Here is a 57,671-nt window from a genome sequence, read left to right on the forward strand (position 1 = left end):
CCATAGTTGTTGATTTTAATGCTAATGCCTTTTTTTCTATAATATTAAGAGAAAGATCAACATCTAATGTTAAACCGCTAGTTAGAACTTTTGGTAAAATCTTATCTACGAAAAAAGGTTTGTAAATATTATAAACTAAAATTTTGCTATTCGTATTTTTGTCAGGATAAGCTATTTCCATATTAAGCAGGAATATCTTTATCAAAGGGGAACTAATGGGAATGGAGTTTACATTTAAAGAAAATGAATCCTTAGTATAATCAAATTTTATTACTCTGGAATTGAATACCTTTTCTAGTTCCCCTGAGGAATCAATTAAACTGATTAGGCTTGTTGATATATAGGTGCATAAATAATAATCTGATTTGAATTCTTCAACATTAGACAGGGTCCGTCTAATGAAATTATTTTCTAATTTGATTAAAGATAAAGCTTGTAAAAATGTAATAGTATGCTCAAATGATAAAGCTAGGTTTAATGATTTCCCTTTACAAATTATCGACATATCAAAGACAGATATAGAATTACCCTGTTCGAGTACTTCAAATAAAATGAATCGGAATTCACTTAATGTTGGTAATCTATCTATCTTTAGTAACTCTTTTGACATAGTCATAAATTAAATGCTTGATATCATCATTAAGATCTGATTCGTAGTCCATATTCATATTAATAAATGGGATTGATTTACTTTCAATGATTCTTAGCATATTCTTTTCTTTTTCTATGAGTCTTTCATTAATCGTTTCATCGATTGAGTTTCTAGCAAGAACATAGTAATAATTTATTTTGTCAGTTGGTTTTAACCCAACGCGATGTATCCTATCCTTAGATTGTAGAAAATTAGAAGCATTAAAATTCCTCTCAACATATATCGCGTTATGACATGACTTATGTAAAGAGATTGATTCTGCGACCGCGAATGGATTAGCAATTATCACTTGAAATGACGAATCTTTTGAATTAAAGTCTCTTACAATGCTCTCTCTAGTATCTATTCCATTTGATATTCCTTCAAATTCTATTGGAGTTTCTCCAATTAATAATCGACAATCAATATCTAATGATTTAAGAAATTGCTGTAAATCTTTTATCGTTTGAATAAAAATACCCCAGATAACTACTTTTTCACCTCGTTGAATAATATCTTGTACAAGTTCTGCCACCTTAAAAAATTTAGCAGGTGTTTCGTATTGTCGATATTCAATTATCTTATCAATAAGGTCAGAATCGTCAATGAATAATTCATTAGACATGCCCTGTTCGCGATAATATTCTTCAATTGGCTTTTGCAATAGAGCGGGGTTAGTTCCTGCCTGCATGAGCCGAATCATTCTAGCTTTAACTAACGTATTTGTTATATCCTTTCCATCTGAAAGATTTTGAAAATAATCCAAATAATTTTTTTCTATAAAATCATAGATTTCCCGTTGCACTGCGCCCATATCTACATAATATGGTGTATTTTCAACTGGTTCGGGTAAACCCATGTATTTTTTTAGATCACCTTTTGTAATTCGTATAAAGAAAGGTGACAACATATCAACTAGGGAAGGGATGCGTACGTCAAATGGATTGCCTGTCATTTCTTTTAATTGGTAGAGATGATAGCTAATTATATTCTTATCTGGCCATATAAAATTATATAAATTATAAATATCTTCATAGCCATTTGGAGCTGGTGTTCCTGTTAATACAACCCTGCTTTTACAATATTTTGCTATGCTTAAAATCGATTGAGCCCAAATTCCCCCTTCCGTATTTTTTATTTTGTGTGCTTCATCTAGCACGACCATTACTTTATTTTCATGACGCCTTAAATAAGATATGATATCATTAAGACTTGAAACTACGCCCTGATAGGATATTAGTGTAATTTCGGCAGAATGGGGGGATAAAAAATGTCTAATTTTGTCGTCTTTAGAAACTCCTCCAGATAAACGTTGAACATCTGGGTTTTCAGCAAAACATTCATAGTATTCATCTTCCCAAGGCCCAAATGAGCTTAGAGGACCAATGATTAAAAGTTTATTGACATACTTAATGTTGTCCTTGGGAAGGCTCCTGAGATAAGCATAAGCACCGTATACTATGCTTGTTTTCCCAGCACCTGGAACAGAAAAATTGCATGCATTTTGTGAAAATGCTAGATGGTAAGAGGAAAGCAACTGTAGATCATATAGTGTTCGATTTGGTACTTCTTTTTTAAGAACCTCAGTGAATTTTGTAAAATCTTCAATATCTAAATCATTATTCCATATCCTCCTAGCCTTATCACTAAATTCTTCAAATTTTCCTTTTTCTTCAAGATAGTCAGATAGGATGCTTTTTGAGTCATCAGTTAAATTTTCAGCATAACTAAACTTGACTAATAGATCTTGTATTTCTGTCAGTACCTTTTCCTTGTCGTCGATGCTTTCTTTTATGTACGGGATTAATACTTTATCATCTTGCGATAGTTGCGCATTTAAATAATCCTTTAGAAAAAATCTCGCTCTACGATTCAGCCATAAATCTTTAGCATCACCTGTCAATTCAAATTGACATTTATTTACATCGATATGTATCTCAACAGATGCCATTATTTATTTTTCTTTTTAATTACCTGTTGAAAGTCCCATGAGATTTTATTTATCTCTTTAATTATTGTCAATACGTTTTCGTCCCTATAGAAAGCCTCTAGTTCAGTGTTAACTGAGGATAAAGTGTCTTTTGCCCGTCTCAAAAGTACCATTGGAGAATTTTCTTCATTCACATCATCAAGTAATCGCTGTGATTTATTTAAATTCCCTTTCAAAAGACCTCGAGTAGCATTTGTCCAGTCCGCATCTCTAACTTTAAGAATTTCTGATAAATCACCTTCTGGCTCTTTCTCTCTTAACTCGTCAACGGTAAATTCTTTTTCATTAATTGGGTCGATATTCTTGAAGTGTTCTTCTTTAAATTTGTTCCATACTTTCTCCTTACAAAAAAAACTCTCTTTTTTACTTGGTGTTGCTATTGCTCTAAATTCTTTGCCTTCATATTGTGCACGTATATAATCAAAACATATAGCTTTTAGGTCAGATATATCAGACTTTGCATAAGCCCAATCGACCATTGCTGTTCCCGAGTCATACTTTTTTAAATATTTATCCAAATCAACGAACTGACCTTCTCTTTTATCCAAACGTGTGTAAATTCCTTCGTAACCTAGGTCATTTAAATAATTATCCATAAGTTTCATAATACTTAACCATTCATTGACTCTAGGTTCTTTTTCCCCCATCATTTCAGCTATATTACCTGGAGAAAAGCCAACTTCAATTAAATCCTTACATTTCAAATACTTTTCTATTGGATTATAGTCAAGCTTTTCATCCTCGCCCATTTGGTAACTAGTCTCCAAACGCATAATTTCTTGAGGACTGTCATCCAAAGTGTCATCTAATATTATTGCCTTAAAATATGCTGGATATCTGTTGTCTTCATTAGCAATTCTGTTTATTAGACTAGATCTCCTATTTCCATCGATTATAATTCCATCTCTAGTAACAATTCCAACTCTCTTTTGGCCGTAGTCACGTAAGTCCGTCATTGTCGTCCTATTGCGATCTGGTTTAGAATCCCATAAGAAATCCTCAATCACTTTTTTATCTGTTAAGATTTCAGGATTTAAATTTCTGAACTGTCGTTCAAAAGACTTTACCATGCTCAAAATCCGACCATTGTATTTGTTGTAAACAAGGTAATCAAGGTTTATCTCGTAAACAGGCATGAGCTTTTTTTCTCCCCTATAGATAATATCATCATATTTGTAGGGTTGCTTCGAGCTTTTAATTTTATCTAATTCAATTATCCTCTGGTCTTTGTTCATAGTGAGCGTTATTTATATTATTAAATATCTTTAGAAGATGAGTCATTAGCAATCGAAGCTATCTTGTTTACGCCGTAGAGTGCTAATAACTGTCTCATTGGTATCTTTTCTTTATAAAGGAAAATTGTATTGTCTAATTCTTGAACTAATATTTCTCTATCTAAAGATGTATCATTGATAATTTTCTTTAAATCATCCATTAGGTAAGTAGGCTCTCTTTTATTTCCTTCAGATTTTTGCTCTTCATACATTTTTTGGAGCAAAGCTGAGGTGGCTATTTGCTCGGAAAAACCGTTATTAATAATTTTTATAAATTTCTCACCTTCTTGAACGCTGGTTTTTATAATTTGCTCCAGTTCTAGATAGAAACCATCTTCAATTATTTGATGTTTGAAGCCAATTCCAGTTCCATATTGAATAGAGGTTTTCCATTTACCATTAGGCGCTTCTTTTGATTTAATATCAAAATTTGAAAGAGTAACTGTTAAGTTTCCATCTTTAATTGGATGACGCCTATATTTAGATCCTTTAACTCTTTTAGGTGGATTATTAAATTCTGCCTCACTAAATGTGTTGAGATTAATTATTTTATTTAGATTAACTTCGTGTTGCAAATTTAATTCTTGTGGCAATGTATAACCATTTTGAATAAGTACCTCTTTGGCTAAAGCTCTACTTACAGAAGGGCAAACTGCATTTCCAACTTGTCTCCATTTAGCATATAAGTTACCAGTAAATTGATATGTAATGGGAAACCCCATAAGTGAGGCAATTTCCCGAATAGTTGGTGACCTATATTCTCCATTGCCTTGGCGATTTCGCTCAGATTTATATGTTAAGCCTTCTCTAGAAGTTCCACTTTTTGTTGCTGTTACAGTTCTGCTGGGTTTATCTATATTTTCTGGAAAAGACATCTTTCCCATGCAATAATGGTTTGTTTTTAATTCTCTTGATTGTCTCCATTCTGATTCGTATAATCCGCTATCGTAAAAGTGATCCGTTAATTGATTTTTTTGTATAATTAAACTTGGGTATACGGGATCTATTAAATTACCATTCGTTTCATTATCAGAAGGAGAAGGAAGCTTAGCCATCAGCTGACCAAGCGTTTTCCATGCTATAAGCTCCTCATTCTTTTCATCATGTGTTGGCTCAGGAGTTACGAATTTCCCAACAGAAATAATTTCCCCAGAAATAGAGCGTTTTCTAGATTGATGTGAGCCATAATCTGCTGAGTTTATTATGGTAGTATTAGGACTAACAACCAATGCTTTATCTTGAGGTTCTTTGCCTATACTTATTGCCCATTCGCTGAGATTTAAGTCTTCAAAAGTATAGTATATTTGTAAGTATTTCTTAGAATTAGCCACATTTTCCATAAACCAAGCTTGTAATACAGAGTTGGGTTGGTGCTTTTTAACGGCTATTATTCTTAAAAATGATTTGATAAGTTTCATTCCCAAACCTTTTTCGCCTTTCCCAGATTTATTTGAATTGGAAAAGCTAACGCATGGCGGACTTCCTAATACTATTCGTGTATTAGGGATATTATTTATTTCTTCGATCGAGTCAAAAAACTTAGAAATATCATAAGGGGCACACTCTAAATCATAATTTTGATTGTAGGTGTCAACTGCTGGGCGCCAATGATCGTAACCATATACGGTTTCAAATCCCATCTGTCTAAAACCCTCCGTGAAGCCACCAGCGCCACAAAAAAAATCAACTAATGTATGTTGTTTGTTTGTTTTCAAAGTAAATATTAAAATCTATTTGTGAAAATATGTATTAAAATGGTATTCTATCTCGAAGTTTATCAGAAATCACCTACAATCTGTTCAGACGTTAAAACAGTTATTGAATATAAATTTATTATGTCGATTTCAAAAACAGCAGATAGAGCTTCGTAAACTAAAGGAATTTCTGAAGGCTCTTTCACAATTATATAAGATATATCCTGTAATTTGAATTTTAATAAATGCTTTTCAATAGTTCGGTTATAAAAAGCTGTAGAACTTCTATACTTTTTTTCGTTTAATACTGGGGGCTTACCACCAATATCTAAAGATTTAGGTACCAGTCTCCATTCTCTCTCATCATAAAAACGATATTTTTTATTTACAATTTTTTCACCCCTTTCTAATTCGCCTTCATGGTTTTTAGTATATAAAATGGAAGTATTGTCTTCCAAATCAGTAATTTGATCAGAATTTCCGATTAAGCTTTCATAAGTTTTGCGTAATGAATGGCTAACGAATGAATTATGATCAATATATAATACTGGGTTTAAACCTTTACTTGACGCCCATTTTTTTGACAATCCAATGCCATAATCACCATAATAACCCAAATCATTGTTGTTTTTTTTATTATAAAAATGCTTTTTATAGTCAGAAAGTGGGATGTCGCAAAAAGAGACCATTGCAATAGCTGCAGAGTAATTTTGGCTTCCCCTTGTTTTTAATTTCTCCAGACAGTAAGAATATCTAAGCCCAGTACTTCTTATTATTCCTAATAAGTATTCTAGTTTTCCGGTGTAATGTATAATTGAGTTTGCGCTAATTGCCATATTTATTTACTATAGGAATTGTTCAAAATGATATTTTAAATAATTGAAATTGGGTGAGTTTATTTTAGGCTTAGCAAAAGTCAGCTCAGCTAAAATCGATTTTATTTTCAAGTCGGCTTTTTTTGTATATTTAATATTAAGCCTGTTATCTAATGAAAAATATCCTTTGTCAAAAAGTCGGTCATGTAATACGCAAAAACAAATTGCATTAGTGGGATCTAGCCTAGCTCTCTCATCTGCACCCCATGGAATAATGTGGCTGCATATCAACAGGTCTTGTTTGTCGATATCACATAAAGCACATTGGTTGTTATAATTGTCTAGAACAATTTCACGAAGTTTTTCTTGATAAATTCTTCTCTTTGTTATTGATGCTGTTTCGGTAGGATTATTATTAGGGTTTATATACTGTTTAAGAATATAGAAGTTCTCTGCCTCTTTTTTTACGTTTTCTACATTATCAACTAAGTTTTTTGCCTCTGCAAAAGTTGGTAGAGTTAATACATCGAAACCTTTCCCTTTGAAATCGCCTTTTAAGCCATAATGATGTAGGATTGCCATTGCCTCGAAGCCTCCGCCTCTTGGAGGCGCAGGTAGATTTAATATCTCTCTTTGTAATCTTCTATGGCTTAAGTTATGATTTAAAAAACCATCTAACACTTTATATTTAGTAAGCTCGTCATACTTATTCAAGGTATATTGATGAGTTGGCATTACTTCTGGTAAAATATTTACTATATCATTATGCATTATTCTATCTTCTTATATCTAATCTATCTAACATGGGAAACCTAAGAAATGCTCTTTCAGAAATGTTATCTCTTATTATGTTGAAGTTGTTCATATTGATTGTTTTTATAGTTCATTGCCACTTATTTTTCCAGCAAGATATTGATCTAATTTATCTCTAAATGTATAATCTAATGGTAATCCATTTAATGTAGAATTACTTAAGGTTGGTGGAATAACAAGCCAAGTTGGTTGTCTTGAAAAAGGATTACCACTATTGTCCCAAAACCATCTAATCCCAAGTCTAGGTTTTGAATCCCAATCTAACGCTACTATTGCCCATCTTTCAACTATATGTTTATAAACGACGGTGTATGGTCCACCCACAAATCTTTTTGGAGATTTTATACTTAAAATATTTAGATCATCATTTAAATCAAAACTTTTGCCCCCCATATATTTTTTAATTTAAAATTTATATTTATTTCTTTTTATACCCCTCAGCAAACTCCTTCAATCTCTTCATCAACTGTGGGTTATTTACTTTAATCTTTCTTCTTTTTTACTGATGTTTCTTTTATAACTTTTGGTTTTACTGCTTTTTCCAATTTTTTGATACTATCAGCCGTAGGCAAATCTTCTGGCATAGTACCACCAAGTTCTTGGATGGTTTTCCGCACTGTATTTCCTACTTCAAAATGAGTTTGGTTGGCAGCATTTTTACCCTGTATTTGTTCACGCTTTAGTTTTTCTTCTGTTTGTGTTGCACGGAACAGATTTGCGGCAAGTTCTGTACTACCCATATGATCCAGTATTTGCTGGCTGCTTTTTAATCCTTTCTTTGCATGTATCTTCTTGGCATCTAAACCACCATACAGTCCCATATACCCGTGGTTTTGGAATATAGCATAATCAATGCTTTCAATTACGCCAGCTTTTTTAGCTGCTGCAGCAAGCTGAATGTTGTGTTTTGCCAGTTCATCCCTCAGAAATAACCTTTTTTTATCTTCGCTTTGAAGCCTATTATAGGCCTCCATTTGCTGTATTTCTTGCAAACGGGTTTGTACAGCAAAATAAGTTTGGCCTAATGCAACCACTTCTTTAGAGGGGTCTGCATTTTGTACAATTAAGTAACAAGCATAACGACTAAGCTTGTAACTTTGCATTTTTCTTTCTGCACCCGAGCCAATGGTAACCATCTCGTTGAACTCAACGATATGGTTCTCGACAGATTGCTCACTGTTTTTACAGGATTCAATGGCTTTAGCTATAACAGATGAGAAGTTTCTAAAATCGGTATAATCTAATGCTTTGGCTAATTGCCTTGCCATCCAATACTCATTCCCTGTTTCGTCTATTTGCTTAATTTGCTCAAATAGGTTCGGTGTCTGTTTCGATAATTCTTTAGCCATAAGTGTCATTTCTTTTTATACCCCTCAGCAAACGCCCTTAACCTCTTTATCAACTCTGGGTTATTCACTTTAACATTTACACCTTTTTTCTTATCAAGCTGTTCAACTTCGTAAGGTAGGCCTTCTTCTTTATGCAATCTCTTCAGTTCCTGTTCAAGAGCTTTGGATAACCCAGTATCTATCCTTCCTTGTGCTTCCAATAAGTCACGGTTATCTTTTTCAAGCAATTCTCCGATTTTATTGAGGTTTTCTTCTTCGGGTTGGGTAGTATTTGAATTCCATGAACTAACCGTGGTATAATTTACATCCAACCATAATGACACTAGACGTTGTGATGCACCAGAGCTCTTTACAACCTCTTTAATTCGATTTTTTTGAATAATATCACTATTTTTTCTTCTCGGCATAAAATATTTTATTTAGTACTTGGTACTAAGTATTATATTAGTATATTTGTTATCAGTTAATTATAGCGACAAATAGAGTAGGGGTTAACCTTGCTTTTTACGATGTCACTCATGAAAGAAAACCGCTAAATTTTCCACATGGGCCGATCGTGAGTTCGCCATTTCTATTGAGTTTTGCTATCTTCGCGAAAGCTTATTCAATAGGGCGAGCTTCATGTAAGTCTTTTGTGGAACCCAGTTTTACTGGGATGGTTCTTAGCGGTACCTCTTTCAAAAGCAGTGGAGTTCGCCCTATTGGTTTTTCCAATCGGGTTTCTTTCTTGCTTCGTTGGGTACACATCGTTTACATAACCAAATGAATGCCTTATGAAAACGAAAAAGTTTAACTCATTCCATTTCCAGTACCTTCAGCAGGTGTTGCGTACCTATTCCCTTATCCTCTTGTTAAAGAACGTGATTTGTTCCCCATCCTAAGGCGGGCTAGAAATTCAAAAATTAAAATAAGGCCAATAAAAAAAGGACTGCTGTGTAGGGAGAGCGCAGTTATTCTTTAGATCGGTTTACATTTAGTTTTTGGTACCAGCCTTTTTGCTTTTTGAGCTAAAATGCCCTACAATGGTTTTGTCGTAATCCCAAGGTAAACATTTTTTTCATATAACAATTACGGTTTTCTGTAAATCGCGTATAAGTACGCGGTAAAGGCTGGTTATTGTTTAATTTTTTTAATTATTTAAAATAAGAAGGAGAAGATTACGAAAAAGATTGCCACGTCGCTATGCTCCTCTCTATGACGAGTGGGTTATACGGCCTCAGCAGATCGACGTGAAGAAAATCCAATAAATGGAGCGTTAAAAACAAAAAGCTGTTTGAGCGTAGCGAGTTCTTTTTGTTTAGCGGAATGTTTGGATTTTTAGGAGAGCTGGTGCAGCCTTGATCTTTTGTTTCTTTTCTATCAAGAGAAAAGAAAGAGCCCCTCGGCGGCGGCGAGCCGAGGCAAGGAGGAGCATGGGGCAAAACCATATTAAAAAGATTGCCACGGTTTGCGAAGGGCAACCTCGCAAAGACGGGCTAAGCGAATACTACCGCATTACGATCCCGTATCAAGTACGGGATGACGGTATAGGAGCGGAAACATAAAATTAAAAAACAAACAAATGAACCACAACCAATACCCTTTTAATCGGCTCTTTGCCTTAAAACCCAAAAACCCAGTTTAGCAAAACCCTAAGCGGGAACCATGAATTGAGGTTATTAATGGTTAATAGATACATTCTACCTTTTCCTTAAAAAGGCAAAAGGCGTGTTCCCGCTTTTATCATTTTTCCTAAACCCTAAGCACCATTTATTCTCCTGATTTTACATCGGAGCTGGTGCTTCCTAAACCAAACAAATATGAAAAAAACAACGATTTTACTCGTAATGGCATTGCTATGTCTAAATTCTGTCCTCTACGCCCAGATCAAAAACAACAAAGAAATCCCTTTTAACATTGGAGACAGACTACCAGAAACATTCTGGCAACAAGAACATACTTTCTATCAAAATGGACAAACCATTAGCCAAAACCTAGCCGCCTACAAAGGCAAATTACTCATTCTTGATTTTTGGGCCACTTGGTGCGGCAGTTGTGTCAGTAAATTTCCATTGCTTGATTCCCTCAGGCAGGAAGAAAGCGAGTTAAAGATCGTGATGGTCAACAGTGCCAAGGTAAAAGATAGTCTACCTATTTTAAAAGCATTTTATGCAAACAATGCCTATGGCAAAGCGCATCCCTTGCCCAGCATTATTAATGATACGTTACTCTGTAAAACGTTCCCTTTTCGCTATTTGCCCCATTACATCTGGGTAGACCATAGGGGTATCATCATTGCCATGACCACCTATCATTTTTTCAATCGGAAATCGATTAACAGCCTGCTTGAACAACACAAACTGGCAATTAAAACCAAAAACCCATGAGAAACTTAGTTTTTTTATTCTTGGTCATCATCATCGCCCTTGGCCACCATGCAAATGCCCAACAAATAGAATTAAGGGGCAGGGTAATCAGTGCCACAGATCAAACCCCCTTGGCCGGTGTAACCGTTAAAATAGCCAATGGTGCTGCAGGTACAACCAATGCCAAAGGCGAGTTCAAGTTAGTGGTTACTGCCCAAAAGAATAAGCTTAGTATCAGTTTAATAGGGTATCAAACCCTGATGGTAACAATTGATCTAGCTCAAAAAAACGATGAAGTATTCCTACTCCAACCTACAATAATCAACTTAAATGAAGTCACCATTACTACAGGGTATGAAATCGTGCCAAAAGAGCGGGTAACAGGTTCCTTCACGGTGATAGATAACAAAACCTATAACCAGCAAATTGGTACGGGCGTGTTAGAACGGCTCCGTTTCATTACCAATGGCGTAGCCCCAGTAGCAGACAGAATTACTATTCTGGGCGATAATGCCATGCTCATTAGAGGCATGAGCACACTTACACAAAACATACAACGGCCTTTGGTTATTGTAGATAATTTTGAATATCAGGGCGATTATAACAACATCAATCCAAATGATATAGAAAGTGTCAGTTTTTTAAAGGATGCTGCTGCAGGTTCTATCTGGGGGGCTAAAGCTGCAAACGGTGTAATTGTATTAACCACTAAAAAAGGAAAATATGGGCAGCCATTGAAAATTAATTTTACATCAAACCTTAGCACCGCTGCACCACCAGATCTGTATTACGATAAACCCATTGCTGCTGCCGACCTAATTGCTGTAGAACAGTTCTTGTTTGCTCAAAAATACCGTTTCACCGATACCGCCCGCAGTACACACCCGCCTTTTAGCCAAGTTTATGAACTGCTATTTAAACAAAAGGCTGGGCAAATTACTTCGGCAGCAGTAGCAGATGAACTGCGCAAACTGAGTACTAAAGATGTAAGAGCTGATTTTGCCAACTACTTTTACCAGCAGGAAATAAATCAGCAATATGCGTTATCGTTAAGTGGAGGCTCGCCAGTTATGGCTTGGAATTTAAGTTTGGGTGTAGATAGAAACAAGTCCAACTTAGCTGCCACCTACAACAGAAACACCTTAAGGTTTGGTAACCAAATTCAACTGAATAAAGCCCTAGCATTAAACCTAGATATAGCCTTTACCAATGGCTATAATGGTTCTGGTAAGCCAGCCTATGGTAGCATTTCCCCTACCAATGGTGCCCTGCCAGTTTACAGTTCCTTTGCCGATGTAAATGGCAATGCCCTGCCTTTATATACCAATTATAGGCAAGGCTACATTGATAACCTAGGAGCGGGGAAGTTGTTAGACTGGCGCTATTATCCGTTAGAGGATTATAAATATGCAACCACTGTTAACCGCATTAATGAACTGAATGCAACTATTGGACTAAACTATACCATCTTACCTGCGTTAAAGGCAGCTGTTAACTATCGAATAGCAAGGCAATGGTCTGGGCTAAGTACGCTAAATGCCGAACAAAGCTACCTTACACGTAACCTAATCAATACGTTTACCCAAGTAAATACTATCACAGGGTTGGTGAATTATAAAGTGCCAAGGGGCGATATTTATGATCACACCGATGAAGTAATGACCGCCCAAAACTTGCGAGCCCAACTGAACTACGATAAGCATTGGGGTTTAGGCGAACTGCATGTACTGGCTGGAACGGAATGGAGCGAGCGTTTGCTGAGCTCAAACACACAGCGTCTGTATGGCTACGATGCAGAAATGCTTGGTTTTACACCTGTCGATGTTATCAATACCTATCCATCTTACATGAGCGGAAGCCTGACCAACATTCCTTACCTAGACAGCAGGGGCGAATTGAATAACCGTTTTACCTCTTATTATGCCAATGCCGCTTACACGTTTGATAAAAGATATACCCTTTCTGCAAGTGCAAGAAGAGATGCTTCTAATTTATTTGGTGTAGCAACAAACGATAGGTGGGAACCTTTCTGGTCGGTAGGAGCAAGCTGGAATGTGTTGCAAGAAAAATGGTTCAAATCTGCAGCGATACAAGAGTTAAAGTTGCGGGCAAGTTATGGTAAACAAGGTAACGTTGACCCTAAAAAAGTAGCCGTAACTACCATTGCCTATGGCAATAACAGTATTTATACCCAAACTCCATGGAGCCAGGTGGCCAACTATCCAAATCCCGATTTAAAATGGGAACAGGTAGGCATGCTTAACCTAGGTATTGATTTCAATGCTTGGAAAGGAAAATTAAGCGGAAGTATAGAATACTATACCAAGAAAATGAGCGATCTGTATGCCTTGGTAGCAATTGATAGAACTACAGGCATTTCATCTGGAACCGTTACACGGAACATTGGCCAAGCCAAAGGACATGGCTGGGATATAGAACTGAAAACATCCCATCAAATTGGGCAACTCAACTGGAATGCAGATCTTATCCTGAATACCTACACCGATAGGATCACAAAACTAAACCAGAATAATTTTACAGGTAGAGAAGTAATGGCTACTGGTTTTTCTATAGTGGAAGGGTATTCCCTTTCTTCACTTTTTGCCTTTAAATGGGCGGGGCTCGATCCGCAAACTGGCGATCCAATGGGTTATCTCAATGGTCAGGTTAGCAAAGATTACAGTGCGATATTAACCACTACAAAATTAGCCGATGCCACCTATATCGGTTCTCAGTTTCCAAAGTTGTTTGGCTCTTTGGGCTCCAGTTGGAGGTATAAGGGCTTTGAATTAACAGCAAGGCTAAGCTACAAGTTTGCTTATTTTTTTAAAAGAAATTCTATTGATTACGGCGCTTTGGTTACCCAATTAGGTGGTCATGCGGATTACGCAAAAAGATGGCAAAAGTCTGGTGATGAGTTGTACACCAATGTACCCTCTTTTGTTTATCCAGTTATTGCCGTACGAGACGAGTTTTACCGTAATTCGGCTGTGCTTTTCGAAAAGGGGGACCATATTCGCCTGCAATACCTTAATCTTTCCTATACCTTAAACCAAAGTGCCTATAAATGGCTTCCGATAAAAGCAGTTAGGCTAGGCATTGCCGCCAATAAGTTGGGCATTATCTGGAAAGCAAATAAAGCTGGGCTAGATCCAGAAGCGAATACCATACCGCGTAGCCAAAATATAACGGCAGCACTAAATATTAATTTCTAACCTCATTCGTTTCAACATGAAAAAATGGATAAATAGCTTTTTACTTATCAGCACATTAGCCCTAATGGGCTGTGAAAAATTTTTGGAAGAAAAACCCAACAAGAAACTAGTGGTGCCCAGCACTGTGGCTAGTATACAAACCTTGTTGGATGATTATTCTACTCTTAATCAGAAAGAGGTAACCACAGGTATAAGTACCTGTGACGATTTTACCATGAGTACTGCGAACTGGCTTTCTTTGGATCAGAATAACAGAAACCTTTATGTCTGGTCAGCAAATAATGCATTTGTAACTGGAGCAGGCAGCCCTTGGACAACCCTGTATGCCAATGTATATAAAGCAAATGTGGTGTTGGATAGAATTGATGACGCCATAGACCGAACAACAAATTTAACAGCGTGGGGAAACGTGAAGGGCCAAGCACTGTTTTTAAGGGCGAGGTCTTATCTAAACCTACTTTCCATTTGGTCATTACCTTATGATCAGGCTACTTCAACTACAGATATGGGCGTGCCCTTAAGATTGGATGTTAATTTTAATACCCCATCGGTAAGGGCTAGTGTGGAAGTAGGCTACCAGCAAGTTTTGAACGATTTACGAGCAGCAGCGGCCTTACTGCCCAATTACCCAGTACACGTCATCAGGCCCTCAAAACCTGCTGCCTATGCGTTCTTGGCAAGGGCTTTCCTAACCATGAATAAACCAGATAGTTGCCTTAAATATACAGCGCTTGCCTTACAACTGAAGAGTAACCTGATGGATTACAATGCCAGCGAAGGGATTAATAGCAAGGCAGAATATCCATTTTTGAGGTTTAATCCAGAAGTAATCTTTGAAACGTATATGCCATACCCAGCTACCTTGCAAAAAGGAGATATCGATAAAGAATTGTATGATTCCTATGCGACCAATGACCTTAGGAAAACAATGTACCATAGATCAGCTACGGCAGTAGGTATTTTTAAGGGAACCTATTCTGGTGGTACTTTTTTATTTAATGGCCCAGCAACAGACGAACTGTATTTGATGAAAGCAGAGAGTTTAGCAAGGTTAGAGGATAAAGAGGGCGCACTAACAACGCTTAATGAGTTAGTGCTGAAACGTTTCAAGACTGGCACATTTGTTCCTTATACGGCAACAACAGTAGCAGAAGTCTTACAAATGGTTTTATTAGAAAGAAGAAAGGAACTGGTTTTTAGAGGGCTGAGGTGGATGGATGTTCGCCGTTTGAACAAGATAGGTGCCAACATAACCATGAAAAGGCAGTTGAATGGAGTGGACTATCTAGTAAAGCCTAATGAGTTGAGGTATGCCTTGCCCATACCAGAAGATATCGTTGAACTGACAGGAATGCCTCAAAATTACAGATAACATAAATCCCCCAGCTCATACTGGGGGATTTACTAGTTAATTTTGCTGTGCTACAATGTGATCATCATCTGTTACATAATCGTTCACCTCATTTGGAGAAGCCAGTTCGGTGTTAAAAAAATCATCCAATTTTTCCAACATAGTGCCAGGGGCAGTTAGGTTATCAGAATCAACACTGAGCACACAGATGTTGGTTTCTCCTATACAACTTACTTCTTCAGGATCGGTAACATACTCCCAATTGTCAATGTCTCTGTAATTGGTTTCATTAAAAGTAGTACCTGTGTACTTAAAATACTGAGTACTTCTTTTTTTATCGCTAAACTTAAAGGCACTTTGGGTAAATGCCAAAGAAAGGCCTAATACGATTGCGATTAACGGCAATAAATTTTTTAGTTTTCTCATCATCCTTGACTGCTTTGTTGCATTTGAAAAAACAGCCGAAAAAGTTGGTTTAAAATTAATAAGCTATGTTATGCCACTTTGGTAGGCTTCGTCACCAGAACTCACAAATTATCCGAACTCGTCCGTTCTCTGTTATATATAAATCAATAGGTCATCTCTTTCCTAGTCCTCTGCCTGCAACACATACCTGTTCAGTTGTTTGTCGTAAACAATCAAATGCCCCTCCAAACGCAAACGGGCTAGCAGCCGTTTAATAGTACAGGGGTGGCAATGCAGCAATGCTGCAGCGTTGGCCGTACTGATCAACTGCCCATGTTTAGCTAGGAACAAAACCCTTTGTAACCGTAATCGATGTTGCAGAATGGACATATCATATGCGTTGTCCATTCAAATTTCGATAGGCAGAGTAGCATTAGGCGTTAGGTAATCGTAAGAAATGCAGTAGCTGTTACTTGGGTTTTCTTACTAATTCTTTCAATAAAGCACTCAAAGACGGCGGGGTAATGCCCAAATAAGAAGCAATATTTTTTTGGCTAACGATATTGCCTATGCCTTGGTATTTGGCGCTGAGGTATAGGTATTTTTGAGTAGCATTACTTAAGCGGTACACGTTTCTCTCCTGATACACCTCTAGCAGGTAATCCAACAAAATCTGTTTGCTCACCTGTAAAAAATCAGGAAATAAATCTTCTAAAGCCAACCAATCGTGGTAGCTTAATCGAAATACGATTGCATTTTCTTCACATATAATGCCCTTATTATCAGATTTTTGATGTAAAAAATTATATAGTGAAGTGGCAAAATGGTCTAGTCCAGTAAAATCGATTGTTTCCTCTTCAAAACCATCTGTTTGATACACCCTAAAAAAACCTTTGACCACAAAATAGGCATGCTTGCAAACGTCGCCAGGGTACAGCAGTTGGCTGCCCTTTAAAACGGTTAGCTCTTTAACTCTTAGGTGTATGGCGTTAACGAGTTCGGCATTAACATTTCCTCTAAACTGTAGGTAGTTAATGAAATAAGTGAAATTCATAGGCAAGTTTAATAGGATTATCAACTAGATAAAACTGGGTCATTCTCCTAATTTCGCATCGTCATCCCTGATTAAATTTTGTAGTAAGAATAATAATTAGGTTAAAATGTATACGGAGATTCTTAAAAAACTAGAAGCACTACTGGTGCTTCAACAAAAAATTTTAGCGAGTTTACTTGTGGTTGAAAAACAAGCCATACCCATAGTAAACGATGAATGGTTGGATAATACAGATGTAAAACGCCTGCTAAAAATTAGCGATAGCTCATTGTATCGGTTACGCAAACAACAGCTCTTGCCCTGCAAACGGATTGCGGGCAAATGGTATTATTCTAGGTTGGCACTAGCAACAATCATCAGTGGTTAAATATAGCCGCAGTAAAACTGTAGCTATACAACCTAAAATGCGATCAGCTGGGTATTTCACCGGTCTAAACTATCTGGTTAAAATTAAGGTTGAACGGTGAAGCTCAGTCAATACGTAAAATAGCATTAGCGCTTAATTGATAAAGATCGTGTTGCTGGGCAAGGAAGCCTGCATTGCTAAAAGGAAATTTTTTCATTGTAAATTTAGGTTAATAGTAAGTCCTCAAATTAGAATAGAACACGAATTTTTTTTAAAAACCCTACCCTTTATTTGCTGAACGATGTCCTTTTTTTTGACAAGTGATGTTTCGCGATAATAAAATAACTTTTAGTTAACTAGTGCTACAGAAAATTAGCTTAAATAGGTAGTTTATCCTTTGTACAAACTCAAAGTTCTTAGTTTGTTTGCTAATTGTTTAGGTCTTGTTCGGTACACCTTCGAGACACCTTCGAGAAAACCCAACTTTTCTCGAACAAGACCCAAAGAAGACCCAAAGAAAAGATATTATTTTGCAATTCATTTACCACTGCTGCAAAGAGCCGAGGCAAGCTCGTACGATGGCTCTTTAACCATAGCATTACGGTTCCCGCTTTCGCGAGAATGACGTAAAAAAGAAGGCTATGTGATAAAATAATGGGGTAGGTGGTGCGGCTCTTCAAAAATCTCAACCCTATCCCATTTTACCACTGCCCCAAAGAGCGTAGGGCAGACAGGAAAGGCGAGCCATGTGTAAGCCTAAAGCGTGGAAGCATCGTTCCTGACTTGATTGTTTGGTTCTTTATCATCAAGGAAAACTACGTAGTACTCTTGAACACCCATAAAATAAACACTCGTGAAAAAAGTTACTTGACCCATCGGCTGTCAAGAGCCGAGGCAAGCCCATACGATGGCTCTTTAACCATAGCATTACGGTTCCCGCTTTCGCGAGAATGACGTGAAGAAGAAGGCTATTTGATAAAATAATGGGGTAGGTGGTGCGGCTCTTCAAAAATCTCAACCCTATCCCATTTTACCACTGCCCCAAAGAGCGCAGGGCAGACAGGAACGGCGAGCCATGTGTAAGCCTAGAGCGTGGAAGCATCGTTCCTGACTTGATTGTTTGCTTCTTTATCATCAAGGATTACTGCGAAGCATTCTTGAATACCCTTAAAATAAACAACCATGAAAAACGAAGGAGCCTCTCGGCGGCGGCAAGCCGAGGCAAGGAAGAGCGTAGGGCAAATAACATGTAAGGAGATTGCCACGGTTTGCGAAGGGCAACCTCGCAAAGACGACTAGGTGGATACTAACGCATTACGATCCCGTATCAAGTACGGGATGACGGCATAGGAGCAGAGAGCCCCTCGGCGGCGGCGAGCCGAGGCAAGGAAGAGCGTAGGGCAAATAACATGTAAGGAGATTGCCACGGTTTGCGAAGGGCAAAACCTCGCAAAGACGTGCTAAGCGAACACTACCGCATTACGATCCCGTATCAAGTACGGGATGACGGTATAGGAGGAAAGAGCCTCTCGGTGGCGGCGAGCCGAGGCAAGGAAGAGCGTAGGGTAAATGAATATAATAGGAGATTGCTTCGTCGCTTCTCTCCTCGCAAAGACGACCGCTTTACAACCTCAATTAACACAACACCATTCCCTAATATTAACACAACTGCAGTCATCATGTTAACAAATTTCTTTACTTTAATAACAGAAAAGTTGCAAATAAATAAAATATTTAAGTACTTAGTTAAATTATGTATAACATAATAAGTCAAAGAGCTGCAACACATTGCAATTTAATCGACCATCCCAAACACAAAAAATGAAAATAATTAAACTTCCGATCCTCCTTTTTGTACTCTATTGTAGTTTGCCATTTAATGTGCTGGCGCAAACCAAACCTAATATTGTCATTATTGTTTCTGATGATCATGCCTATCAAGCAATTAGCGCTTACGGTAGCAAACTGATGCAAACACCAAATATAGATCGCATTGCAAAAGAAGGAGCTCGCTTTGATAAAGCCTATGTAACCAATTCAATTTGCGGACCAAGTAGAGCAGTAATCCTGACAGGTAAATACAGTCATAAAAATGGATTTAAGGATAATGAAAGCTCTGTGTTTAATGGAGATCAGGATACATTTGTGAAGCAACTACAAAAAGGCGGCTATCAAACGGCATGGATTGGTAAATGGCATTTAGAGAGTAAACCACAAGGTTTTGATTTCTGGCAAATTTTGCCTGCTCAAGGGCAGTATTATAATCCTGATTTTGATATGATGGATGGCTCTAAAAAACGTTTTGACGGCTATGTATCCAATGTAATTGAAGATGTAACAGAAGATTGGTTAGATAAAAGAGATGCCACTAAACCATTTTGCTTGGTGATAGGGCATAAGGCTACCCACAGGGTTTGGCTACCAGACACAACCGATCTAGGTAAATTTGATAACGTTACTTTTCCGTTGCCACACAATTTCTACGATACCTATACCACTAGAGAAGCTGCAAAAGTACAAGACATGACCATTGCTAAAACGATGATTATGGGCTATGATTTAAAGATGTTTGGGTCTGACGAAAATGAAAGCAAAGATGGCAACTTCAAAAGGATGAACGCACAGCAAAGAGCTAAAGTAGATGCCTATTATAAACCCATTGAAGCTAAATTTAATCAGCAAAAACTAACGGGGAATGCCTTAACCGAATGGAAATACCAGCGTTACATGCGAGATTATTTAAGTACAGCCACTTCATTGGATCGGAATATTGGTCGCACACTAGATTATTTGGATAAACATAATTTAACCAAAAACACCATTGTCATTTACCTATCAGATCAAGGTTTTTATATGGGCGAGCATGGTTGGTTTGATAAACGTTGGATTTACGAAGAATCATTCCGTACGCCTATGGTAATGCGCTACCCAGGTGTAATTAAACCAGGTACGGTTTCCAACAAATTTGTAATGAACTTAGATATTGCTCCAACGATGTTGGATGCAGCAGGTGTTGCTATCCCTAAAGATGAACAAGGACAATCAATGCTGCCCTTACTTAAAAATAAGAATGCCAAAGGACGCAATGCGATCTACTATCATTATTATGAAAATGGCGAACATTCGGTTTCTCCTCATTTTGGGATCAGAAACCAACGTTATAAACTGGTTCGTTTTTATAAAAGGGTAAATTCTTGGGAACTGTATGATTTGCAAAAAGATCCGAATGAAATGCATAACTTGTATGAACAAAAGGAGTACAAAAAAATTGTAGCTGAAATGAAAGTTGAATTAAATCAATTAATTGATAAATACGATGATCAGGATGCAAAAAAGATAGTAGCGGAAAAGTAGGGGTATATGAATGCAATTGTTATCGAAATATTATGGTTATTCCTACAATGATATTAATTATTCGAATGTAACGCATATTGATTTTGGCTTCATGACTTCAGCTTCTGCAAGCGATGCTACGTTAGTATATCAAGATCAAGCCAACATAACTGCCCAAACCAATTATTATGGTGACCTGACTGATAAATCTTTTATAGGTTATGGCGACAAACTGCTTGCAAAGGCTCATGCGGCTAACGTAAAGGTTTTAATAGCTTTAGCCGGAGGTACTGCTACTGGTGTTACCAACCTGCAAGCCATTTTCGCTAATACCATTTTAAGGGGGCAGTTTGTAAGTAATATTGTAACGCTTTGTGAGCAAAAAGGCTATGATGGTATCGCATTAGATTACGAATACCCGACCAGTAATACAGATGGTCTTAACATCCTCACGTTCATGCAAGATTTAAGGATTGCATTTGTAAAATCTACCGTCCTGAAAAATAAAAAGATGTATACCACCCTGGCTGTAGCCACAGGAGATTGGGCTGCTAAATATTATGATTTTACTTCTTTAGCAAAATGTGTAGACTGGTTTTCACCGATGACTTATGAATACGGTTCTGATACAAAAGCAATTATCAATGCGCCATTATATCAAAATTCGGCCATTGGAAACACAAGTTCTGTCAATGATGCCATTAGCTATTATTTAAACACACGAGGTGTAAATCCACTCCAATTGGTTATGGGTGTACCATTTTACGGTTGGCAATATTCAAATTATACAGCTTTGGGCGCAACAGCAACTGGTGGTGCTAGGGCTACAAAAGATATCTATAATGACAATATAAAAGGCGGAACATTTACCGAAATGTGGGATGCTACAAGTCAGCATACGTATTATGTTAATACTACCACCCACATGATGGTAGTTTACGATGATACCAAAGATTTTGTTACAAAATCAACCTATATAAAAGCAAAGGGTTTAAAGGGAGCAATGATATGGGAGCTATCGAGAGGCTTCGTTTCTGGGGCTACCGATACCAATCCTTATTTAACCGCTTTAGGAAATAATTTGTTGCGTTAATTTAGCGCAGCAAATCATATCTTAGTCAATAAATAGTACAGTACTCTACACCGAAATTATAACACAACATGAAACTATACCAACTTATTTTGCCCGCCTTATTGGTAACTAACTTGGCACAAGCCCAACAAAGTTATACAACCATTCAACCCGGAGAAACAGAAGCTCAAATCATTAAAAAAGCAGCCAATATTACGCCAACACCTAAACAATTACGTTGGCAACAATTAGAGTTAACCGCATTTTTTCACTTTGGTGTAAATACATTTACCGGTAAAGAATGGGGTACAGGAAAAGAAGATCCACAAATATTCAATCCAGCAAAGCTTGATGCCGAGCAGTGGGTAAAAACAACCAAAGAAGCAGGTTTTAAACAAGTAATTTTAACCGCTAAACACCACGATGGATTTTGCCTTTGGCCTACAAAAACAACTGCTCATTCTGTAAAAAGTAGCCCATGGAAAAACGGGAGTGGAGATGTTGTTGCAGAAGTTGCTGCGGCTTGTAAAAAGTATAAAATAGGGTTTGGTATCTATCTTTCCCCATGGGATATGAATTCAGCCGTTTACGGAACTGATGCCTATAACGATTTCTTCATAAATCAATTAACAGAGCTATTAACTAATTACGGTCAAATAGATGAAGTATGGTTTGATGGAGCAAATGGAGAAGGACCTAACGGGAAAAAACAAGTATATGATTTCAATAGATGGTATGCACATATCCGTAAATTGCAACCAAAAGCAGTAATCGCTATTATGGGTCCAGATGTACGTTGGGTAGGTACAGAAAGTGGTTATGGAAGAGAAACCGAATGGAGTGTATTGCCAACAGCAGAACAAAACCAAGAGAAAATCTCAGCAGGCTCACAAAAAGAAGTAAATGTAGTGCCAGCCCTAACAGGCTCTTATAAAGATCAAGATCGTGGCGGCAGAAGTAAATTAGTAGGTGCAACAGGTTTAGTGTGGTATCCAGCAGAAACAGATGTGTCTATCAGACCAGGTTGGTTCTATCACTCATCAGAGGATGATAAAGTGAAATCTCCAGAAAAATTGCTTGATATTTATTACAACTCCGTTGGAAAAAATAGCGTATTGCTAGTAAATATTCCGCCAGATAAAAATGGATTGATTAATGAAAACGACATCAAAAATTTACAAGGTTGGACTAAACTTAGAGAAGAAACCTTTAAAATAAATCTAGCTAAAGGTGCTGTAATTACATCTCCCAATGGGATAAACACAAAAGCATTACTTGATGGCAAGTATGCTACAAATTGGACAACCAAAGGAACAGGCACTACAGCCATTATCGAACTAAACCTAAAAACACCAAAAACCTTTGATGTACTTTCTGTTCAAGAAAACATCAGTATTGGTCAACGCGTAGAAAAATTCACATTCCAATATTGGGATGGTAAAGAGTGGAAAAACGCAGCACAAGGAACAACCATTGGGTATAAACGCTTAATTAAGTTTAAAGCCGTTACCGCCAGCAAAGTGAGATTAAAAATTGAACAATCACGTTTAAACCCTACTATTTCCGAATTTGGTTTGTATAAGGAGAAATAATTAAGAAACTAAATTCCCCTCCTTTGGAAGGGTGCCTGTGCCAAAGGCATCCCTTTGGAAAAAGGCGGTGTGGTTTTTTAACACGCTCGTCATTCCCGCAAAAGCGGGAATCTTAAAGCACAAAATAAATAAAGCTTTAACTATGTTCTCTATGCGGTTAAAAATAAATATTGCGAAAAGCAAACACAGTAACACCTATTAAAGCAAGCCCTGTTTTACACTCCAATCTTTTTGTGTTAATGTTTTCCGTCATTTCGAGCGCAGCCGAGAACCACGAAGTGCTCAGCGAAGCTAAACCTTTAGGCAAGGCAATTCAACAAGATATCCGACACAAAAAGTATTTCCATTACAATCAGGTTTAAAAAACCTAAAACAGTACAAAAAACTTAAAAGAAATCCAGCACCTGCAAAAAGAAACCTAATACCTGCAATCTTTGTAATGTCAACTGCTCAGCTTAACCTGTTCACTGCGCCGCTTAACCTATCAACTGCTCAGCTTAACCTAGTAACTGCACTGCTTAACCTGTTCACTGCGCCGCTTAACCTATCAACTGCATCGCTTGATCTGTCAACTGCTCTGCTTAACCTGTCAACTGCTCTGCTTAACCCATCAACTGCTCTGCTCAACCTGTCCACTGCACCGCTTAACCTAGCAACTAGAACTAGTTTTCCATCCTGCAACCTTCCCAAAACCACAGTCCATCCCTAAGTACGCCATCCGGCCTTGTAGCATCCCGAAGGAGAAAGCATTAAACCGAGTAGCTTTTCGCTACGAGCTCAAACAAACAATTAAAAACAATAAACCAAGTTGTTTAAACTTCAGCACAAACTTTCAAAAACCACAACACAAAACAATGAGCCTTTCGATCCTTCATCGAACCTGCTGCTTGTTGCCTTAAAAGTTTTAATAGCTTAATCCGAGAACCACGATTGCTCTTGAGGACAAAAAACAATATATGCTACCGAAAAAATGATACTAAGCCTTGATCTTTTGTTTCTTTTCTATCAAGAGATACTGCGAAGCATTCTTGAATACCCCTAAAATAAACACTCATGAAAAACGAACGAGCCATAGCGGCGGCGAGCTAAAAAAGAAACCCTTCACTTCAACTTCGCTCAGTGGAAGCTCACTTAGAATGATAAACATCTTTTTTGTTAATATCAATTTATATGTTGATAAGAAAATTTGCCCTTCCCTATAAATAATATAAACTTCGTATCTCAAATCAAAACAAAAAATGGAAGATTTAAAAGCATTAAGCCAAGTTGCCGAATTTCACAAAACCTTTAAACACCCAATTCTAGACCAAGCCACAATACCTACAAAAGAAAGAAGTCAGTTAAGAATTGATTTAATTGCCGAAGAATTAGAAGAGCTACAAGAAGCAGTTAATGATGGGAATATGGTAGAAATTGCTGATGCATTGTGTGATTTACAATATGTGTTAGCAGGTGCAGTATTAGAATTTGGATTAGGTGCACAGTTTAAGTCGCTTTTTGATGAAGTCCATCGCTCAAATATGAGTAAAGCCTGCAAAACGATAGAAGAAGCGAACGAAACCATTGCACATTATAAAGCTAATGGAAACGTAGATGCGTACTATAAAGAAATTGATTCGTTGTTTTTAGTCTATAGAAATGGAGACCATAAAACCTTAAAATCAATCAATTATTCTCCTGCCAATTTAAAAGGGTTATTGATTAATCAGTAACTGATTAGGGATTATGTATGTCAGTCTGAGCTAGCCTGCACTGAGCATAGTCGAAGTGAAGACCCTTGTTTATCCTTCAACAAGCTCAGGATGACAATTGATTACACTCAGGATGAGTAGACTATAAATTACTAGTATGAAATTTAAGCAGTTTCTAAACAAAATCTAATTTTAAATGTTAATTTTAGCATATCAGCAAACTAAAATATATGTTAATAGTTAATAATTACGAAGAATTTGAAGCTCATTTAGGAGAAGTATTAGGGATTTCTCAATGGCATACCATTACGCAACAACAAATCAATTTGTTTTCAGATGCTACATTAGATCATCAATGGATTCACACCGACCCTGAAAGATCAGCTATTGAGAGTCCTTTTAAGAAAACTATTGCACATGGCTACTTAACGCTTTCACTCATCCCATATTTATGGAAACAGATTGCAGATATCCGTAATATTAAAATGGAGATTAATTACGGCATTGAAAGTTTTAAATTTGGTCAGGCAGTAGTGGTAGATAGTGAAGTACGTTTAAAAGCAAAACTAAAAAGCATTGCTAATTTAAGGGGAATTACCAAAGTTTCAATTGAAGCAGAATTAGAAATTAAAGATCAGCCAAAACCTGCTTATACTGGTGCCGTACAATTCTTGTATCATTTTAATTCATAAGCTCATTGCCCGATTTATTTTTAACTGGAGTTCGATTATTTTAAATTAAAATAGATTTTCTTCTACACTCGTCATTCCCAACTTGATTGGGAATCCTAATGCAATAAGAGGTTTTTTTACGCATTACGATTCCCGTTTTCACGGGAATGACGAGCAAGATTCCGCTTAGCGTTAAGGTAGGGCGACGACCGTTTTTGCAATAATAACCTCATCTTCAAAAATTAGCTAACTATATTAAGTATTTGTTGATATATTTAAACTTTGCAAATCAATCAACCAAATTAGCATTTCTTCGATATCATAGGTAATAGCGTTTAAATCTAATAGCTAGTTCTGTGATTTCAATTCGTTAATTATGTTAAAAAGACTACTAAGTATTTTTATTTTTTTGATTACTGTAGCCGCTTGTAATCAGCTATATGCACAGCAAGCTGTTGAATTAAATACCACATCTAAAGAACATATTTTTGTAAATAAAGAAATTGTTTGTTTAGAAGATACAAGTAGTAAGCTTACACTAAATGAGATAAGAAGTGCTGCTTATTTCAATAAATTTATACCTAACAAAGATTTTTACCCAAAAAATTATAACCGCTCATCGGCGTATTGGTATCGTATTAAGGTTACGTTTACAAAAGATTTAGGCCATTCTGCAATAATTGAATTTTTTGATCAAATTACAGATCATATCGAATCATATTTGCCTGATCAGTCTGGTAATTACGTGAAGAGTTTTGCTGGTGCAGATTTAACATTCACCGAGCGATCATTTCAACATAAAAATTTTGAATTTTTAATAAACGACACTAAAAAAGGAGAATATTACTATTATTTCAGAGTAAAATCTAAAGATCAAGTTAATGTAATTATTGTTTTTAGAACGGTAGAACGGTTTATAGGCTATGCGCTTTCTGAGTATATTGTGTTTGGCTTTTTCTATGGGATGATTGTGATTTTTAGTTTTCACAACCTTTTAATGTTCCTTGCCGTAAAACGAAGACAATACCTATTTTATATCCTCTATATTTTAAGTGTTGGTTTATATGAAATGTCAACCGATGGAATTGCATTTCAGTATTTATGGCCAAATCATCCCGTTTGGAACGAATATGCATACGGAGTTGCCTTATTCTTTTTAAGTTCATTTGGGTTAATTTTTACCAAAGAGCTTTTGCACGTAAAAATTAAAGCACCAACAATAAATACCGTTATTAATGTTTTATTGTTTGTTCGTTTCTTATTTTTCTTAAGCTGTTTATTTTATAATCCAGATTGGTTTAAATACAAATTTTTAGAATTTATTCCATTGTCGCTTTGCTTTTCTACGGGTATATACATCTGGTGGAAGAAAAAATATGGACCAGCTAGGTTCTTTGTACTGGGCTATTCCTTCTTATTTTTAGGTTTCATTATTAAAATCGTTCATATTTTAGGCTGGTCTAGGCTTTTTATTGGTAATGTAATAGGCTATTACAGTTTAAGTTTCGGGTTTCTGTTAGAAATGGTTTTCCTCTCATTTGCCATAGGCGATCAGGTACGGATTTTAAGACGGAAGAAAGAGAATGCTAGAAAACAGATTATGAAACAAATGCAAGTTAATGCCGAATTGAAAGATAGCATTAATAGAGATTTGGAGATTAAAGTAGCAGAACGAACTAAAGAAGTACAACTAAAATCGAAAGAGCTTCAGCAACAAAACATTACCATTGAACATCAAAATGAAGAGTTATTAGTGATAAATTCCTTATTAGCTCAGCAGTCTGAAGAAATATCCAGAATGAATATTCTGTTAGAAAAAGACAATATCACCTTAAAAACAAATATTGAAAAAGTAACAGATGCTCGTGTAAATGCTACTGAACTAGATTTTGATGAGTTTAGTTTAAAATACCCAGATCGTGATTCGTGCTATAAATTTTTAGCAGATATGAAATGGGAGAATGGCTATGCTTGTATAAAATGTAAAAACACTAGCTATTGTAATGGTAAAGTGCCTTTTAATCGTAGGTGTACTAAATGTGCGTATGAAGAATCTGTATTACACCATACTATTTTCGAAAATAATCGCATCCCTATAAATAAGGCCTTCTATTTGGTATACCTCATGTATAATCATAAAGGCGCAATTTCTTCTCACAAACTATCAGAAAAGTTAGGGATTAGACAAAGTACCTGCTGGACGTATGCTGCGAAAGTGAAAAAAGTAATGGAAGAACGTAAAAAAGATCTTAAAGGTGTGGGTAAATCTGGCTGGAGTAAGCTCGTTCTAGAGAAATAATTCCAAATAATACCCTTCCTGTTGCCCTAAACAAAGATTGTTGATAAAATTTGCATCTTTTTTTTAATGCGCATAAAGCGTATCAATCCCTATTTTGATATTTCTATAATCAATCACTAAATCAACTACTTAGTGATTTTTCTATTTGCGCATAAAGCGTATCAAAATATTCATAACTAATTAAATATCAGTTATTTATGAGTTTTTTTATTTGCAATTCTAAAAGGTATTGCTCTATATTTACCACACCAAATATTTTGGTCATTACTAAACCAACCAAATTGTAAACTGTATGAGGAAAATTCTACTAAAAAGAATTTTGCGGAAAATTTCAATAACACTGCTCTGGTGTTTTATTCTGCAAATTAATGCTTCGACTACTTACGCAAAAAGTAGTACAACAATCAATTACTCAACATTAAAAATTGATTTTAGAGAAAACAACAATTTCAAAGTCAGTACTTCAGCAACAAATTTATTTGCCGATGTATCTGGAGTTGTAAAAGATGCTAATGGATCTCCAATACCTGGTGTTGGCGTTAAAGTTAAAGGAACGCAAAATGCAGTTAGTACCGATGGGGATGGTAAATTCACATTAAGAAACGTAAGTACTGGAGCGGTAATCGAGTTTACCAGTATCGGTATGAAAACTCAAGATGTTGTTTACAATGGTCAAACGACTATTCAAATAACCTTACTTGATGATGCAACAGGCCTTAATGAAGTAATTGTAACAGCTTATGGCGGAAGTCAAAAAAGATCAAGTGTAACTGCTGCAATCTCTCAAATTAGCGCTTCTGAGGTGATGAAATCTCCAACACCAAATCCAACAAATGCATTAATCGGTAAACTACCAGGTTTAATTGCAGTACAAACTAGTGGTCAGCCAGGAGCCGATGCAGCTTTACTAAGGGTTCGTGGTATTTCTACACTAAATGCAGCAAATTCAGCTGCAATTGTAGTTGTGGATGGTATCGAACGCCCTAGTTTTTCTGATGTAGATCCAAACGAAATTGAAACGGTAACCGTGCTAAAAGATGCAGCTTCAACAGCTGTATATGGTTTAAAAGGTGCGAATGGTGTAATTGTAATTACTACCAAACAAGGTAAAATTGGCAAACCAAAAGTAACGTACACAGGTAATTACGCTGCTCAAACCTATACAGGATTGGCTATCGGATTACCTGCCTATGAAAATGCTTCTTTGTTAAATCTATCTTATCGTAATGATGGTAAAACAGCTCCATTTTCAGATGCGGAAATTCAAAAATTTGCAGATAAATCTGATCCAATAGGCTATCCTGATGTGCAATGGTTTGATTATTTAACTAAAAAGTATTATTCTCAAACGCAACACAATATTCAAATTAATGGTGGGACTAAAGTATCTAAGTATTTTGTGTCTGCTGGTTATGCTTTTCAGGATGGTATTTTTAAGAAATTTCCATCACCATACGGTATAAATACAGTTCCAAATTACAATAGATACAATTTCCGTTCTAATGTTGATTTAACCTTAAATAAAGATTTTACGGTAGGTATTAAGTTGGGTGGTCGTTTTGCAACACGTTACCAACCTTCTGGTTTATTATCTTCATCAGCTTTCTCTTACGATACTATCGAAGGAATGATTTCTCGTATTTTACAAGTTCCAGCCTATGCGTATCCTGTTACTTTACCCGATGGAAGAATTACAGCAAATCCAAATGTGGGTACCAATATTTGGAATCCATACGCGGTTTTAACACGTTTTGGTACACGTAATGATGATATCAATACGATAGAAAGTACATTCAATGTAAACTATAAATTAGATTTTGTTACTAAAGGTTTAGCATTTAAAGGAAACTTTGCTTATGATTCGTATTATAACAATGTTGAAAGAAGAAATGCCAACTGGGCATCTTACGTATATAACCCACAAACAGGTGCGGTAACTTTATCAACCGATACGAGAAATCGTGACGAACCTTTAGGTGCTGTACAAGATGGTGGTATAACTACAGGAAACACTACGACCAACTTGCAGGCGGGTTTTACCTATGCAAGAGTATTTGGTAAGCACAATGTTAGTGCATTAGCATTGGGTACTCGTCAATTGATAAGGGGAGTGGGTACTACCACTTTTACAGCTCCTCCAAGAGCAGCACAAGGCGTAGTTGGAAATGTTGACTATAACTATGATGATCGTTATTTCATTGGCGCAAGTGCAACTTATAATGGTTCAGAAAACTTTGCGCCAGGATTAAGATATGGTTTCTTCCCAGCTTTCTCTGCTGGTTATACCTTAACAAATGAACATTTTTGGAACAAGAATAAAGTATTGAGTTATTTGAAATTTAGAGGTAGTTATGGTTTGGTTGGTAACGATCAAGGTATTGGCCGTTTCTTGTACTTAACTTCTTATAATCCTTCTGGTCCATCAGTGCCATTTGGTAACCCATCGTCTATTACCAACTTCCCAACGGTAAATCTTCCAGATGCTAACTTAGGTAATCCCGAGTTAACTTGGGAAACAGGTACCAAAAGAAATATTGGTATGGAAGCCCGTTTATTTACTGATCGCCTGAAAATAACAGCAGATATTTTTGATGAAACGCGTAAAGATATTTTGCTTGATCCATTAAGTGGCTCTGCTTTATTCGGACATGTTTATCCAAAACTAAATAGAGGTGTTGTTTATAATAAAGGATATGAAGTTGAAATAGATTATCAAGGTAAAATTGGTAATGTACTACTTGGTATCAACGGACAAGTTGGTTATGCCAAAAACAGAATTGTTGAAAATGATGAACCAGAAGGTCTTCCTGCATCACAAGTAAGAAAAGGAACAACTGTTGGACAGTTTTTTGGATATGTGAACGATGGATTTTATACTTCGGCTGCAGATATTGCTGCTTCACCTAAACAACAAGGCTTTAATCCAATTCCTGGAGATTTAAAATTCAAGGATTTAGATGGCGATGGTATCATAACCACATTAGATCAGCAAGCAATTGGTTATTCTAATAGTCCAGAGTATATCTACAGTTTCACACCTCGTTTTAGCTATAAAGCATTTAGCTTTTCTGCTATGTTCCAAGGTGCTGCACATGTAAGCTCAAACGTAATTTTATCAGAACAAAATAATGGTCAGCAAATGTATGAGTTCATGTTAAACTCGTGGACACCAGCCAATGCTGCAACTGCTACTTGGCCTGCATTACACTCAAGAGGAACAGCATCATTAAACTACTCGAATAATGATTATACACTTCAAAACAGTGCTTACCTGAAACTTAGGAACGTAGAAATCTCTTATAATTTGCCTCAAAGCTTTATGAAAAGCTTAAAAATTGCAAGTGCTAGAGTGTATTTAAATGGACAGAACTTATACACTTGGACCAAATTTAAGATGTACGTAGATCCAGAAAACTTAAACGTGGTAAATCAGGCTTTTCCATTGCAAGCACTTTATCCGAGCTCGAGAGTTTACAATATTGGTTTACAAGTTAATTTCTAAAGATGATGAAAAACTATAAAATATATACAGCAGTTGTTTTATTAACGCTCTGTTTGGTTTCCTGCAAAAAGGATTTCTTGGAAAGGACGCCAGGAACTCCATTAAGTGAGGAAGAAATCTTTGCAGATCCTGCTCAGGCAGCCAAATTTGCAGATAATGCTTATAACTATACCATTACAAAATATGTTCGTTTTAATGATCACAGAGGATGTGTGGCACAAGCCTCAGATGAAGCCGTTTCTGGTAACTCTGAAGGAACTGTTACATCACTAAACCGTGGTTTATACCATGAACATTCAACTCAAGCATCTTTAAATGATATTGGTGATATCTGGAAAAGAATGTATGCAGGAATTGCCATCAATAATAAAATGTTGGCTAATTTATCAAAAGTACCGCCAGCACCACCTGCAACTGTTCCAATTTTCGATCCGAAAAGGGTAGAAGGTGAAATGCGGTTTCTACGTGCCATGTCTTATTTCGAATTGACCAAAAGATTTGGTGGCGTTCCAATTATAGATAAAGTATATGAAGTAAAAGATGATATCAATATTCCACGTTCATCATTTGCTACAGTAACTGCATTTATTTTGAGCGATTTAGAAATTGCAATTAACAAACTTGGTGAAGAAGGAACTTATACTGCTTCCAATTACGGTAGACCAACTGTTGGTGCGGCTCAAGCATTAAAAGCTCGTGTATTGTTATATGCTGCTAGTCCATTAAATAATCCAACGGGAGATAAAACCAAATGGAAAGCTGCTGCAGATGCTTCACTTGCCTTAATGGATGGAAGATATGCTCTACAAGCTACTTATGGCGATATATTGAATGTTCCAAATTCTCCAGAATATATCATGATTAGAATTAAAGGAAATACGCCTTTAGCTGGTGAAATGATGCAAGATTTCTCTATGTCTCCAGGCTCTGGTGGTGCGCAAGGTCAAATGAACCCTACGCAAAACCACGTAGATATGTACGAAATGGCGAATGGTAAAGCAATTACAGACCCAACTTCTGGTTATGATCCAAATAATCCTTATGTGGGTAGAGAACCTCGTTTTTACAATAATATTATTTACAACGATTTGCCATGGCAGGGTAGAAGAATACAGATGTGGTCTACGCTTACTACAGCGGGTACACCTCCAGTTACTTCAACTACTTATGGTTTAGATTGGAATCCTGGTAACATCACTTACACTGCAACTCGTTATTACTGCAAAAAATACTGGCCAGAAGTATACAGAACTGTAGGTGGAAGCACAACTTTATTGAATTACATCTATTTCCGCTATGCAGAAGTATTATTAAACTATGCAGAAGCACAAAATGAGGCAGATTATAAGGTTGATGACGCTACTGTTTACAAAGCGCTTGATGATATTCGTAAACGTGCTGGTATTGCATTAGGTGTAAATGGTCATTATGGGTTAAAATCTGCAATGAGTCAAGTCGAAATGCGTGATGCGATTAGACACGAACGTGCTATAGAATTAGCTTTTGAAGATCACCGCTGGTATGATATTATGCGCTGGAAAATTGGCGCAACTACTATTGGTGTACCAATGAAAGGTATGGATGTGTTTAAGAATGCAAATGGTTCTTTCACGTATACACCAATCGTTTTAGGTGTGGGTTTCCAAAAAACATGGACTGAAAAGCAAAACCTTTATCCAGTTCCTAGAACTGAGATTTATAAAAGTAAAGGGGTGCTTACTCAAAACCCAGGTTGGGAAAATTAGTTAATCAATATAACGCTAAAAAGATTTTATTCAATTATGAAATTATCAAAATCAAAATATATAGTATGCCTTCTATTTTTATGGATGGCAGTACTAAACGTTTACGGGCAAAGGCCTGATGAACAACTAACTGTAAGTGGAAAGGTTACCGATCAGGATAAAAAACCATTACATGGAGTATCAATTTCTATTCAAGAAGATAAAAAAAATAGAACAGTTAATACCAACTCAAATGGAGAGTATACTATTGATGCATCCACAAGTGACGTATTAGTGTTTAAAATAATTGGTTATGGTACCATATTTAAACCTGCTAGTGAAATAAATAACGGTTCAGTTGTGCTTACAAAATCATTAATAGATGCTGGCGATGATGATGTAGTATATATCCCATTTGGGGTTAGAAAGAGAAGAGAAGTTACAGCTACGATAAGCACCATTTCGGCTCGTGATCTTCCTCAAATACCTTCATCTTCATTAACAAATGTATTTACAGGTAGGCTCCCAGGATTATCAATTTATCCAAGTGGCTCTCAACAACCTGGTTATGATGTTTCTAGTTTCTTAGTTCGTGGTCGTTCATCGTATAACAGTAACCAAGAGCCTTTAGTTTTGGTTGATGGAATTGAGCGTAGTTTCGCTGCAATGGATTTAGGTGAGATTGAAAGTGTAAGTGTGTTAAAAGATGCTGCAACTTTGGCTTGGTATGGTATGTACGCTGCAAATGGCGTAATTTATGTTAAAACCAGACGTGGAAGTGCAACATCAACCAAAGTAACTTTTGATGCTCAGGCTGGTTTGCAAGCGCCATTACAAATTGCACAACCTTTAGATTCTTATACCTACGCAACGTTATACAATGAAGCCGCAATTAATAGCGGAGGAACTGCAGTTTATAGTCCAGCAGCTTTACAGGCTTATCAGGATGGATCTGATCCATATAAATACCCAAACAATAATTTTGTGAAGCAATTTACAAAAAACGTAGCCCCAACTCAACGTTATGTAGCTACGGTAACTGGTGGAAATGCATTTTTAAAATATTATACCTTATTAAGTGCTTATCAACAAGGTGGTTTCTATAAAGGCGGTCATAATGAAACCTATGATGCTAACACCAATTTTAACAGGTATAACTTAAGGACAAATATTGATTTACACGTTAATAAAAACTTAGATGTTGCTTTAGATATCGGTGGGAGAATAACCAATTTAACTTTCCCAAATCAAGGAACAGCAGCATTTTTAAACGCTGTGTATTCAACTCCAGCAAATGCTTTTCCAGTTCTTAATCCTGATGGGTCTTATGGTGGAACGTCAATCTTTCCAGCAGCCAACCCAAAAGCAATGTTAGAGGCAAGAGGTGCAAGTACAGATTTAGTGCGTAACATGATTGCCACAATTAGCGCTAAACAAAAAATGGATGGCATTTTAAAAGGTTTATCTGCTGAAGTATTTTATGCGTATGATATAGCTGGTGCCTATCGTTCTGGATTTACGCAGACGTATGCAACTTTCGAATCTAATGGTGCTGGAGGATATCTTCCTGGATATGGAACAGCAAGTAAAGTAGATTACTTAGGAAATGCATTTTCGGGTAATATTAAGAAAAGTGAATTTTGGGCTGGTTTAGATTACGATAGAACTTTTGGAGATCATGATGTTAAATTTAGCTCAAGAGTTTCGAGACAGGTTTATTCTGTTTTCGGAAACCTTGATACTAGACGTGAGGGGATATCAAATCGTTTAACCTATGGCTTTAAACAACGCTATTTTGTTGATTTAACGGCAGGTTATTCTGGTTCGGAAAATTTTGCAGTTGGACAAAGATTTGGGTTTTTCCCTGCAGCATCTGTGGGCTGGATTATTTCTGATGAAAATTTCATGAAAAGTACAAGTTCATTTCTTGATCTCTTGAAAATTAGAGGTTCTTATGGTTTAGTAGGTAACGATGCAATTGGAAACGCAAGAAGATTTGCATTTAACGATTTCTTCTCTCGAAGCACAACTGGTTATACTTTTGGAACAGGCTATGCTGGCGTAGGTGGTACCGCTCAATTGGCATTAGGTAATCCGTATTTAACTTGGGAGAAAGCTTACAAAACAAGTGTAGGTTTTGATGCTAAACTATTTAAACAAGCCTTCTCAATCAGTGCTGATTACTTCTATGAAATTAGAAAAGACTTAGCAACTGGTTCTCAATTGCCAAGTACACTAGGTCAAACTTTGGTTTATGTAAACGAAGGTGAGGCTTCTTATAAAGGATTTGAAACTGGTATTAATTACAACAAAAAAATCGGAAGCGTTGATTTAAATGTTTTCGGAAACTATACTTATCAAGTAAGTAAAATCTTAAAAATTAACGAAGCTGCAAATTTACCAGCTTACCAAAAATCAGTTGGTCATCCAATTACAAGTGTCATCAGCCCTGCTGCAACAGCTAATTCTGGTGCTGGTTATATCAGTAGCATGTATAAATCGATGGGGATTTTCCAATCTCAAGCAGAAATAGATGCAGCTCCAAAACAATTATTATCTAAGGATGTAAAACCTGGTGATATCAGATATGTAGATCAGAATGGTGATGGAATCATCAATGGTTTAGATATCGTTAAAACAGATTACAACTTTGTACCTAATTCAGTTTTTGGCCTCGGTGCTTCGGTTGCTGTAAAGGGATTTGATTTAAACTTCTTGTTTCAAGGAACAGTAGGTAGTTCAGTAACTATTCAACAATTGGTAAATGCTGGAAACACCAACAATGGTTTCTTAAATCAATTTAGTGTAGATAGGTGGACTCCTACAAATACATCGGCTCCATATCCAAGATTATTAATTGCTGATCGTGGTAACAATACAGCGAACTCTGATTTCTGGATTCGTTCTAGCGATTATGTGAGATTGAAAAACGTAGAGCTAGGTTATTCACTATCTGATCGATTTGTTAAAAAACTAAAATTATCTCAATTGAGATTTTATGTAAGCGGATTAAACTTATTGACTTTTAGTAAATTAAATGATTTAAATATCGATCCAGAACTACCAGAATCTGGTTTTAACTCCTCATATCCGTACATGAAAATCTATTCATTCGGTGTTAATTTGAAATTTTAATTATGATGAAGATGAAAAAATATATATGCTATATATTCCTTGCGACGATGTTAATCTCACAAGGGTGTGAAAAAGATAGCTTTCTTCAAGATGGGTCTTTTAGTGGTGATAATAATGTTACTGAAGCTCAACTTTGGGCAAACCCAGATTATGCAAGAAACTTTTTAAATAACGTTTATGCTACACTTTCTGATCGATATAATTTAGATGGAGATGGAGGTATATTGGCATCAGGCTCTGATGAAGCCGTAAACTCTAATTCAAACGGCGGAATAAATATTTTAAATAACGGTACTTGGGGCCCAGTAAGAACATTTGATGATGTATATGCCAATATGTATGCTGGTATTCGTAAAGCCAATATGTTTATTGAGAAAGCACCAACAAGCCCATTTATTGTATTGGATGAGTTGTTGCCTGCAAACGTTGCAGCAAACCAAACTTACGAATTGCAATTAGCTCGTTTAGTTGGTCAAGCATACTTTTTAAGAGCATTTTTCGAATTTGAGCTATTGAAACGTTATGGCAGTTTTGTAATTGTAGATCGTACATTAACCGTTAATGATGAATTAGATAAACCTCGTAATACATTTGATGAATGTGTTGCTCAAATTTCTAAGGATTGTGAAGATGCGATTACTAGATTGCCATTATCTCCTTCAGAGTGGAGAACTACAGATCGTGGTAGAGCTACAGGTACAGCTGCAATGGCATTAAAAGCAAGGTTGTTGTTGTATGCGGCTAGTCCACAATACAATTCAACTAATGATATCACTAAATGGCAAGCAGCAGCTGATGCAGCAAAAAGAATAATGGATACTGGTAAACATGGTATCTACACTTCTTATCCAAACATTTGGTTATGGAATACTGCTGGAGCATTTAATAATGAGGTGATTTTTGCTACAGTTGCTAATGCTACAAATACTATAGAACAAAACAATGCACCAGTAAGTTACGATGCGGCAAATGGTCGTACAAACCCAACTCAAGAAATGGTTGATGCTTATGAAATGAAAACAACTGGTAAGCCAATCAGTGATGCAACATCTGGTTATAGTGCGACTGCACCTTATACCAATCGCGATCCGAGATTAGGGTTTTCAGTTTTGTTTAATACTGCATCTGTACAGCCAGTTGTGGCTGCCAATAAATTTAAAAGTAAGGATGTAGAAACTTTTGTTGGTGGTAAAGATGGTTTAGGTTTAAATGTAAATGCTACGAAGACAGGTTATTACATGCGCAAATATTTAAGTGAAAGTGCATCATGGGCTGGTACAACTACTACTATTCGTAGACCTTGGATTTTCTTTAGATATGCAGAAGTATTGTTAAACTATGCAGAAGCATTAAATGAAGCACAGGGTGTAGTTGCATTAACACCAATTCTTAAAGCATTAAATGACATTAGAGCTAGAGGTGGTGTTGCGATGCCTGCTTTGCAAACTACAAATCCGGCAGGTAATGGTTATGTAGCGCCAACTCAAATAGAACTTCGTAAACGTATTCATAACGAACGTAGAGTAGAGTTAGCTTTTGAAGAGCACCGTTTCTTTGATGTTCGTCGTTGGAAAGAAGGTGAAACTACGTTTAATGGTCCAGTAAGTGGAATGAGAATAGTGCCAGTTACAGCAACTACATTCACTTATACCAGGTTTACTGTTGAAAGCAGATCGTTTACTGCTAAAAATTATTTATATCCAATTTCTCAAAACGAATTGAATAGAGCAACTAAACTAGGCCAAAATACAGGTTACTAACCTAAACCAAATTCATTCAACTACCTGGTTGCTTTTGCAGTCAGGTAGTTATTAAAATACTTCTGCTATAATCCACCTATCCGTTTGAAAACATACCTTTCTTCTATTTTATTATTCGTTTTCTTAAATTCATTTGCTCAGCAAAAATCGAGCATTTTACCTGTAAGAACATCAATAAATCTAAATCAAAACTGGTCTTTTGCTAAAGATCCAACTAGACAATTTACTGCTCTTGATTTCCATAATTTAAAGTGGTCGAAAGTAACTATTCCACATACGTGGAATGCTTTCGATGTAATGGACGATGAGCCTGGTTATTACCGTGGAATAGGCTGGTATAAGAAAAAATTAGCGCTTAAACCGGAGTGGAAAAACAAGAAAATTTCCCTCTATTTTGAAGGAGCAAATCAAGAAACAACGGTTTATTTAAATGGTAAAAAAATAGGTTCCCACATTGGTGGATATACTGCTTTTACAATTCCTTTAACTGACTTAAAATTTAATGGAACTGATGAAATAGCTGTAAAAGTGGATAACAGTTTTAATGAAAATATAGCTCCATTAACTGCCGATTTCACCTTTTTTGGTGGAATGTACCGCAATGTATCCTTGGTGGTTTTAAATTCCATTCATTTTGAGGATAACCAATATGCTTCAAAAGGAGTGTATGTACACACCAATAATGTATCCAAAACAACTGCTGAAGTTATCGTAAATGGAAATTTAATCAATTCATCAGCCAATGCTGAATTAACAATCCGAACTACGTTAACAGACGCGACAGGAAAAAAGATAAATGAAGCGAAAACAGGAATTCGCTCAACTTTAAATAAACTCATTCCTTTTACACTTGCTGCTATAAAGGTTAATAATCCGATATTATGGTCGCCAGAAAATCCTTATTTATACCAAGCGACAACTCAATTAGTAGACAAAACTGGTAAAGTTTTAGATGAAATCAAACTACCTGTTGGTTTACGATTTTTTAGTTTCGAGGCAGAAAAGGGCTTTTTCTTAAACGGAATGCCTTATAAATTGATAGGAACAAGTCGCCATCAAGATTTTGCAGGAATGGGTAATGCTGTACCATCGGCTTTGCAAGTAAAAGATATTGAGTTATTGAAAGATATGGGCGGTAATTTTTTGCGTGTTGCACATTATCCTCAAGACCAAGCGGTGCTAGATGCCTGTGATCGGATGGGTATTTTAGCTTCTGTAGAAATTCCTATTGTGAATGAAATTACCGAAACTGAAGCCTTTTATCGCAATTGCAAAAACATGCAATTAGAAATGATTAAGCAGAATTACAATCACCCTAGCATCATTATATGGGCATATATGAATGAGGTTTTGCTTAGAATGAAGTTTACTAAAGACCCTTTAAGGAAAGAAAAATATGTAACCAATATAGCAACATTAGCACAAGAATTAGAAGATTTAACTCGGACAACAGATCCAACTAGATACACAATGATGTCTAACCATGGCGATGTAACAGGCTACACAAAAGCAGGTTTGGTAAAAATCCCAATGTTGGTAGGATGGAACTTATATCAAGGTTGGTACGGAGGTAAATCAGAAGATTTTGGACCAAACTTGGATAAAATCCATCAGCAAATGCCTGATAAACCAATTTTAGTAACAGAATTTGGTGCAGATGTAGATCCTAGAATACATGCCTTTTCTCCAGTTAAATTTGATAAAAGTCTAGAATATGGTATGCTTTATCATCAAATATACATTGCGGCTATTTTGAAAAGACCATTTGTAGCTGGTGCTGCGGTTTGGAATTTATCAGATTTTAATTCTGAAACTCGTGATGAAACTATGCCTCACATTAACAATAAAGGCTTATTAACGTTAGATAGACAACCTAAAAACACCTATTATTTGTACAAAGCCAATTTTCAAACCAAACCGTTTATTAAAATAAGCGATGGTTCATGGAAGCTGAGAGGTGGCATTGCAACATCAAATGAAAATACGGTAACTCAACTTTTGCAAGTAATTAGTAATACCGATACCGTTGAACTTTATGTAAATGGCAAAAGTCTAGGTAAAAAAGGTGTACATGAACGTGTAAGTAATTGGGATGTCGCGTTTAAAAATGGCAAAAATGAAATTAAAGCAGTGTCCTTTGTTAGCGGTGTAAAAATGGAAGATTTAAGTACTCTAAATTTTAATTTGCAACCTTTAGCACTTAATAATCCTGAAGTGCCTTTTAAGGAAATTAATATCACTTTGGGTAGTCAAAGACAGTTTATAGACGAGCATAAACAAGAAATATGGTTGCCAAGTCAGGCGTATAAAACAGGTTCTTGGGGCAATATTGGTGGCGAAGTATTCAAAATTAAAAATAGTAGCCGTCAAACTTATGGCACAGATAAAAATATAAGAGGAACTGCTAATGACCCAATCTATCAAACGCAATTAGTAGGCTTAGATAGTTATCAATTAGATGTGCCCAAAGGGAAATATGAGGTTACATTACATTTTGCAGAGTTAATGGGAAATGGTATTCAATCGGTTTTACCGTATAATTTAGATAGTTTAATTGCGGTAAGTAAAGAAGTGCCGCCACAACGTGTTTTTGATGTGTATTTGAACGACAAATTGGTGATTAAAAACATAAACTTGGCAGCAACCTATGGCATTGCTAATAGTGTGCAGAAAAAATTTGAATGCAGTGTTGCTGATGATAAAGGCATACAAATTTTGTTTAAAAGCATAAAAGGCAAAGCTGTTTTGAATGCTTTACAAGTAAAAAAGATAAATCAATAAACTAAAATTGATGAGAAATAGAATAAATCAAATTTTGATGCTGGTGATAGTATCCATTTTATTTGCCATGAAAACTGCAGATAAAAAACCTGTAGTAATTGGTTATGTAACTGGCTATAGTGGTTTGATTAACACAGATGATATTGCTGCAGAGAAACTCACACATATTAATTATGCGTTTGTAAATGTGAAAAACAATCAAGCTTATTTGGATAACGAAATAAGGGATACTGAAAATTTCAAAAGGTTAAATACTTTAAAACTTAAAAATCCAAATCTTCAACTTTTAATATCAATAGGAGGCTGGTCTTGGAGTGAGAATTTCTCCAATGCTGTTTTAACAGATTCATTACGAAAAGGCTTTGCAAAAAGCGCAGTTGATATCATTCGTAAACATAATTTAGATGGTGTGGATATAGATTGGGAATATCCAAGTATGCAAGGCGAGGAAGGAAATGTGTATCGTCCTGAAGACAAAGAGAATTTTACCTTAATGTTTGAATCGATAAGAAAAGAATTGGATGTATTAGAAAAAGAAACGGGTAAAAAGAAATTGCTAACTACTGCAACTGGCGGATTTTCATCTTTTTTAACGAATACTGAAATGGGAAAAGCGCAAAAATATTTGGATTACATCAACTTAATGACCTACGATTATTATTCGTGGAAACAAGCTGGTCACCATACAAATTTATATAGTTCTAAAACTTATTTGTCTGATAATTCGGCAGATAAAGCAATTATAGCCTATATTAAAGCAGGTGTTCCGTCATCAAAAATTGTAATGGGAATTGCTTTTTATGAGAGAAATTTGAAATTAAATTCTAATGCGCAAAAAGGATTAGGAGATACGATACTTTCATCTGCAAATAATTACGGCAAAGGCTATACTTTTTTAAAAGATAGCTTAATTAATAAAAAAGGATTTATCGAATACAAAGATAAAGATGCAAAAGCACCTTTTCTATTTAACGCACAAACAAAACAATACATTTCGTACGATAATGAGTGGTCTGTGGCTAATAAATGCAAGTATGTGCTTAAAAATAAGTTGGGTGGCGTTATGTTTTGGGAATATAGCTCAGATAAAAAAGGTTATTTACTTGACCAGATTACAAAGAGTTTCAAATAAATTTACTTCATTAGACAAGAAAGATTTTTACCACAAAAGGAATTAAATTATGTTGAAAAAAGTAAGTGCCATTTTATTGTTTTTTTTAAGTGCATGTCAATTAGTGCAAGCGCAAACCTCAAAACGTTTAATTAATAATTGGGAGTTTGTAAAACAAGATTTAGGTGGAGTTTGGGAAGCAGTGAGGCCTGTTAAAGTAGGTAATCCTGAAGAACTTCCATTTTGGCAAAAAGTGAATTTACCACATTGTTTTAATGCTACAGATGCGGTAGATCCTGATGTGAATTATTACCAAGGACCTGGTTGGTATCGTACAAATATTGAGGTTGAAAATCCGTATGAAAAAGGTAGAACCCTATTGCATTTTGAAGGCGCAGGGCAAAAAACTGCAGTTTACATTTACAATATCAAAGTTGCAGAACATGTTGGTGGTTACGATGAATGGACTGCTGACATTACGGATGCAGTGGCCAAATTTAAAAAAACAGAGGTTTTTAAAACCCAATTTAAAGGTAAAATCCCTGTGGTTATTCGTTGCGATAATTCTAGAGATTTAGAAATGATTCCTTCGAATTTATCAGATTTTAACGTGTATGGGGGGATTTATAGGTATCTAAATTTAGTCTATACTCCTCAACTTTCGGTTGATAAACTATTTGCAAAAGCATCAATAAGTGATGTTGGTGGATATGGAAAATTAGCTGTAACTGCTCGATTAACTAATCCTGATCAAGTAAAAAGTGCGCAGATAAAAATTTACGTTACCGACCCTAACGGGATAGGAATTGCAGATTTTACGAGAGATATTACCATGTTTAAAGGTGATTCGTTACTGTGGGACTGGAGTTTAAGAGCGCCAAAATTATGGTCGCCAGAAGTGCCTCAACAATATACGGTTAGATTTGAAATCATTTCCAATGGTCAAAAATCTACTATTACACAAAAAGTAGGTTTCAGAAAATTTGAATTTGTTAAAAAGGGGCCTTTTATGCTGAATGGTAAACGCTTGTTATTGCGTGGAACGCATAGACACGAAGATCATGCAGGTGTGGGTGCTGCCATGACAGAGGAAATGATTACCACAGAAATAAAGTTGATGAAAGAAATGGGGGTGAATTTCATACGCTTAGGTCATTATCAGCAATCTAGAATTGTGCTTAATCTGTGTGATAGTTTAGGGATTTTAGTGTGGGAAGAGATTCCATGGTGTAGAGGCGGTTTAGGTGGACCAACCTATCAGGCGCAAGCCAAAAGAATGCTAACCAATATGATCGAACAGCATTACAATCACCCATCAATTATTATTTGGGGTTTGGGAAATGAAAACGATTGGCCAGGAGATTTTACAGAATTTGATCAAGAAAAGATTAGAACTTTTATGAAAGAACTAAATCAACTTTCACATCAATTAGATCCGTCAAGAAGCATAGCTATAAGAAGATGTGATTTCTGTAGAGATATTGTAGATGTATATTCTCCGTCTATTTGGGCAGGTTGGTACCGTGGATATTATACCGAATATAAAGATGTTTCTTTAGAAGAATTCAATAAATCTGATCGGTTTTTACACGTAGAATGGGGCGGAGATAGTCATGCTCGTAGACATTCTGAAAACCCAGATAATGCATTAAGTAAAGTTAAAAAAGGTGGCGGTGCCGATGAAAGAGCTGGAGATGCTTCGTTATATGGTGGCGCTGCTAGAGTGAGTAAAGATGGCGATTGGAGTGAAAGTTACATTGCAAACTTAATCGATTGGCATTTAAAAGAACAAGAAACCATGCCTTGGTTAAGTGGTACTGCGTATTGGCCGTTTAAAGATTTTTCTACACCAATTAGACCAGAAAATCCAGTTCCTTATGTAAATCAAAAAGGTGTTATTGAAAGAGATTTCACTAAAAAAGAGTCATTCTATATTTTTCAATCGTATTGGACAACTACGCCAATGGTTCATTTGTACGGACATACATGGCCAATTCGTTGGGGAGAACCAGGGGAAGAGAAAATGGTTAAAGTATATTCTAATTGCGATGAAGCCGAATTATTTGTCAATGGAAAAAGTTTTGGCATAAGGAAAAGAGATAGTCAGAATTTCCCTGCGGCAGGTTTACGTTGGCAAGTTCCTATGAATAAAGGCACGTATACATTTAAAGTAGTTGCTAAAAAAGGGAAAGTTGTAGTTACTGATGAAATTACGCAAGAATATCAAATTGAGAAGTGGGATAAACCTGCTAAAATGACCTTGCAAAAAATTGATGAAAAGGATGGGATTGCAACGATAGAAGTGAAAGTATTTGATGCTAAAAATGTATTGTGTTTAGATGCGATCAACTTAGTTTCATTTGGTTTAGTAGGCGATGGAGAATTAATTAGAGATCAAGGAACATCAACAGGTTCGGCAAAAGTGCAATTGTATAATGGTCGAGCACTAATTAAAATGAAAACGAATAATGCCAAAAGTGTAATTTCAGTTCAATCTAAAGGATTACCGACGGTGTTTTTAAATCAATAAAAAATGAAAAAAATAAGTTTAAGCTTTGCATTCTGTTTATTTGTGTTTTCGTGTTTTGCGCAAGTAAACATCAAACAACAAACTACGGCTGTTTTAAAACAACAAATTTTAGCAGAGGCTGATTGGGCAATGAAACAAAGCCCAGTTACCATTACAGCAGAAAGTTCGTCGAGGAGTGCAGGTGGAAAACATGATTTCTTTTCAGAAGCAGATTACTTTTGGCCAAATCCAGCCAATCCAGATGGACCGTACATTAACCGAGACGGAGAAACCAATCCAAATAACTTTGTAGCGCACCGCAAAGCGATGATTAGGTTTAGTACTATAATTGGTGCACTAGCATCGGCTTATCAGCTTACACACGATGAAAAGTATGTAAAACAAGCTGTTGTACATCTAAAGGCTTGGTTTGTAAATCCAGAAACCTTGATGAATCCTAATTTATCATTTGCGCAAGCCGTTAAAGGTTCATCAACTGGCAGAAGCTGGGGTATTATCGATACCATCCATTTTATGGAAGTAGCGCAAGGTATTTTGGTAATGGAAAAAACAAAATCATTCGATAAACAAAGTTTAACAACTATTAAAAAATGGTTTGCCGATTATATTTTGTGGTTAAATACCAGTAAAAATGGAGTAGCAGAAAAGACGTCTAAAAATAATCACAGCGCATGTTGGGTAATGCAAGTCGCATCATTTGCTAAATTATGTAATGATCAATCGATGTTAGATTCATTGCGTTTAAGGTATAAAACTGTTTTGTTGCCTAATCAAATGGCAACAGATGGCAGTTTTCCTTTAGAATTAGCACGCACCAAAGCCTACGGATATTCTATTTTTAATTTGGATGCTTTTACCATGATTTGCCAAATTCTATCAACTCCAAAAGATGACTTATGGAAATTTGAAACCACAGATGGGAAATCAATCCAAAAAGGAATAAACTATTTATATCCGTTTGTTGCTGATAAAAGTAAATGGACGTTAAAACCTGATGTAATGTTTTGGGATAACTGGCCAGTTGCACAACCATTTTTAGTGTTTGGTGCTCATGCATATCAAAATCAAAATTGGTTTAATATGTGGAAGAAGTTGGATTTAAAACCAACAAACGAAGAAGTGATTCGAAATTTGCCAATCAGACATCCATTAATTTGGATGTAAAATCAAATAAGATTGAAAACAAAAACACAGAGTATGAAATTGAAAATTAATTTAATTGTAGGGTTAGTCTTAGGTTTTGGTGCTTGTAAAGCTCAAAAAGTTGACATAGGAAAATCATTTGTAGCTGCTGCAAAACAAACAGATGTATTAGTGAAAAATGTGGATTCTGCTAGATTAGTTAAACCTACATTGGTTTCTCCAAGAACGGTAGAAAACGGACAATTTAAAATGGTTAACTCAAAAGATTGGACCAGCGGCTTTTTTCCAGCAGAATTGTGGTATTTCTATGAATATACAAAAGATAAAAAATGGCTCGATTTAGCTAAAAAATATACTCAAGATATTAAAAAAGAGCAATTTAATAAAGGTACACATGATTTAGGTTTCATGATTTATTGCCCATTTGGTAATGGCTATAAACTAACAAAAGATACCGCTTATAAAGCTGTAATTATACAAGCGGCTAAATCGTTATCTACCAGATTTAACCCTACAGTTGGGGTAATTAAATCGTGGGATCACAATGGCGATAAATGGAAATACCCTGTGATTATTGATAACATGATGAATTTAGAATTGCTTTTTGAAGCGACAAAGTTTACAGGGGATTCATCATTTTATAAAATTGCGGTTTCTCATGCCAATACTACTATGAAAAATCATTTCAGACCAGATTTTAGCTCTTGGCATGTAGTTGATTATGATACTTTATCTGGCAATGTTCGCAATAAGTTAACAGCGCAAGGTTATTCAAACGAATCTGCATGGGCTAGAGGTCAGGCTTGGGCATTGTATGGTTACACATTATGTTATCGTTATACCAATAATCCAACCTATTTAGCACAGGCAAACGGTATCGCTAATTTTATTTTAAGTAGTAAAATTACACCAGCAGATGGTATTCCTTATTGGGATTATAACGACCCACAAATTCCAAATGTTTCAAGAGATGCCTCAGCTGCTGCAATAACTGCCTCTGCGTTATACGAATTAGCAACTTACAGTAAAGAAAGTAAAAAATATAAGGCAGCTGCCGATAAAATCTTGTCGTCCTTAAGCTCAAAATATACGAGCAAACCTGGTGCAAATTATGGTTTTATACTAGAACACAGTACAGGTCATCGCCCTGCTAAATCTGAAATTGATGTGCCTATAAATTATGCTGACTACTATTATTTAGAGGCTTTGTTAAGAACTAAAGGGTATAAACAATGAGAAAAATTATAGGTATTTCTTTAGGGATTATTACTGCATGTACCTATTCAGTAGCAGCTCAAGATAGTTTAGATTTCAATCAGAAAGTTGACGTAAGAAAGGTATTAAATAACTCAAGTGATAAAGCTTCATTTACTGAGTATAAATCGTTTAATACGAGAACATTGTCTAGTTTATCTAAATTTAAATCTAATCCAATTAGAACAGATAAGTATGGCGGTAGAATGGATAAAAAAGAACAGGCTACCGGCTTTTATTATACTAAAAAGATAGCAGGTCGTTGGTGGGCAATTGATCCGCAAGGACATTTGTTTATTCATAACGCATTGAATGCAGTAAGCATGGGCTCGTCTGACCGAAATAAAGCAGCTTTCAACAAGTTATATGGCAACGAAAATCAATGGATCATAAAAACACAGGATTTTTTAATTAATAACGGATTTAATGGTACGGGGGCATGGTCTAATACAAAAGCAATTCAAACTTCACCATTACAACAAACCAAACCTTTGGCTTACACCATTAATCTAGATTTCATGAGCGCCTATGGCGATAAAAGAGGTGGTACGTATGTTATTCCTGGGCATAAGGGTTATCCCAATAATGTGATTTTTGTATTTGATCCTGCATTTGAAACCTTTTGCCATGAAGCTGCGAAGAAATTGGTTGCTAATCAAAATGACGCCAACCTTTTTGGTTATTTCTCTGATAATGAAATGCCTTTGGGAATCAAAAATTTAGACGGTTATCTTACGTTAAAAGATCAACAAGACCCGGGTTATTTAGTAGCTAAAAAGTTTATTGATGAAAGAGGAGTTACAGCAGATAAAATTGCCGATGTAGATCGTCGTGAGTTTTTATCCATAGTGGCCGATAAATACTTCTCCATCGTATCAAAGGCCATTAAAAAATACGATCCAAACCACATGTATTTAGGCTGTAGATTTCATGGGCAACAAGGTTTTATAGCAGAGCTATGGAAATCGGCTGGGAAATACTTAGATGCTATTTCGATGAACTATTATAACGCTTGGACACCAGATCAGACTTTGATGGCTAAGTGGGCAGATTGGTCGGGTAAACCCTTTATCATTACCGAATGGTATGTAAAGGGAGATGATTCAGAATTAGGTAATACAGCAGGAGCAGGGTGGGTTGTTAAAACGCAATCAGATAGGGGGTTATTCTATCAGAACTTTACCTTAAGTTTACTTGAATCTAAAAATTGTGTGGGATGGCATTGGTTTAAATACATGGATAATGACCCTTTACAAAAAGGAGCAGAGCCGTCCAACACCAATGCCAACAAAGGTGTAATTGATAATAATTACCAAGTCTATCAACCTTTGATGGAAAAGATGAAAGCATTAAACTTTCAGATGTACCAATTGGCAGATTTCTTTGATCAAAAAAAGAAATAACTAAATCTATCCAATGGGTAAAATAATTAGTAGTTGTAGTGTTTTTGATGGGGTTGTAAAAACTAGTTTCATCAACTATACAGCTATTTTAGCACAGCATAAAAGAATATAATTTAACTAGAAGATGAATAAAATTTCAAGCCTAATCCTATTGCTCTTTATCGGATTTACACCTAAACTAAATGCTCAAAAAAAATCTATCGACCAACGTGTAGATTCAGTACTAAAATTGATGACTTTAAAAGAAAAAGTAGGTCAGTTGAACCAATATTCTGGTAAAGAAGTAACAGGTCCAACTAGCGATAGGAAAAATTACCTACTAAACGATATCAAATCAGGTATGGTAGGCTCCATGTTAAACGTTAAGGGCGTAAAAGATACACGAGAAATACAAGCTATTGCCTTGCAATCCCGTTTAAAAATTCCTTTGCTATTTAGTTTAGATGTTATTCATGGCTACAAAACAGTATTTCCAATTCCTTTAGCTGAATCTGCATCTTGGGATATGGCCGCAATACGAGAAACTGCACATGTTGCTGCAGAAGAAGCTGCGGCGTCTGGTATCCACTGGACATTTGCACCTATGGTTGATATTGCTCGTGATCCACGTTGGGGTAGAGTAATGGAAGGTGCTGGTGAAGATACCTACTTAGGTTCTGCAATTGCTAGAGCCCGCGTTTTAGGCTTTCAGGGCGATAAATTAGGTGGAGTTGATGCGATTATGGCCTGTGCAAAACATTTTGCAGCCTATGGCGCCGCAATCGCTGGAAGAGACTACAATCCGGTAGATATGAGTGAGCAGCAATTAAATGAAATCTATTTACCTCCTTTTAAGGCAGCTGCCGATGCTAAAGTGGCTACGTTTATGAATTCTTTTAATACGTTAAATGGTATTCCAGCAACTGGGAATTCTTATTTGCAACGCGATATTTTAAAAGGACAATGGGGCTACAAAGGTTTCGTGGTAAGTGATTGGGGTTCGATTAGAGAAATGGTGCCTTGGGGCTTTGCGAAAAACTCAAATGAAGCAGCAGAAAAAGCAATTCTGGCAGGTAGCGATATGGATATGGAGAGCGAAGCCTACAAAAAAGAGCTAGAAAAATTAGTTGAAAGTGGTAAAGTAGATATAAAGTTTGTTGATGATGCGGTAAGACGAATATTATATAAAAAATTCGAACTAGGTTTATTTGATAATCCGTACAAATTCTCTGATGAAAAAAGAGAAGCTAAAGTAATGAATGATCCTAAACATAAAGAAATTGCAAGATCAGCTGCTCAAAAATCAATTGTATTGTTAAAAAATGAAGGTAATATCCTGCCTTTGCAAAAGAACGTTAAAAACATTGCGCTAATTGGACCAATGGTTAACGCAAAGCGTGACCAAGCCGGTAGTTGGGTGGTGTATGCAGATACTGCAAATATTACCAGTGTTTACGAAGGATTGCAAACCAAATTTGGCAACTCGACTAAATTCACCTATACGCAAGGAACAGCTGCAACAGATACAAGTACAGCTGGTTTTAGTACTGCTATAGCTAATGCTAAAAATGCAGATGCTGTAATTATGGTTTTAGGTGAAACTTGGGATATGAGTGGCGAATCGAAATCGCGAACAGACATCAGCTTGCCTGGCCGTCAAGAAGAATTATTTAACGCAATTAAAGCAACTGGAAAGCCTGTAATTGTAGTAATTATGGCTGGTAGACCTTTAATTTTTAATAGCATTGCAGATAAAGCAGATGCCGTTATATATGCTTGGTTTTTAGGAGATGAAGGCGGTAATGCTATCGCAGATGTATTAAGTGGAGATTACAACCCTTCTGGTAAATTACCAATCAGTTTTCCTAGAAATGTTGGGCAAATTCCAATTTACTATAATCATTACAATACTGGTCGTCCGGTTACAAAACCTAAAGATATTACCTATAAATCTGCCTATATCGATTCGCCAAACGACCCTAAATATGCATTTGGTTATGGTTTAAGCTATACTAACTTTACGTATAGTGATTTAAAACTAGATAAAACAGCTATTCAAAAAGGACAAACAGTTAAAGTAAGTTTCACATTAACCAATAGCGGTAAAGTTGCTGGTGAAGAAGTAGCTCAATTGTACATGCAAGATAAATTTGCATCGGTAGTGCGACCAGTTAAAGAGTTAAAAGACTTTGCAAAGGTGAAGCTGAATCCAGGAGAAAGTAAAACGATCACATTCGAATTAACTCCTGAAAAATTATCATTCTTTAAAGAAAAAGCAGGTTGGATTACTGAGCCCGGAGATTTTAAAGTGATGGTTGGTGGTTCTTCAGATGGAATTAAACTAGAAACAACTTTCGAATTGAAATAAGTTAGTTCATTAGTTCATTTGTTGAAATCGTTCATTGGTAAAACTGGTTAGCAAGTAAACAAATGAACTAATGAGCCAATGATCAAATGAACTTTTTACGCTAACGTTTCCGTAAATTTTTATGCTCATTATGATATTACTAATTTTATTTTTGAGTTATCTTGGTAGAAATTATTATTTAATGCTGTACTAGATATTTGCTATTCAATCTAAATACTTGGTACTAACTACTAATTACTAAATATAAAATGAGTACAAAAAACCATAAACTACTACAAACATGGCGTTGGTACGGTCCATCAGATCCAGTAAGCCTACAAGACGTTAAACAAGCAGGTGCAGCAGGAATTGTGACCGCTTTACATCATATTCCGCATGGAGAAGTATGGCCTTTAGCAGATATTAAAGAACGAAAAGCAATCATAGAGGCAGCTGGTTTAACATGGTCGGTAGTAGAAAGTGTACCTGTTCACGAAGCCATTAAAACCCGCAGACCAGATGCTGGTAAATACCTAGAAAATTACAATACATCGCTAAAGAACCTTGCCGAATGCGGTATAAAAACGGTTTGCTATAATTTTATGCCCGTATTAGATTGGACTCGTACACAGTTAGATTTAACAATGACAGATGGTTCAAAAGCTTTATACTTTAACTGGACAGATTTAGCCATTTTCGATTTATATATTTTCAAAAGGGAAGGTGCTGTTGCAGATTACGAAGAGAATATCTTAGCAAAAGCGAAAGCTAAATATGCAAAAATGAGTGCAGCAGAGCTGGATGAATTGCGCATAAACGTGTTAATGGGCATTCCGAATGAAAAGGAGATAGAAATTGAAGCCTTACGTACTGCAATCGATGAATATACTGCAATTGGTACTGCAGGCTTAAAAGAGAACCTAACTTGGTTCTTATCAGGAATAGCCGAAACGTGTACACAAAATGGAATCAAGATGACCATCCACCCAGATGACCCACCTTATCCAATTTTAGGTTTACCTCGCATTGCAAGTACGAAAGAAGATTTAACCTACATTTTAAAAAGCGTAGACCAACCTTTTAACGGTATTTGTTATTGTACAGGCTCATTAGGAGCAGGTATGGATAATAATTTAGTAGATATTTTTGAAGCAGTAAAAGAACGAGTTTACTTCTTGCACTTGCGCAATGTAACCAAAGATGAAGAAGGTAATTTCTACGAAGCAGACCATTTAGGCGGCGATGTAAACATGTACGAAGTGATGAAAGTAGTTACTGCCGAAAACAGTAAAAGAACAGAACCAATCCCTTTCAGACCAGATCATGGTCACCAAATGTTAGATGATTTAAACAAAATAACAAACCCAGGGTACTCAGCAATTGGTCGTTTACGTGGCTTAGCTGAACTTCGTGGCTTAGAAATCGGTGTAACAGGAAATTATTAAGTAAGTCAGAAAGTCAGGAAGACCGAAAAGACCGAAAGATAAAACAACAAAGCCTGTGAGTGGATAAACTTGCAGGCTTTGTTGTTTCAACTCAGGTTTATTACATGCTAATCATCCTAACTATTTCCCATTAAATTGGTCCGAAAGTTAGGAAGACCGAAAAGTCTGAAAGATAAAAACGAAAAGTCCGAAAGCAATTAAACTTTCGGACTTTTTGATTCTATCGCCCAAAACCAATGAACCAATGAGCTAATGAACTATTGAACCAATAAACCACCGACTAAATATACCCACTAATAGGTATTTTTTCCTGTGTAGATTAAACCTAATTTTAACTACATAAATTAAATCCCGACATGAAAACTAGATTAATGCTCAGTTTACTTGCCTTATTTTTTACGGTAAGCGTTGCTCAGGCACAAAAGAAACATGCTTTAATATTTGCCATAGGCGATTATCCTGAAGATGGTGGTTGGGGTAAAATTTCTAGCGCACAAGATGTCGGTTATATCAAAAACACCTTATTAAAACAAGGCTTTCCAGATGCAAATATCAAAACCGTTGCCGAAGCAAGCGCAACAAAAGAAGGGATAGAAACCGCTCTTAAAAATCTAATTGCAAGTGTAGATGCAAACTCGAACGATGTAGTCGTTATTCATTTTTCATCACATGGCGAACAAATAGCAGATAATAACGGAGATGAAGCTGATGGTTATGATGAAGCAATTGTGTCTTATAACGCAGCCCTTTATACAAAAGAAACAGAAAAAGAAGCATTAGCAAGAGGCAACAAGGGTTTAAATAGAGCAGAATTTGATAAACTACAAGCTAATTATTTTAGAGATGATGAGTTTGGTACTTATATTCAACAACTAAGAGCAAAATTAGGTAAAGGCGGAGATGTCGTCGTTTTCATGGATAATTGCCATTCAGGTTCAGGTACACGAGGTTCGGCAAAAGTAAGAGGAGGTAAAGGAGCCTTGACGTACGAAGGTTACAAGCCAGATGTTAAAAAAACAACAGGCGATGAAGTTTTCAAAGATGCATCAACAGCGAGAGGCAATGAAAACGAACTTGCATCTTATGTAGTTATTTCGGCAGCACAAGCATCAGAATTAAATTACGAAACCACAGGCGATGATAATGTAGGCATGGGTTCGCTGACCTACGCAGTAAGTAAGGTTTTCGAAAACTTAAAACCAGGCACAACGTATCGAACTTTGTTCGCTAAAATTCAGGCAATAATGAATGAAAAAGTTCCTGGTCAACATCCCGTACTAGAAGGAAACGGATTAGAAAGAGAACTTTTTGGAGGTAAATTTGTAAAACAAGAACCATTCATTTATGTCGATAAAATTAACAATCCGTTAGAAATAGAAGTAAAAGCAGGAAGCTTTGCAGGTTTAAGTGCCGGTGCCAAAGTAAACGTATATCCGGCAGGTACAACAGATCCAAGTAAAGTTATCGCGTTAGCAAAAGGAGTGGTTACCAAAGCCACTAATTATAAAGCCACCATTAAATTAGATAAACCTACAAAAGCCACTCAAGCCGCATTACTGTATGTTTTTATTGCCGAACCTTTGTTTAATACCAAACCAATAGTAGTAGGTTTTGCGCCGGTAGCAAGAGGAAATGTTGCCTATACATCAACAGAAACAGCTCAAATTACAGCAGCGCTTAAAAAAATACCATTGGTTAGTTTAGTAGGTACACCAGATTTATTAATTGGTAAGGGCGATGGAAAAGACACCATTAGCGTCGCATCAAACGGGTATCGTTTTACAGATATTACTAGCGCAACAGATACAATAGCTTTAAAAAGTGCCATTAACAGGTTTGCACAATATCAGTTATTACAAAAGTTAGTGTTCAGAGATTCTAACATTATGGCGCAAGTTAAATTGATACCCATAGTAAATGGCAAACCAGATGAAACTGTAATGAATGCGAAGTTTGATGACCGAACGTATAATTTTGTAGATGGAGATAAAGTGATGTTATGGATTAAAAACACAGGCAAAAAAGCTGTGTATGTGAATATTTTAGATTTACAACCCAATGGCATCATCAATACATTTTTACCAAATGTAGCTCAAGAAATTTATCCAGCAGATTTAAAAATAGAACCTGGTCAAACCAGAACATTCGATAAATACGAGATAGAATTAGGAGAACCATTCGGTACCGAAGTCTTAAAAGTATTTGTAACTACCAAAGAAATTAACCTAGAAGGATTAGCAACACCAAAAACAGCTAGAGGTGACTCAGGCAAAAAAGGAGTATTAAGTATATTAGAAGGATTGGTAGATCAATCGAGTTCAGTAACCACCAGAGGCCCCAAAGTTGTTTCTGTAAAAGAAGCCGAAGGCAGTGTTTATAATATCTTATACATCTTAAAACCGAAACAATAAACCAAACAAATAGTAATCAGCTAGGGCTACGTCATTTACGGCGTAGCTTTTGTTTTTACCGCCTCACCCCCAGGAGAGTATTGGATGGAAATTAATAGTGTATAATTTACTGGCGGATGCTAGTTCTTTTAGCAGATACTAGGTTTCTTTTGGCAGGGATGCCAGCACCAGCAAGAGTTTTACATCCATGTTCGTCTTTGCGAGACTTGTTTTTCACAAGTCGTGGCAATCTCCTATTTGGTTTTATTAGTTTGGTGTTTTTATTACTAGGAGAGGAATTGTGTGATGTGTTACAGGTTTTTGTTAGCTAAACCCGATAGACGCGAATGCCATTTTTCATGGCAGCAGCAAATAGCGGGACGGAACCTAAGTTAAGAGTACTGTACTTGCTTTTCTGATATAATTGTTGGAAAGATTATCGATTGAGGAGACGCAAACAATAACTAGAAATATCTTTATACCTCTTAGTCCAGGTGTTGATACATTATAAAGATCCTTTTGCTTTAAATTAATTATTAGTTAGTTTAGCATAAAAATTATATACAATGAAACGATATTTTATCATTGCGGTGCTAGTTTTAGCTGGTAGCCCATTTTTTGCAGTTCAGGCGCAAGATAAACCAGGAGATACTGAATTTTACACCCCAATTCCGCCAGTAGTTACACCAGGCATAATGAATAGTAATGCACCATCTGATGCAATTATCCTTTTTAATGGAAAAGATTTAAACGAATGGGTAAGTGTTAAGGATAATGGACCTGCCAAGTGGACGGTAAAAAAAGGTGTATTAACAGTTGATAAGAGTACTGGAAACATTGAAACCAAAAGAAAATTCACAAACTATCAGCTACATATCGAATGGCAAATTCCTTCAAATATTACTGGCGAAGGGCAACTAAGAGGTAATAGCGGTTTATTTTTAGCCTCTACTGGAATCGGCGATTTAGGTTATGAACTACAGATTTTAGATTCGTACAATAATAAAACATATACCAACGGACAAGCAGGTAGTATTTATAAACAAACAACACCTTTAGTAAATGCAAATCGCAAACCAGGAGAATGGCAAAGTTACGATGTAATTTGGACAGCACCTGTGTTTAATGAAGATGGAAGTTTAAAAACTGCAGCTAGAGTAACTGTTTTATTTAATGGAGTATTGGTACAAAACAATTTCGAATTGAAAGGACCAACACAATACATTGGTAAAGCGAGCTATGCTAAAGCACATGGCGCCTGTCCAATTAAATTACAAGCACATGGTGATAAAAGCGAGCCTATCAGCTTCCGTAATATTTGGATAAGAGAATTGTAGACTAATTTTGTAGATACTTGTGCTAGTTTGAGCTTGTAACTCTGTGCTAGTGCAACCTTACCCAAATCACAACCTATTCCCAAGAACGAGGACCGGCCTTGTAGCATTCCGAAGGAGAAAGCATTCAAACTTCTGCAAACACGTTCAAAAACCACAGCCCAAAAACAATGAGCCAGTTCGATCCTTCATCGAACCTGCTGCTTGTTGCCCTAAAAGTTTGAATAGCTTAATCCGAGAGATGATACAAAGCCTTGATTTTTGGTTACCTTTTTATCAAGAAAACTGCGTAGCACTCTTGAACACCCATAAAATAAACACCCGTGAAAAAAGGTAAGAGCCATAGCGGCGGCGAGCTAAAAAAGAAGATCAATAACATTTAACCGTAGTTGACGTCCCCACCAACGGTTATATAAAATAACAATAATTCTGCATTATTAATTTCCATCACTTCTAGCGCAAGTCAAACGAAAAACCATTTTTGCCTATCGGCTGGTGTCCGCACCAGCCGAAATATCTTACAACTACCCCAAGCACAAGATGATTATTTTAATACAAAAGTGTAAACTCCACTACAATCTCCACTAGTATTCCATTCCCTAGTTCCACCAACGCTAACTAAATAAACGGTTTCATAACCATTATTTGTAACAACCTTAGCCTTTCCCCATGCATCCATAGTGCCTTTATAATAACCATTAACATAAACTTTAATATAAAGGCCAGTATAGTTTTCAAATTGTATTGTGCAACCCGAACCTCTTGCTTTTACTATTGGTTTAGAATCATTAGTAGGCATATCAACTTTAATTTTCGGATTAGAACCACGAAATTTAGCAACCGCCGTAGATTTAATTTCGACAGTTTTATTGGTTTGTGCAAATGTATCGATGCCTATAAATAGCGCAACTATACATATAGAGTGAGCAATTAATTTTTTTACTTTCATTACCATAAGATTCACAAATTACAATTGATTTTTAAACCTCAATAAACAAAAAAGTCCCAGCAATACGCCAAGACTTTAATGTTTTGAGAACGATTTATAACTATTTCAACGTATAAGTATAACCACCCTCACAGTTTCCACTAGCATTCCATTCTCTAGTACCACCCACACTTACACAATAAATTGTAGTATAACCACTACCAACAGTTACAGTACCAGCACCCCAAGCATCTAAAGTACCTTTGTAGTAACCATCAACATAAACCTTAATATAAAGGCCAGTATAGTTATCAAATTTAACAGAACAAGCAGCACCACGAGCTTTAGCAACAGGTTTTGCATCACTTGTAGGCGCATCCATTTTAATTTTAGGGTTAGCACCTCTAGTTTTTACAGCTGCTGTAGATTTTACCTCAACAACAGTTTTCTTCTGAGCAAAAGCATTGGTTGAAGAGAATGCAACTGCCATAAATGCGATCATTGCGCATACAATTAGATTTTTTGTTTTCATTATTTGTTTCTTTAAGTTTAGTTAAAACTACACATCATTAGTCCGTAAAAAAATACCCACTTGTAGGTATTTTTAAGAAATAAATTAAGAGTATTTTAGTGCTAAATTTATCCGTAATAGCTTTAAATCTTATCTTGTAGCATAGCTGATTTAATAGCCCTCAAAAAATAAGATAATGTTCAAATACCTTTTTAAAAGAGATACCCTATTTGCAACCCTAGCAGTGTTTTTAGTAATGGGAATGTTTGCCTTCCTGCCAATTAATACCCATTTTTTAGACCCTATCCATTTAGCCCTAAGCGATTTTGATTACAACGATCTCGCATACTCAAAAATGGATAAGAATAAAGACACACCTACAGATACAAACATTGTAATTGTTAATATAGGTTATGGCAACCGACAAGATATTGCCGCCATGATTGGTAAAGTA

39 protein-coding genes (2 of these 39 running past the window's edge) are annotated in these 57,671 nt (G+C 36.2%); 25 read left to right on the forward strand and 14 right to left on the reverse strand.

The window, feature by feature from the left end:
• From GM921_RS03720 to GM921_RS03760, 9 genes are all read right to left on the reverse strand, one after another.
• Window positions 1–610 carry the 5' portion of a toll/interleukin-1 receptor domain-containing protein gene (locus tag GM921_RS03720; RefSeq protein WP_182921265.1) on the reverse strand. It extends 437 nt beyond the left edge of the window, so the window shows 610 of its 1,047 coding nt (coding positions 1–610); it begins with the start codon at window positions 608–610; its stop codon lies beyond the left edge, outside the window.
• Window positions 582–2,582: a DEAD/DEAH box helicase gene (locus GM921_RS03725; RefSeq protein WP_182921266.1), complete on the reverse strand. Its 2,001-nt coding sequence runs from the start codon at window positions 2,580–2,582 to the stop codon at window positions 582–584. The genes GM921_RS03720 and GM921_RS03725 overlap by 29 nt, the downstream gene beginning before the upstream one ends.
• A complete protein-coding gene (locus GM921_RS03730) occupies window positions 2,582–3,856 on the reverse strand; it encodes a hypothetical protein (protein WP_182921267.1) in 1,275 nt (424 codons plus the stop codon). The genes GM921_RS03725 and GM921_RS03730 overlap by 1 nt, the downstream gene beginning before the upstream one ends.
• A gap of 20 nt (window positions 3,857–3,876) precedes the next feature.
• The gene (locus tag GM921_RS03735) at window positions 3,877–5,610 is read right to left on the reverse strand and encodes a DNA cytosine methyltransferase (RefSeq protein WP_182921268.1); all 1,734 of its coding nucleotides are present in this window, start codon (window positions 5,608–5,610) and stop codon (window positions 3,877–3,879) included.
• A gap of 62 nt (window positions 5,611–5,672) precedes the next feature.
• Entirely contained in the window at window positions 5,673–6,425 is a 753-nt protein-coding gene (locus GM921_RS03740) for an abortive infection system antitoxin AbiGi family protein (RefSeq protein WP_182921269.1), read from the reverse strand.
• 9 nt (window positions 6,426–6,434) lie between these two features.
• Entirely contained in the window at window positions 6,435–7,175 is a 741-nt protein-coding gene (locus tag GM921_RS03745; protein ID WP_182921270.1) for an HNH endonuclease, read from the reverse strand.
• Window positions 7,176–7,280: 105 nt separating this feature from the next.
• A complete protein-coding gene (locus GM921_RS03750; RefSeq protein ID WP_182921271.1) occupies window positions 7,281–7,610 on the reverse strand; it encodes a hypothetical protein in 330 nt (109 codons plus the stop codon).
• Window positions 7,611–7,699: 89 nt separating this feature from the next.
• Complete coding sequence (gene dinD / locus GM921_RS03755) at window positions 7,700–8,566, reverse strand: DNA damage-inducible protein D (RefSeq protein ID WP_182921272.1); 867 nt, start codon at window positions 8,564–8,566, stop codon at window positions 7,700–7,702.
• Window positions 8,567–8,571: 5 nt separating this feature from the next.
• Complete coding sequence (locus GM921_RS03760; RefSeq protein WP_182921273.1) at window positions 8,572–8,973, reverse strand: hypothetical protein; 402 nt, start codon at window positions 8,971–8,973, stop codon at window positions 8,572–8,574.
• Window positions 8,974–10,365: 1,392 nt separating this feature from the next.
• Between GM921_RS03760 and GM921_RS03765 the strand changes: the two genes are divergently transcribed.
• From GM921_RS03765 to GM921_RS03775, 3 genes are read left to right on the forward strand one after another with little or no spacing between them, the layout of a single operon-like run.
• Window positions 10,366–10,932 carry a TlpA family protein disulfide reductase gene (locus GM921_RS03765; RefSeq protein ID WP_182921274.1) on the forward strand — a complete coding sequence of 189 codons (567 nt, stop codon included), beginning with the start codon at window positions 10,366–10,368 and terminating at the stop codon, window positions 10,930–10,932.
• Window positions 10,929–14,126 carry a SusC/RagA family TonB-linked outer membrane protein gene (locus tag GM921_RS03770; protein ID WP_182921275.1) on the forward strand — a complete coding sequence of 1,066 codons (3,198 nt, stop codon included), beginning with the start codon at window positions 10,929–10,931 and terminating at the stop codon, window positions 14,124–14,126. The genes GM921_RS03765 and GM921_RS03770 overlap by 4 nt, the downstream gene beginning before the upstream one ends.
• A gap of 16 nt (window positions 14,127–14,142) precedes the next feature.
• Window positions 14,143–15,498, forward strand: coding sequence for a RagB/SusD family nutrient uptake outer membrane protein (locus tag GM921_RS03775; protein ID WP_182921276.1), 1,356 nt, complete (start codon window positions 14,143–14,145; stop codon window positions 15,496–15,498).
• A gap of 36 nt (window positions 15,499–15,534) precedes the next feature.
• On the opposite strand, the gene GM921_RS03780 is transcribed toward GM921_RS03775, so the two are convergent.
• Window positions 15,535–15,906 (reverse strand): DUF6520 family protein, encoded by a 372-nt coding sequence (locus GM921_RS03780; protein ID WP_182921277.1) that lies wholly within the window; start codon window positions 15,904–15,906, stop codon window positions 15,535–15,537.
• 445 nt (window positions 15,907–16,351) lie between these two features.
• Complete coding sequence (locus tag GM921_RS03785; RefSeq protein WP_182921278.1) at window positions 16,352–16,936, reverse strand: Crp/Fnr family transcriptional regulator; 585 nt, start codon at window positions 16,934–16,936, stop codon at window positions 16,352–16,354.
• A 106-nt stretch (window positions 16,937–17,042) separates the two neighbouring features.
• On the opposite strand from GM921_RS03785, the gene GM921_RS03790 reads away from it, so the two are divergent.
• The 4 genes from GM921_RS03790 to GM921_RS03805 all read left to right on the forward strand — a co-directional run bounded on the left by GM921_RS03790 (window position 17,043) and on the right by GM921_RS03805 (window position 23,279).
• Window positions 17,043–17,303: a helix-turn-helix domain-containing protein gene (locus GM921_RS03790; protein WP_182921279.1), complete on the forward strand. Its 261-nt coding sequence runs from the start codon at window positions 17,043–17,045 to the stop codon at window positions 17,301–17,303.
• Window positions 17,304–19,103: 1,800 nt separating this feature from the next.
• Complete coding sequence (locus GM921_RS03795) at window positions 19,104–20,636, forward strand: sulfatase family protein (protein ID WP_182921280.1); 1,533 nt, start codon at window positions 19,104–19,106, stop codon at window positions 20,634–20,636.
• A 10-nt stretch (window positions 20,637–20,646) separates the two neighbouring features.
• Complete coding sequence (locus tag GM921_RS03800) at window positions 20,647–21,708, forward strand: glycoside hydrolase family 18 protein (protein WP_182921281.1); 1,062 nt, start codon at window positions 20,647–20,649, stop codon at window positions 21,706–21,708.
• Between the two features lie 68 nt (window positions 21,709–21,776).
• Window positions 21,777–23,279, forward strand: coding sequence for an alpha-L-fucosidase (locus GM921_RS03805; protein ID WP_182921282.1), 1,503 nt, complete (start codon window positions 21,777–21,779; stop codon window positions 23,277–23,279).
• Between the two features lie 492 nt (window positions 23,280–23,771).
• On the opposite strand, the gene GM921_RS03810 is transcribed toward GM921_RS03805, so the two are convergent.
• Window positions 23,772–23,969, reverse strand: coding sequence for a hypothetical protein (locus GM921_RS03810; RefSeq protein ID WP_182921283.1), 198 nt, complete (start codon window positions 23,967–23,969; stop codon window positions 23,772–23,774).
• Between the two features lie 548 nt (window positions 23,970–24,517).
• Between GM921_RS03810 and GM921_RS03815 the strand changes: the two genes are divergently transcribed.
• From GM921_RS03815 to GM921_RS03895, 17 genes are all read left to right on the forward strand, one after another.
• The gene (locus GM921_RS03815; protein WP_182921284.1) at window positions 24,518–24,991 is read left to right on the forward strand and encodes a pyrophosphohydrolase domain-containing protein; all 474 of its coding nucleotides are present in this window, start codon (window positions 24,518–24,520) and stop codon (window positions 24,989–24,991) included.
• Between the two features lie 209 nt (window positions 24,992–25,200).
• Window positions 25,201–25,662 carry a MaoC family dehydratase gene (locus tag GM921_RS03820; RefSeq protein WP_182921285.1) on the forward strand — a complete coding sequence of 154 codons (462 nt, stop codon included), beginning with the start codon at window positions 25,201–25,203 and terminating at the stop codon, window positions 25,660–25,662.
• Window positions 25,663–26,017: 355 nt separating this feature from the next.
• Complete coding sequence (locus GM921_RS03825) at window positions 26,018–27,940, forward strand: 7TM diverse intracellular signaling domain-containing protein (protein ID WP_182921286.1); 1,923 nt, start codon at window positions 26,018–26,020, stop codon at window positions 27,938–27,940.
• Window positions 27,941–28,232: 292 nt separating this feature from the next.
• On the forward strand, window positions 28,233–31,442 hold the full coding sequence (locus GM921_RS03830; RefSeq protein ID WP_182921287.1) for a SusC/RagA family TonB-linked outer membrane protein: 3,210 nt from the start codon (window positions 28,233–28,235) through the stop codon (window positions 31,440–31,442).
• A 5-nt stretch (window positions 31,443–31,447) separates the two neighbouring features.
• Window positions 31,448–33,187, forward strand: a complete 1,740-nt coding sequence (locus GM921_RS03835; protein ID WP_182921288.1) for a RagB/SusD family nutrient uptake outer membrane protein — start codon at window positions 31,448–31,450, stop codon at window positions 33,185–33,187.
• Window positions 33,188–33,271: 84 nt separating this feature from the next.
• Complete coding sequence (locus GM921_RS03840; RefSeq protein ID WP_182921289.1) at window positions 33,272–36,301, forward strand: SusC/RagA family TonB-linked outer membrane protein; 3,030 nt, start codon at window positions 33,272–33,274, stop codon at window positions 36,299–36,301.
• 11 nt (window positions 36,302–36,312) lie between these two features.
• Window positions 36,313–38,061, forward strand: a complete 1,749-nt coding sequence (locus tag GM921_RS03845) for a RagB/SusD family nutrient uptake outer membrane protein (RefSeq protein ID WP_202985623.1) — start codon at window positions 36,313–36,315, stop codon at window positions 38,059–38,061.
• Between the two features lie 84 nt (window positions 38,062–38,145).
• Window positions 38,146–40,842 carry a glycoside hydrolase family 2 TIM barrel-domain containing protein gene (locus GM921_RS03850; protein WP_182921290.1) on the forward strand — a complete coding sequence of 899 codons (2,697 nt, stop codon included), beginning with the start codon at window positions 38,146–38,148 and terminating at the stop codon, window positions 40,840–40,842.
• Window positions 40,843–40,852: 10 nt separating this feature from the next.
• Window positions 40,853–41,974 carry a glycoside hydrolase family 18 protein gene (locus GM921_RS03855; RefSeq protein WP_235969770.1) on the forward strand — a complete coding sequence of 374 codons (1,122 nt, stop codon included), beginning with the start codon at window positions 40,853–40,855 and terminating at the stop codon, window positions 41,972–41,974.
• A 49-nt stretch (window positions 41,975–42,023) separates the two neighbouring features.
• On the forward strand, window positions 42,024–44,483 hold the full coding sequence (locus GM921_RS03860) for a glycoside hydrolase family 2 TIM barrel-domain containing protein (RefSeq protein WP_182921291.1): 2,460 nt from the start codon (window positions 42,024–42,026) through the stop codon (window positions 44,481–44,483).
• Between the two features lie 3 nt (window positions 44,484–44,486).
• On the forward strand, window positions 44,487–45,647 hold the full coding sequence (locus GM921_RS03865; RefSeq protein WP_182921292.1) for an alginate lyase family protein: 1,161 nt from the start codon (window positions 44,487–44,489) through the stop codon (window positions 45,645–45,647).
• A 33-nt stretch (window positions 45,648–45,680) separates the two neighbouring features.
• The gene (locus GM921_RS03870; RefSeq protein ID WP_182921293.1) at window positions 45,681–46,862 is read left to right on the forward strand and encodes a glycoside hydrolase family 88 protein; all 1,182 of its coding nucleotides are present in this window, start codon (window positions 45,681–45,683) and stop codon (window positions 46,860–46,862) included.
• Window positions 46,859–48,283, forward strand: coding sequence for an agarase (locus tag GM921_RS03875; RefSeq protein WP_182921294.1), 1,425 nt, complete (start codon window positions 46,859–46,861; stop codon window positions 48,281–48,283). The genes GM921_RS03870 and GM921_RS03875 overlap by 4 nt, the downstream gene beginning before the upstream one ends.
• A gap of 124 nt (window positions 48,284–48,407) precedes the next feature.
• Window positions 48,408–50,630, forward strand: coding sequence for a glycoside hydrolase family 3 N-terminal domain-containing protein (locus GM921_RS03880; RefSeq protein WP_182921295.1), 2,223 nt, complete (start codon window positions 48,408–48,410; stop codon window positions 50,628–50,630).
• Window positions 50,631–50,878: 248 nt separating this feature from the next.
• Complete coding sequence (uxuA, locus tag GM921_RS03885) at window positions 50,879–52,054, forward strand: mannonate dehydratase (protein WP_182921296.1); 1,176 nt, start codon at window positions 50,879–50,881, stop codon at window positions 52,052–52,054.
• 356 nt (window positions 52,055–52,410) lie between these two features.
• Complete coding sequence (locus GM921_RS03890; RefSeq protein WP_182921297.1) at window positions 52,411–54,465, forward strand: caspase family protein; 2,055 nt, start codon at window positions 52,411–52,413, stop codon at window positions 54,463–54,465.
• A 545-nt stretch (window positions 54,466–55,010) separates the two neighbouring features.
• The gene (locus tag GM921_RS03895) at window positions 55,011–55,781 is read left to right on the forward strand and encodes a 3-keto-disaccharide hydrolase (protein WP_182921298.1); all 771 of its coding nucleotides are present in this window, start codon (window positions 55,011–55,013) and stop codon (window positions 55,779–55,781) included.
• A gap of 541 nt (window positions 55,782–56,322) precedes the next feature.
• Here the strand turns inward: GM921_RS03895 and GM921_RS03900 are convergent.
• Window positions 56,323–56,727 carry a hypothetical protein gene (locus GM921_RS03900; RefSeq protein ID WP_182921299.1) on the reverse strand — a complete coding sequence of 135 codons (405 nt, stop codon included), beginning with the start codon at window positions 56,725–56,727 and terminating at the stop codon, window positions 56,323–56,325.
• Between the two features lie 100 nt (window positions 56,728–56,827).
• Window positions 56,828–57,238 carry a hypothetical protein gene (locus tag GM921_RS03905; protein WP_182921300.1) on the reverse strand — a complete coding sequence of 137 codons (411 nt, stop codon included), beginning with the start codon at window positions 57,236–57,238 and terminating at the stop codon, window positions 56,828–56,830.
• A 175-nt stretch (window positions 57,239–57,413) separates the two neighbouring features.
• On the opposite strand from GM921_RS03905, the gene GM921_RS03910 reads away from it, so the two are divergent.
• Window positions 57,414–57,671, forward strand: the 5' end (the start) of a protein-coding gene (locus GM921_RS03910) for a CHASE2 domain-containing protein (protein WP_182921301.1). The gene runs 906 nt beyond the window's last position; 258 of the gene's 1,164 nt are visible here — the first part of the coding sequence; its start codon is at window positions 57,414–57,416; its stop codon lies off the right edge, out of view.

This window comes from Pedobacter planticolens (assembly GCF_014172375.1).
Classification (GTDB): Bacteria; Bacteroidota; Bacteroidia; order Sphingobacteriales; family Sphingobacteriaceae; genus Pedobacter; species Pedobacter planticolens.

Excerpts from the sequence above, each read along its gene's own strand:
- GM921_RS03865 (WP_182921292.1), top strand. The coding sequence starts at position 44,487 with ATGAAAAAAATAAGTTTAAGCTTTGCATTCTGTTTATTTGTGTTTTCG.
- GM921_RS03900 (WP_182921299.1), bottom strand. The coding sequence starts at position 56,727 with ATGAAAGTAAAAAAATTAATTGCTCACTCTATATGTATAGTTGCGCTA.
- GM921_RS03890 (WP_182921297.1), top strand. The coding sequence starts at position 52,411 with ATGAAAACTAGATTAATGCTCAGTTTACTTGCCTTATTTTTTACGGTA.
- dinD (WP_182921272.1), bottom strand. The coding sequence starts at position 8,566 with ATGGCTAAAGAATTATCGAAACAGACACCGAACCTATTTGAGCAAATT.
- GM921_RS03895 (WP_182921298.1), top strand. The coding sequence starts at position 55,011 with ATGAAACGATATTTTATCATTGCGGTGCTAGTTTTAGCTGGTAGCCCA.
- GM921_RS03820 (WP_182921285.1), top strand. The coding sequence starts at position 25,201 with ATGTTAATAGTTAATAATTACGAAGAATTTGAAGCTCATTTAGGAGAA.
- uxuA (WP_182921296.1), top strand. The coding sequence starts at position 50,879 with ATGAGTACAAAAAACCATAAACTACTACAAACATGGCGTTGGTACGGT.
- GM921_RS03780 (WP_182921277.1), bottom strand. The coding sequence starts at position 15,906 with ATGATGAGAAAACTAAAAAATTTATTGCCGTTAATCGCAATCGTATTA.
- GM921_RS03740 (WP_182921269.1), bottom strand. The coding sequence starts at position 6,425 with ATGGCAATTAGCGCAAACTCAATTATACATTACACCGGAAAACTAGAA.
- GM921_RS03730 (WP_182921267.1), bottom strand. The coding sequence starts at position 3,856 with ATGAACAAAGACCAGAGGATAATTGAATTAGATAAAATTAAAAGCTCG.
- GM921_RS03840 (WP_182921289.1), top strand. The coding sequence starts at position 33,272 with ATGGCAGTACTAAACGTTTACGGGCAAAGGCCTGATGAACAACTAACT.
- GM921_RS03770 (WP_182921275.1), top strand. The coding sequence starts at position 10,929 with ATGAGAAACTTAGTTTTTTTATTCTTGGTCATCATCATCGCCCTTGGC.
- GM921_RS03845 (WP_202985623.1), top strand. The coding sequence starts at position 36,313 with ATGAAAAAATATATATGCTATATATTCCTTGCGACGATGTTAATCTCA.
- GM921_RS03775 (WP_182921276.1), top strand. The coding sequence starts at position 14,143 with ATGAAAAAATGGATAAATAGCTTTTTACTTATCAGCACATTAGCCCTA.
- GM921_RS03905 (WP_182921300.1), bottom strand. The coding sequence starts at position 57,238 with ATGAAAACAAAAAATCTAATTGTATGCGCAATGATCGCATTTATGGCA.
- GM921_RS03800 (WP_182921281.1), top strand. The coding sequence starts at position 20,647 with ATGCAATTGTTATCGAAATATTATGGTTATTCCTACAATGATATTAAT.
- GM921_RS03870 (WP_182921293.1), top strand. The coding sequence starts at position 45,681 with ATGAAATTGAAAATTAATTTAATTGTAGGGTTAGTCTTAGGTTTTGGT.
- GM921_RS03855 (WP_235969770.1), top strand. The coding sequence starts at position 40,853 with ATGAGAAATAGAATAAATCAAATTTTGATGCTGGTGATAGTATCCATT.
- GM921_RS03745 (WP_182921270.1), bottom strand. The coding sequence starts at position 7,175 with ATGCATAATGATATAGTAAATATTTTACCAGAAGTAATGCCAACTCAT.
- GM921_RS03760 (WP_182921273.1), bottom strand. The coding sequence starts at position 8,973 with ATGCCGAGAAGAAAAAATAGTGATATTATTCAAAAAAATCGAATTAAA.
- GM921_RS03725 (WP_182921266.1), bottom strand. The coding sequence starts at position 2,582 with ATGGCATCTGTTGAGATACATATCGATGTAAATAAATGTCAATTTGAA.
- GM921_RS03830 (WP_182921287.1), top strand. The coding sequence starts at position 28,233 with ATGAGGAAAATTCTACTAAAAAGAATTTTGCGGAAAATTTCAATAACA.
- GM921_RS03860 (WP_182921291.1), top strand. The coding sequence starts at position 42,024 with ATGTTGAAAAAAGTAAGTGCCATTTTATTGTTTTTTTTAAGTGCATGT.
- GM921_RS03825 (WP_182921286.1), top strand. The coding sequence starts at position 26,018 with ATGTTAAAAAGACTACTAAGTATTTTTATTTTTTTGATTACTGTAGCC.
- GM921_RS03805 (WP_182921282.1), top strand. The coding sequence starts at position 21,777 with ATGAAACTATACCAACTTATTTTGCCCGCCTTATTGGTAACTAACTTG.
- GM921_RS03750 (WP_182921271.1), bottom strand. The coding sequence starts at position 7,610 with ATGGGGGGCAAAAGTTTTGATTTAAATGATGATCTAAATATTTTAAGT.
- GM921_RS03765 (WP_182921274.1), top strand. The coding sequence starts at position 10,366 with ATGAAAAAAACAACGATTTTACTCGTAATGGCATTGCTATGTCTAAAT.
- GM921_RS03875 (WP_182921294.1), top strand. The coding sequence starts at position 46,859 with ATGAGAAAAATTATAGGTATTTCTTTAGGGATTATTACTGCATGTACC.
- GM921_RS03790 (WP_182921279.1), top strand. The coding sequence starts at position 17,043 with ATGTATACGGAGATTCTTAAAAAACTAGAAGCACTACTGGTGCTTCAA.
- GM921_RS03795 (WP_182921280.1), top strand. The coding sequence starts at position 19,104 with ATGAAAATAATTAAACTTCCGATCCTCCTTTTTGTACTCTATTGTAGT.
- GM921_RS03815 (WP_182921284.1), top strand. The coding sequence starts at position 24,518 with ATGGAAGATTTAAAAGCATTAAGCCAAGTTGCCGAATTTCACAAAACC.
- GM921_RS03880 (WP_182921295.1), top strand. The coding sequence starts at position 48,408 with ATGAATAAAATTTCAAGCCTAATCCTATTGCTCTTTATCGGATTTACA.
- GM921_RS03785 (WP_182921278.1), bottom strand. The coding sequence starts at position 16,936 with ATGAATTTCACTTATTTCATTAACTACCTACAGTTTAGAGGAAATGTT.
- GM921_RS03835 (WP_182921288.1), top strand. The coding sequence starts at position 31,448 with ATGAAAAACTATAAAATATATACAGCAGTTGTTTTATTAACGCTCTGT.